This is a genomic window from Catenovulum sp. SX2, from assembly GCF_052056295.1.
In the GTDB taxonomy this organism is placed as follows: Bacteria; Pseudomonadota; Gammaproteobacteria; order Enterobacterales; family Alteromonadaceae; genus Catenovulum.
Window position 1 is genome coordinate 288,357 of the sequence record NZ_CP182494.1, and the last position, 57,671, is coordinate 346,027.

Consider the following 57,671-nt stretch of genomic DNA (forward strand, 5'->3'; position numbering starts at 1 on the left):
CACTTCGCCTCAGCGCACTTAACACCCCAAAGTCGGCTTTTTGTAATTGATAACTCTGTAACAGCTCACATACACCTTGTTGAATATGGTCATGCAGTCTGTGCATTTTTAAAACCACAGGGTTGAGTGAGCCAGTTATTTCAGGCCAATTGCGTTCAATGCCAGTGATCATTTGTTGAATGGTTTCACGTTTATCTGTCATATTTTGTTGCTATTAGTAAATTAGTGCTGCTTAATAATATCTTGCTAGAAAGATAAAAATCAACTAATATCTTTCTGGTAAGATAAATTTGGAGACAAACAATTAATAAAATTACTTTGCCTTTTACCCTATTGTTAGCGGCTATCTTTACAATATCCCCTTTTGCGATAGATACCTATTTGCCAGCAATAACCTCTATTGCAACTGATCTTCAAGTGGAAGCTGAATGGGTCAGTATGACGGTTAGCTTGTATGTTTTTGGCCTAGCTTTTGGTCAACTCTTTGGTGGTCCTTTGTCGGATAAACATGGTCGCAGAAAAATTATGTTGCTGGGGCTAGCTGTTTTTGGATTAGGTTCGATTTTATTGGCAACGGCAAATAACATAGAGCAATTGTGGTTTTATCGGGTTATTCAAGCTTTTGGTGGTGGCATTACGGCTGTGTGTGTGCCTGCACTTATTCGTGATCATGTGTCTGGTGCGCAAGCGGCAAAACTCTTTTCCTTAATTGCATTGATTATGATGTTAGCACCGGCAATAGCACCAAGTATTGGCTCGTTGATTTTAGCTTTTGTTGATTGGCATGGCATATTCGTTTTTTTAACTTTGTTCGCATGTTTGTTAGCTGTTGCCATAATTAAAATGTTGCCAGCAACTCAAATCGCTAACCCCTCTAGGCCGGAAAAAACAACCTATTGGCAAATTTTTAAGCATCCTCAGGCGTTAAAATTTTTAGTTGCTCAGGCTTGTGGTTATTCAGTGTTGTTAATCTTTTTAACCAATGCGCCACTTATTTACATGAGCCATTTTTCGCTGTCGTCTAGTCAGTTTTCTATGTTATTTAGCTGCACGATTGCTTTTATTATTATCACCAACCGACTAAACGCTTGGCTGTTGAATCGCTACACACCACAAACACTGTTAAAAATGTTTTTTGTTTTACAGTTGCTAGGTGGTTTGGTGTTTTTGTTATCTGCTTGGCAATTTGATAATAACTTAGTCATGGTATTTATTGGTTTTACTATTGCTGTAAGTGCTATTAGTGGTATGGGGCCAAACAGCCAAGCGTGTTTTCTACATTATTTCCCTGAACACGCGGGTCGGGCTTCTGCAGCTTTGGGTTTTAGCCAATACGCATGTGGCGCTATAGTAAGTGCTAGTGTGGCTGCTATGTACAACCACACTTTTTGGCCCGTGAGTATAGCGATAACCTTATTGGCTATCACTTCGTTATTGGTGCTTACTTACAAAAATTCGGCTAGTTAACTAGCCGCCAATTTCTTAATTTCTAGTTGGATTACATCAAATAATTCGTGATATCTATGCTCAAGATCCGGCAATAACTTCTGATAGCCAGCAATATCATCAAGTTTGGCTTTATTTTCGGTTTGGATGAATACCTCACGTAGTAGCTCGCCGCCTAAGTCGCCTGATTGACCTTTAAGCGCGTGACTTAATTTTTGAACTTGAGCAGATTCACCTTGTTTGATTGCTTCTATTAACGACTCAAATTTTTGTCCTGACTGGCTTAAAAATATTTCACATATTTTGATGTATAAATTGGTGTCATCTAATAAACGCGACATGGCATCTTTGGTGTTCAGTACCTGTTTATCTTTTTTAATGTGAATTACTTTCTTGTCTGCTTCTGTTTCAATTGTTTGGGTTAATTTTAGCGGCTCGTCGTTTTTACGCTGGTCGTCACTGATTAGGTATTTTGACAATATTGAGAATAAATTGTCTGGGTCAACTGGCTTAGAAATATAATCATTCATACCTGCGGCTAAACATTTTTCTCGTTCACCCGACATTGCGTTGGCTGTCATGGCGATAATTGGCGTATTCAAATATTTCTGACCGGCGGCCCCTTTTCTGATTTCTTTGGCTGCTTCATATCCATCCATTATTGGCATATTACAATCCATCAAAATGGCTGAAATTCGAATATCAGAGGCGGTTAGATTTTTTAATTCGTCAATTAAATTTAAGCCGTTGTAGGCAGTTAATACCATAGTTTCTTGAGTTTCAATTATACCTTTTGCCACTTCTATGTTGATTTCATTGTCGTCGACAACAAATATGGTTTTGCCGCTCAAACCGGCATATTTTAGGTTGCGGTTTTGTTTTGCCAAAGCTTTGGCATTTTGTTTGTAGCCTAAGGCTTGTGATGCCCCTTTGTTGACTACTTCTAAAATGTCACCCAATTTAATTGGTTTGTTTATACATGCACGGCAGCGTTTGTCTACGTCAAACCTGCTATATGGGTTTACCAAAACTATGGCTTTTTCATAGTCGTTCGATGTCACTATTTTGCTATAGGCTGGGCTGTTTAAATCAACTATATAAAAATCCGCATTGTCTTTAACCACTTCACCTGCAAACTTTTCAACCAATCTTTGCCAATAGTGTGTATTGTAATTTGACGCTAATAATAAACTAAAAGTTTTGCCGGCAAATGTATCTATTGAATCTAACTGTTTGGTTTTTTCAATATCAAAAGGCAGTTTAAAACCAAAGGTACTGCCTTTACCTAACTCAGATTCAAAAAATACCGAGCCGCCCATCAACTCGCATAACTGTTTAGTAATAGATAAACCTAAACCTGTGCCACCATATTCAGCTGAAATTGAAGAATTTTCTTGGCTAAAAGACTGGAATAATTTGTCATGGTTGTCTGCTGAAATGCCTTTACCTGTGTCTCTGACTTTAATCTCTAACCAAACTTGATTTTGTTCAGCCCAAGTTTTTGCAGCAACGAATATTCCACCACTTATGGTGAATTTAATTGCGTTGCTAACCAAGTTATACAAAATTTGTTTGATGCGTGAGGCATCTCCTTCAAGTTGATAATATTCAAGTTCAAGTAAATCTAAATGGCACTCTAACGCTTTTTCTTGCGCTTTAATCGCGATGGAATTAATAGTATGTTCTATCGTGGTTATTGGGTTGAAGGGTAATTGGTTGATATCTAGTTTGCCAGCTTCAATTTTAGACAGGTCTAAAATGTCGTTAATTAACGCGGCTAAAGTTGTGGAACTCTGTTCCATCATTTCAATATATTTTAGCTGTTTGTCCGATAAAGCTTCACGTCGAACTAAATCTATTGTGCCAAGAATACCATTGAGCGGCGTGCGCATTTCATGGCTTATGGTTGATATAAAGGCACTTTTAACCTCAGAAGACTGCAGTGCAAGTTTATGCGCTTTTTGCAATTCTTGTGTGCGTTCGTCAACTTGTTTTTCTAATGAGCGGTTTATTTTTGATATTTCTACTTCAGCTAATTTTTGCTCTGTGATATCTCGAACTATTAAGGATAAACCAATTAAACTTGCGGTTTCAGAAAGTACTGGGGAAACAGAAACTAAAAAGTGATCACCTTGCTTGTTTTGAAATTCAAACGAGTTTTCAGTGCTTGATTGTGTTTGCCCTTGTTCTAACAAACTTTGGCGTTTAACAATTTCGTCGCGTGGAAAAAAACTGGGTAAAGACGCATAATGGTCGGTATTGTGTGAAAACAATTCTGGAAATATTTTAACCGCAGATGCATTGTATTTGGTTACTTGCAGTTGCGAGTTTAAGCCAATTATTGCATCCATTGCGCCATTTACGATAGCGCCAAACTCTGCTTTAGTTTCGTTTAATGCTTGGCGGTTGCGATAATACAACCAAGTTAACAACAATACAGCGATGAAAATGGCTGAAACTATCGCAATTAGACCGTAAGTTGAATAACGTCTTTCATTTAACAAGTTGGTGTAACTACTATAGGGCACTTTCACCAATACATTAATTTGTTGGCTACTGAGTAAAGCTAAATTTTTACGTTTAAATATGACTTGATGCGCATCTTGGTTAAATTTAGCTATTTGTAAACCTGCTGCCAACCCGTCTGTTAGCTGATATTCAGTGTCTAGTTTGCGATTTAACTCGCGATCATAAGAAAAATTTAGTTCAGGGTTTGGATGAAAAATAAAATTATTATCCGTGTCCATAACAATAAGTTTGCTATTTTGCTCTAACACGTCTAACCACAGCTGATGTAAGTTATTGGCATCAACATTTAACACAAGTACTTTAGCTAACTCACCCGTGTCGGCGTAAATAGGTGTAGCAAAACGTATGGTTGGTTGCAGCGGATAAGATATTCTGCCCATCTCTTTGTTAAGATTAATCGGCGAAACATAAATTTGGCGCTCGCCTAATTCAATCGCTTCGGTAACATATCCTCGGTCTGCTTTGTTTTGCAATTTGCCTGTTGGCACCACGTTAACACGAGAAAAGCTTCTTTCGACTCTGACTTGCTCCATACCTGTATTGGCATCGATGACCCGCACTTGCAATATCTGCGGATAGGTAAAAACTAAAGACTCAAATATAGTTGCAAATCTCCTTTCCCATTCACGTGTTGGTGTACCATCTTTTGGGTCTATATCGTTATTTGCTTCTGCTCTAATCAAGCCTTGCATAGGAGGTGTACCTGACAAAAATTGTAGGTAGCTGACATTTTGTTTAATAAAGCTTTTTAGCTGATTGTCTACTTTATCTAAGGTCGACTCAAGTTTGTTGTTTATTTCTTGTGCTACATTGGTATGAATCACTTTTTCAAAATAAAAAATTGAAACTATAAAACTACCAATTAATACCAGTAATACTGTGGCTAAAATTAACGAAGTGCTGACAACCTTAGTGTCATTAGTTTGTGGCATGTCCCTCTCCTAAACTTGAAATTCCTATACAGTTTCGTCCTTGATTTTTGGCATTAAATAGAGCTTCATCAGCTGTATTAATCCAAATAATAGGGTCGACTTCGGTGACGGCATACACGCCGGTTATCCCAATACTTACAGTAACATAGCCATTAGGAGAGGCTTTATGTTGAATATTGGCTTGTTCCATTAGTTTTATGATGTTTTCAGCAATTAACTGTGCACCAACTAAGTCTGTTTGCGGTAAAATACACACAAACTCTTCACCACCGTAGCGGGAAACTGAGTCACTTTTACGCAGTAATGGTTGTTGTATTAATGCTGCTACTTTTTTCAGGCAGCGGTCACCTTCAAGATGGCCGTATTGATCGTTGTAGAGCTTAAACCAATCCACATCTATTATCAGCAGAGAAAAGGCAGAAGCGCTACGTTTAGCCATAGATAACTTTTGGCTTAATTCACTATCTAGATAGCGACGATTATAAACACCGGTTAAGCCATCAATATAGGCTTGTTTTTTTAATTCATTTTTTTGTTGTTGGTATTTAAATTGTGCATTAACTCTATGTTTTATGGTTAATGCATTTACAGGTTTAGACACGAAGTCATTACCACCAGCGAGCCAGCATTGAGTTTGCTCTTCGTCGTTGCTATGCGAGGTAACAAAAACAACTGCAATGTCAGAGGTTTCGTTTGATGCTTTGAGAAGCTTGCAGGTATCTAAACCTGATAAGCCGGGCAATTCGACATCTAGCAAAACCACTTCTGGTTTGTGTTGGTTGCAGTAATTAATGCAATCAATGCCGGAAGTACAGCGAGTGACAAAATAACTATCGGAAAAAATTTTTTCCAATACAAGGTAGTTAATCTCATCATCTTCAACAATCAATAGATGAGGTAAGTTCGGTGTGACCGAGTTCATTAGGCTGACCTTAGTTCAATCCTGTTGACTGCTTACTACCAACAAAAAATAAAATATTTATAAAATTATAGTCTCAAAATCTTTTTTCGCTAATGGCTTATGGTAGTGGTAGCCTTGGCCAATTTGGCAACCAAAAGACTTTAATATTTGTTCATGCTCTGCTGTTTCTATGCCTTCACCGACAAGTTTTAACCCTAGAGAATGACCAAGGTCTGAAATGGTTTTAACTATGTCCAAACTTTGTTTATCGTCCAGCATATCGCGCACGAAGGATTGGTCAATTTTAAGCACATCAACCGGTAGGCGTTTTAAATAAGACAAGCTCGAATAACCAGTACCAAAGTCGTCAATTGCTATAAATATGCCGGTTAAAGATAAGTCGCGTAATATTTCTTCGACTACTTGGATATCTTGCATTAACAATGTTTCTGTTACTTCAAGCTCTAACATTGAAGTGCGTAAATTGGTTTCTTCTAATATTTTAAATACTTGGTCAAAATAGCCAGGTGAACAAAACTGCAAAGCAGAAACATTAACGCAAACACGAATTTCTTTGCCTTTGTCATACCATTCTTTGGCCGCCGTACAACTTTTGCGTAATATTTGCTGACCAAGTAGATCTATCAACCCCAACTCTTCAGCTAACCCGATAAATTTTGGTGGTGGTATGTTATTGCCGTTTTTGTCTTTCAAGCGAGCGAGTGCTTCGGCCGAGTTAATTTGTTGAGTTGCCATGTCAATTTGTGGCTGAAAGACAACTTCTACCGTGTTTTTATCTATCGCTTCACGTAATACTTTTTCCAGTTCAATACGTTCATGTAAGTCTTGTTCTAGGTTTTGTGAGAAGAAGCAATAACATTGTTTACCCTGTTTTTTTGCTCTAAACATAGCAACGTCGGCATTACGCATCATATGCCCTTCTGTTTCAGCATCTGTTGGGTTGATACTGATCCCGATACTAACAGAGAGACTATATTCCTGTTTTTCAATTACAAAAGGTTTTTGCATAACTTCTTGCATATCTGTTGCTATGGTATTGAGCTGTCGAATTTCACGTACATTCGGCACTATCAGGACAAACTCATCACCACCGACTCTAGCTAAAGTACAATTTGCGTCCATTGCAAATTCCAAACGCATTGCAACCTGCTTAATTAAGATATCACCAATGTGATGGCCTAAGCTGTCGTTAAGATATTTAAAGTTATCAATGTCAATTAACATTAAGCCTGTCATCAATCTGTTTTGTTTTGATACTTTAATCGCCTGTTCTAGCCTGTCGTGCAGCAGTATTCGGTTTGGCAGCCCTGTGAGTTGATCATTATTAGCGAGGTGATTCATTTTCACCGCCATTGCGATTGATTCGCTGACATCATGAAAAACCACTATTGCGCCTCTTAATCTGTTCTGTTCATCGACAATCGGAGCGGCTGAATCTTCTACGCGGTAAACATTGCCACTTTTGCTATACAGTTGGCAGTTAAGAGCCATAGCAACTATGCGGTTTTCTTCCAAAGCCAAATGCGCTGGGTTGATTGATTTTTCATGAGTTGTTGCATCTTTTAAATCCATTACAAGTTCAATTGGTTTCCCCACTGCATCAACAGCGTTCCAACCTGTCATATGTTCAGCAATTGGATTTAAAAAGGTAACTATGCCTTGCGCATCAGTTGCAACTACGCCATCACCAATTGAATTGAGCGTTGCTTTAAATTGCTCCTTTTCGTTATAAAGTTCTTCTTTGGCGTTTTCTAAATCTTTGGCGTAATAATACAAAGCAAGTTGATTCGCTACGCGCATTTTGCAGGTTTTTAAATTAATCGGTTTGGTTAAAAAGTCTATGCCGCCCGAGTCTAATGAAAAATATTCAAGATCAGGATTGCTATGCGAGGTGACAAAAATAACGGCTGTTTTTGCGGTAGCAGGCGAATTTTTAATTTGTTTACATAAATCGACACCGTTGTATTCACCCATTTCGATATCCATTAATACCACTTCTGGTTGAATATCTTGAATTAACTCAATAGCGTCTGCTGGTGTTGTTGTATAGGTTACTTTTCCGAGATCTTTAACCGCAGCTTCGAGTACAACTACACTTGATATTTCATCATCAACAATAACTATATTCGCTGGTGGTCTTGATGTTTTCTCGGGTCTAACTAATTGCATAAAATAAAACCTTTCTTGCAGCTCACATCAATAAGCTTAGAAGCATTCAAGTTAATTTGCATTTGAAGTTGTCGACAAACTAAAAGCTTTTTGCGTTGTAATATACTTGCCTACTCGACTAAAGTACGTTTATCAATTAGTTAGGTTTAAACGCTTTATTTTGGGGGTAAAAATTTAGGAAATTTCACCCTAGTGTTTGAGATATATCGCACAGGGAAAATTAGTTTTCCCAAGCCTTCATTTTCCTATATATAGTAGAAGGGCTTACTTCTAATAAACTGGCAGCCTGTGGCACATTGCCTGAGCAGTGTTCGATTACAGCTTCAATATAAAGCTTTTCGTTGAGCCATAGCGGTAATACCTCTTTGAGATCATCATAACTTGCCGAAGTCTGTATAGATGTATTGGCTTGAGTAATCGGCTCGACTGCTTGCGAGTTGCTTTCAGTGTTAGTGACCTGCTCAGCAAAACGAACTCTAGTGCCCGCTTGCGACTTACCCGATGTAACGACTGATGGCAGCATTTCGGCCGACACCACCTCTGCATTATTAAGTACCACAGCACTGCGCACGACATTTTCAAGTTCTCGTATATTGCCCGGCCAAGCATAATTTAATAATGCCTGCTGGCAGCTTGGATCCATGCTTTGATATTTTTTGTTTTCTTCTTTGGCGATTTTTTTAAACAAAAAATCGGCTATTTCCACCACATCTCGCTCACGCTGTCTAAGGGCTGGTAAAATAATTGGAATAACATGCAAACGGTAATATAAATCTTCTCTGAATCGGCCTGCGTTTACTTCAGCTAGCGGGTCGCGATTGGTCGCACAAACAAAACGCACATCGGCTTTTTCTAGTTTGTCGCTACCAACTTTTTGAAAAGTGCCAGTTTGTAAAAAGCGCAACAATTTGCTTTGCAGATTTAAATCCATCTCGCAAATTTCGTCTAAAAACAAAGTGCCTCCTTCGGCTTGCCCGGCTGCACCATTTCTATTTGACGTTGCGCCAGTAAACGCACCTTTCACATGGCCAAAAATTTCACTTTCAATTAAATCTTTTGGTATAGCCGCACAATTTAGCGCAACCATTTGCCCTTTGCGGCCACTGCAATCATGTACAGCTTGCGCAGTTAATTCTTTACCTGTACCACTTTCGCCAGTAATAAATACAGTCGCCGTACTTGGCGCAACGTTGCGAATAATTTGATAAACGGATTGCATAACGGATGAACTACCAACCAATTTACAAAAGCTTTCAGGTTGGTATTTCTTTTTAATTTCAGTAACTTCAGATGATAAACGGGTGATTTTAATCGCGTTATTAACTGTTACCCGTAGTCGGTCAGCTTCAAGCGGTTTTTCTAAAAAGTCGCTGGCGCCTAAACGCATGGCTTTCATCACTAAGTCTTTAGTGCCATGCGCAGTCATGACTATAACTTGTGCGGTTAATGAATCTTGGCTGTGTATGCTTTCTAAAATATCTAAACCATTAATATCTGGTAGCATCACGTCTAACAAAATGACATCAAAACTGCTTTGCTCAAGTGCTTGCAGCGCAGCTTGTCCAGTCGAAACCCATTTAATGTCTAGCCCCAATGGTACGAGATAAGCTTGATATAATTTTGCCAGCGATTCTGTATCTTCAACCAATAATATTTTAGCGACTGCCATGTTATTCCTTATGTTTTGTTTGTACGAATACAAATTAAACTTGCATCATCTTCCTGCCGAGACAACTTAGGCAAACTGCGCAGCCATAGTGAATGTGCGCTTTGCTCATCTCCTTCGACTGATTTCAGTATAGACGCTAAAGCTTGAATACCTAAAGCGTTTTTGTCGTTATTTTCTAGCCAACCATCTGTATATAAAAACAATTGTTGCCCAGACTTAAGCTGTAAAACCTCGTCTATATAATCAGTAGTTTCAACCAAACCAAGTACAGGTTGCACTGTGCCGATTAATTCAAAATTAGTAGAGTGTTCACTGTTGGGCTGACTTAAGATAAAAGGCGCTGGGTGACCTAAATTGGCAAACTCAATGGTATCGGCGCGAACGCGCATAATAATGCAAGTTAAAAAACTTTTAGGTAATAGCGCATCAACAAACAAGACTTTGGCTAATTTATTTGCCAACTGTTTGGGCGAGCGAATATCACTTTGCAAACAGCCTAAAATAAAACCTTGTGCAACTAACGATTGATGCATGGCTTTGGTGTCATGCCCCATCACGTCACCAACCACCAACCAGTCACCGTTTGAGCTTTTGTGATGCAGTAAAAAATCACCGCCTTTGCGCTCAATCACAGAGCCAAAACTTTCAACTGAGAGGTTTTCTAACTGAATAGTATCCGACTTTATTTGCTGGTCTGCATAACCATCAAACTTTAAAACTTGTTCAGTTGCTTGCTGCTCAGCTTTGCACGGTACTACTAAACGCAAATGATTAAAACGGCTTTGTACTTGCTCGGTAGAATAGTATTGGCATGCAGGAAAGAGCGATAAAATCAAACCTAAACCCATGCCTGAAACCAACAAATCACCCGAATTTATATTATTAATGCCTTGATGTGCAGTGGCATAAAACTGCTGAAAATGCTCTGTATTATCGATTAGTTCAACTTGAAACTGATTTGCCAGCACCTTAATTGAAAAGTTAATACGCGAATCTTCACCTTGCGCATGTTCAATTAAGTTCACTAAAAACTCGGTAATGGCAGTGCCTAAATTGTCGATATCATCGTCCGCGACCTGCCAATTTAAACATTGCTGACGCACTATGTAGCGAACATCAGCCAACACAGCCCGGTTAAGCGAAAACGTTTTATGAAAAACCAATTCCATACACAGACCTCTAGTTCTAGTTAATCTTTAAGGGTTGGTTTTAAGCCAAGGACATTTAAACACCAATTTGTTCCAGCGGATAAGTAAGCGACCCGCCAGCCATCTGCTTACAAAAAATCGACTGGCTAACATGCGATGAATTTTATTCATCATCAGCTCGTGTAATGTCGGCATTTGCTGTTGGCTTAAAATTAAATGCGTTTTCGCTCTGTCTTGCTCATCAAACACAGTAAGCGCTTGGGCTAATTCCCCCTCTTCCGTTTGATTGCAGGATACAGTTAAAAAGTTTAGTTCACACCAGCGCATTATCACTTTAGCAGGGACATTTTTTTGGTTTTTAGCATTGATTGGTGAGGTGTCGCACAATACATAATCAAACTCTTGCGCCAAGCGTAAAAAAGCTTCGCCAACTGTATTTAAATTACGGCTTTGAAAGCTATCAATTAAATGTTCGCCCGACAAAAAGTGTATACCAGCGACCTCCTCAATGGCCAATTGGCAACTGATGTCAGCAAAACTCCAGCGGCTTTGATTATTCACACCATACCAGCTAGCTAAGGCTGGTGATTTTAAGTTTAAATCAACAATTAAAACGCGTTTGTCCGCCAACTTTAAACGCTCAGCAACAGAGACTAAAGCAGATGAACTACCAGTATTACCCGCAGCCGAAGTAAAGGTAATACACTTAGCCTGCTCAGCTTCAATCAGCTGGCACAAACTTTCAACTTCGTAATAATTTGCAGGAATTAATCTCATAAGCCAGCCACCAAAGCTACTACAGCTAAAATATCTACAATATCTCTAAATGTGTTGCGCCAAGTATTTTCATCTTGACCTGGTACATACACAGTATCGCCTGGGCGAAGCACTGGAATTTTGGTTGCATCAGGGTTCTTTACATAAGCTTCAAAATCAAACACCCGAGCTTGTTCTTTACAACAACCACCATTATTTACTACGACTATTCTATCTATCATGGCGTTATCAGTTGGGCCACCAGCTTCAGCAAGTAAATCTAACAAAGTCATAGAATCATCAAAGTCATAGCGGCCTGTTTTTTTTACCGCGCCCATTAAACGCACCACTTCACTTTTTGACGTTTGTAACCAGTTTTTCTGTTTTTCAGGAAAATACAAAGTATCGCCCGGCAGTACTTTCGGTAACAAACTTTCATCACCTGTTTCAAAATACAAAGCTAAATCAACCTTGCTGACTAAAGCGCGCGGCCCATTTCTATGCGTTACTCGAATATTGCGAATATCTGCGTTCGAGTTAGTACCGTCAGCCGCTGCTAAAATATCTAAAAAGTGCATTTGTTCGCTAAAAGCATATCGACCTGGTGCGCCAACTTGACCTATTACATAAATAGATTTTTCTGAGCTTTGGCGTAACCACTGTGATTTGTTGTCTTTTGGATCGTGCGGTAATTCTTCAACAATAATCACATCCGCTGCGGCAATAACAGGTAAGTTTTTCTTAGCACTGCCAGATTGAACATATTCAGTTAAATTAAAACGAATTGTTTGTTTGCTGGTACTTTTTACTATTTTAATATCAGTCACATTAGCACCTTTTAATGGGCCACCAGCATGTGCTAGTAAATCCATTAAATCCATTTCATCGCTCCATTCGTAACGACCAGGGTGATGAACTGCGCCCATGACTTTTACCGCACGATTTGGCGCTACTTTTAACCAGCTTTTTTCGTTGATATCAGTTTTTTCAGGCACAAAAATCACGTCGCCCGGCGTCATATTTGGCAAATTAACTTGTGCGTGATTTTCATTAAATTGCTGTAAATCGATTTGAATGGTTTCGCCCGACTCTTTTAATAGACGGATTTGTCGCGTTTCGGCAAAACGAGTTGGCCCACCAGCGTTGGCGAGAATATCTAAAAAAGAGACATTGTCTGGCGCTTCATACGCACCGGGCTTTTGCACTTCACCCATAATATAGACAGTACGAGGTGATACATCGACGTCTTCAACCATAATAGGCACATAAATAGTTGTACCTTCTTGAATGCGCGGTAATAAATCGTCATTACCTGAATCTAAGTAAGCTTTTAAATCAAAGGTTTGTGGCACATTGTTTTGAATTACACGAATTTTGGTGACATCCGCATAACGAGTCACACCATCGGCACGCATTAGCGCGTCAATAATAGTCATATCTTTTTTGAACGAAAAAGTGCCTGGGCTGTGTAACTCACCAAACAAAGTTACCGCTTTTTGCGCTTCGCTCGCATCGCCGCTAGATGATAAAGTTTGCGCATCAAACTCTACTTGTACATTACCAATTAAAGGTGATGCAGGAATAAATAACACATCACCACTTTTTAACTCAGGCAAAATAGTTAAATCGCCCGAGTCTAAATATGATTTGTAGTCAAACACCACTACTTCGCTATCACGACGAATTTGAAATCTATCTAACTGCGCGCCCGGCTTTAAGCCTTTAGCTTGGTTCAAAACCATTTGTACATTGCCATAATCAGGAATGCGTACTTGATTTGGTTCGTTTACATAACCCAAAACTGTGATGATTTTTTCGCGCTCTTTTATCTCGATATAAAACTGATCTAAGTCGATAAATACTTGCGATAAAGCTAACTTTAACGCCTGTTGCGCAGCTTCAATGCTTTTGCCCTCAACGTACACTTCGCCAATTTCCGGTAAGTTTAATTTACCATTTAATTCAATTTGAAATGACTGAGCAAAATCGACTTCACCGGGCACGTGTAAATAGAGTTTGTCACCTACTTGTAAATTGTTTGATTGTGCAAATACTACTTGGCATAAAAACATAGACACCAATAACACAATGGAAAACATCAAGTTTTTACTATTCGGTAACATACTGCCTCCTATTACCATGTTGCTGTGGGTTAGCCTGCAAATGCGGCTGCCAATATTTAAGCAATAAGGCTGGCTGTGTTTGCTCATTTGCATTTTGCGAATGTTCCAGAGTTTTATTTTGCAAAAGCTCAGTTAACATAACTGGGTTTAGCATAACTTTAGCTTGAACTTGCCTTTGTGAATGCCTAATAGCGGCATCACCAACCTGATTTGTTGCTTCAGCTAACTTTGGTTGCTCAGCTGATGCAACTAAGGTTATACGGTGCAAAGGCTGTTCCATGTTGTGCTTTGGGTGCTTTGGATGATTTTGCAAAAATTGTTTTACTGCATTAGCTCTAGCAAAAGCTAATAAGCGGTTGTGTTGTTCATTGCCTTTGTGGTCGACATAACCTTCCAAGACTATATCTAGCTGCGGCATGCTGTGCATTAGCTCTGCAGCTTGAGTTAATCTTTGCTGATATTTGGGTGGTATCTCAAAACTGTCGAACTCAAATAAATTGTCTGAATTTAATAAACTTTCAAGCCGTTGAATATTTTCTAATAAGCTTTGCTGCGGATTTTCGACCGCTTCACTGCTCATGTGGCTTGATGCCAATGCAGTCTGCTTACAGTCGGTTTGTGCAAGTAAACGGGTTAATAATTTATCAAGTGCAACCAATTGATGATTAAAAGCGCGAATGTTTTCTTCAGCGTCTTGCAATAACTCGGCGGTTAGCTCGCGTTGAATGCGAATTTGTTTATGTTTTGCTTGGTATGCTTGGCCGGGCAAACAGTCTTCTAAACCACGGAAAACCAGTTGGTTATAAACGATTTGTAGATGTTGAAATTCGCGCCATAACACAGCTTCGCTTTGCCAATACCAAGTTTCAGATGCCATTTTATGCTCGGGTGGATAATACTCAGCCCAACCACCTTTGCCTTCTTCTGGCCAACTGGCGCAACCGGATAACTGCAAACACACAGCACTACACACGCCATATAAAACTCGCATACCCTTAAACATAAACAACTCCTAAACAGCTTGAGTTAAGTCGTCAATAAACTTGATTGTTTGGTTTACCCGCAACATGGTCATTAATTTGAGTGGTTGTCCAGCCGCCTTATAAATAGCCATTTGACGCTGTTGTTTAAGCAATCTTTTATATAGATAGACAATTGCACCTATGCCAGATGAGTCAATAAAAGCAGTTTCGGAAAAATCTAAAACCACAGTTGGGTGTGGCTGTTCTACTAAGCTGTCTAATGCAACACGCGCTAGCTCAACTTGGTGAGCATCGAATTCTTTGTTGATTGCTAAAACGAATGTTTCTGTTGATTGAGTATTTTGTACACTCTCTGTGGTCATCACGTCTGCCATTTGCCTGTACCTCAAAATAATGGAGTTACTTTGATAAATACAAACTAGATGCCAATTTTAATTGTCAATAAAATCAATAGCTTGATTTTTTTGTTTGCAAAATGGTAATCGCAAGTTAATGCCGTGGATTTGCATTTTGCAAAAAGTAGCTTTTATATTGCAAAAATCAAAAATCAAAAATCAAAAATCAAAAATCAAAAATCAAAAATCAAAAATCAAAAATCAAAAATCAAAAATCAAAAATCAAAAATCAAAAATCAAAAATCAAAAATCAGGCTGGGTAACCTGAACTCAGGATAAATATCTCCTTAGAAAAGGAGATATTAATTTTTATTGCTTAATTACAATGCGTTAGCTAACTTTTTATCCCGAGTTCAGGTTAAAAAGTTTCTAAGAGTAAGTGATTGCAGCTGGCGCCTATCACTAGCGCCCCTGCATTTTCAGCATTACGCCAACTGTGCGCAGCATTACGTACAAATCTAATTTTAGCCAAGAGTTAAAATTGGCTAAAGCTAACGCATATCCGTAATCGCGAGCTGTTTTATTGCGTACGTCTTCAATTGTTGAATCGTAGCCATTGCACACTTGTGCCCAACCAGAAATGCCGGGTTTAATACCGTAAGTTCTGAATTGATACATAGGAATGGTTTTCGACAAAGTTTGATAAAAACACGGTCTTTCTGGGCGAGGGCCAATTATCGACATATCCCCCTTTAATACGTTGATAAACTGAAGTAATTCATCAATACGGGTTTTGCGTAAAAACATGCCGACTTTAGTAATACGGCTATCGTTTTTGCTTGCCCACACTGCGCCGCTTTTTGCTTCTGCATCACTGACCATAGTGCGTAATTTATAAATGTAAAAGAGTTTAGATTCTTGGTCATTTACTTCACCGACTCTGAGCTGGCGATAAATTACATCACCTTTGCTATCCAGTTTTATCGCCAGCATAGCCATTAAAATAATGGGTGCTGATGCAATTATGCCTATGCTTGCAACTACAATGTCAAAACTGCGTTTAACCGCTTTAACTAACTTTTGTTGCTCAAATGCATCTTTGATTGCGGAGTTAGCAGACGCTGCTGGTGCAGCTTTCCATGAGGTTGAATAATGGCCCAATAAATACTTTATTTGCCCACATAAACTAGCTATGTATTGAATAAAAGCATAATACGCAAGCGACAGTAACGGCAGACGTTTTCCTAACAGATCTGCGATACATCCAGCACCAATACAAGTTAATAAAACACTGGTCACGGCTTGCGCGGCAACTGAACCTTGCACAGATAACAGCAATAAACTCAAACCAGACAAAAGTAATAAACTCGGCATTAATCCACGTAAAAATTTACCTGAGAAAAAGCACAATCTTAAGCCACTAAACTTAAATAGCTCTGGCAATAAAAATATCTGCTGCAAGTTACCTGCGCCCAAACGTAAACGTCTTTTACTTTCACAGGCCATTTGATCAACCTGTAATTCAACAATTTGAATATTGCTGTCCACTATAACTCTATACCCTTGGCAAGCGGCCAACATAGGCATAACAAAGTCATCATTTATAACGTTTTTGTTTAGAGGCTTAATTAATTTACTGCGCATGGCAAAAAATGCCCCAGGTACACCAATGGCAGAATGTACTTGGCTTTCTAAAATGCGAATTTCATTTTGCATTTGCCAATATTCTAATTCGTTGTCGTTATGTTGATCCGCTAATTGGTATTCACCTGAAACAACACCAATTTTTGCATCTTCAAAGTTATCTAAAACACGACACAGCGCATCCAAACTGATAATTGAACTTGCATCAGTAAATACATGAATATCCGCCAGTTCTTTGGTGATTTCAATTAACTGGTTAACCACTTGGATTTTGCCGCGGTTTTGCGCAAAGTTATGTACATAACATTCAAGCCCTTGTTGTTCTGCCAACTGCAAAGCATTTTGAATAGTTTGTTGACTTGCATCTGTACAGCCATCTAAACCAAAATGTACTTGAATGTGTTCGCGTGGATAATCCAATGCAGCTAGGTTAGTTACCTTGGCCAACATATGTTTAGCTTCGTTATAAACAGGGATCAAAATACAAATTTTTGCATCTTGCTTAACAACACGACTCAACTGAGTTGAGTTAGCTTTAGTCCCAACCAAACGTTTTAACAACCGAGTGTATATCCAGTGATGATAAAAAAACGCGACTAATCCAATTAATGCAAAAAACCATAACAACATAAGCTCACCTCTTGCTACAAAAATTTTGAATGTTATCCAGCGAAAGCCTGGGTAAATAAGTTGTCATAATGCGACACCATGTGTTTCAAATGACCGCTCGCCAACATACTTTTGCGAATACCACTTGCTGACTTAGTTTGTAGCAATTGGTGTGCCTGCATCCAGGCGCTAATTAATAAAGTATCGTCGTAAGGCTTGAGTAAAATTGAATTTTGCTCACTGAGTACCTCAGAGACACCACCCACATCAGTTGCAACCACAGGTACGCCACTAGCTAATGCTTCTAAAATACTTAATGGCAAACCTTCTTTTTGCGAGAATAAACTAAAAATATCGATAGCTTGATAAAATTGAGCCGTGTCGGGCATATAACCTAACCAATGAATACGCTCGGTAACATCAAATTCTTGAGCTAGCTGTAATAACTGCTGTTTAAACTCGCCCTGACCGGCCAGTACCAATTCAAATTCTTTCGGCGCAAATGCAAGCTGTTGAATAAGTTTGTCTTGCCCTTTACCTTCAGCCAAACGAGCTGCACAACCAATAAGTATTTTATCTTGCGGTAAATTTAAGTTATTTCTAGCTAAGTGTTTGTTTGCAGGGATAAAACGCTTGCTGTCGATTCCATTTAAAATCACTTTTGGTGATGGGTGTGCTTCGCCCAATGCTTGATTAAAAGCCTGTGCAACAGCGGCTGCATCTGCAATAAATTCTACTTTGCCAATTTGCGCAGACATTTGCGTAATGCTACAAGCCTTTTCATTTTGCAAATACCATGCATCATGCAAAGTGCTAATGTGGTGGCTTTTATTTAAATTAAGTGAATTAGCCATAGAGGCATAAAACAGCGGGCCAACATGATGAGAATGAACCACTTTAATCTGGTACTGACGCAATAACTGATAAAGTTTCCAAACGCTACGAACAGAGGTTCTATTTGGCTTATTTAAACAAATAATTTGTGACCTATACTCAGCCAACTCAGGCATATTATTAATCGCCTGTTCAACTGTACCTTCAAGCGCAACCAATAAAGTTTGTTTACCATATCGACTGGTTTTAAACAGGTCGATAACCATTTTCTCTAATCCACCTGCTTGGAAGTGCTGTACAAGTTGAATAATTTTAAATTGATTGTTCATAATAACCTCTTGAAGTAATAGGTTGGTCAAACTCTTCGTCGTTTACCACTGGCAATTTGGCTGCTATCGGTAAACCAGTAAATTGTTCAATTCTAAAGTTGTCTTTTAAGCGGCTGTCGCTCAGTTCAGCAACAAATACAAATGAGAACCCAGCAAATACCCCAACAACCACAGCTAAAATACACACCATTACAATAGGTGTATTAATTGGCTGAGTTGGGCTGTAGGCACGTTCAATGGTTTTAACTTTGTCAGGCCCTTCGTAACGAACTAATTTGCCGGTTACTTTGGCCATTTCGTAACGCGAGAGCATGTCTTGATATAGGTCTGATTTAACCGAATAATCACGCTCTAACTTGCGTAATTTCTTTTCAATATCAGACGATTGATACATCTTGACCGAAATTTCTTTTGCTTGTTCATTGAGCATTTCAAACTCTTGTTTTATTTGCTCAACTTCGTTTTTTGCATCCTGCAAAGAAACAATTTGCGACACCAATAAGTTCTGCGTACCGTTTTGGCTATCAGGTAAAGCATTGGCAATTTGCCACAGCTGATCTAGGTTGTCGGTATCAAACTCTTGTTTGCTTTCAACCAATTCTTTTTGACGTTTTTTTAAGCTAGATAACTCGCGATATTTAGCCACTACTTTACTGTGTTTGTCGGTATAACGAGCTTTTAGCAACACAAGTTCAGATTCAACCCTGACAATGCGTTCCTCAATTGCGCCTATTACCGGGTTAGCTTTGCCCAATTTGTCTATTAGCGATTGCAAACGCGCTTTAGCACCAGACAAAGCAACTTTTTTCAGCTGTTTTTGTTTTTCAATTTGCTGTAGCGCTTCTCTATTTTCATTGAGTAGTTCAGGCAAAAGCTCACTGTGCTCTTGTTTAAACTGCGCGAGTAAATCTTCAGCTTGCTCTAACTCTTTACGTTGATAATTTAACTGCTCAGCAAAAAATTGCTCTGAGGTATCTAGCGATGCTTTGGTAGGTGCAAGTAATCTTTCAATAAAGTGCTCTACTACTTTTTCAAGCACAATTTTCATAACAGCACGCTCGTGCCATTTAAAATGAATTTTAACCAGCTCATCACCAACCAATTGCAACGACAAAGCTTGCGAGAGCTTTTGCTGCATTTCTTCTATTTGTTTAATAGATGCATTTTCATCTACTAATTGCGCGTCTTTTGCCACTTGAGTTAATACTTTACGGCTTAATACCAAGGTATTTAATGCAGCCATACGCTCTTCTAATTCAAAAGAGAAAGATAAGTCGTCTAAAAACGGATTTAGTAAAGATGATTCTTCAATCAAGATAGTTGCGTGATTAACGTACTGCTTTTGCGCAACCAAAGCGTTGACTATGATAATGGGTGGAATTAACACAAACGGCAGCCAGAATAGTCGGCTACGCTGAAAAATTGCGTATAGCGATAGGTAGAGCAAACGCTTTATTTGATCTCTTACTCGCATACATACCTCATTAAATAAAAAGGATTGGTCGCAAAATGCAAAAAATAACCAGACCAACCATAAACTAAATGGAATGTTGCAACTTTTCTGCCAACCCAAAAGCGGCGCTGTTTTTGCAATACCCTTGAATAGAACCCAAAGAACAGGTTGCAAAACAGCCAATAGCTTCTTTAATTTAAGTGAGTGTGATTCGAGGTAGCTGATGTCAAACCAAACAGTTGAACAACTAGAACAAAAGGTAGCGGCGCTGGAGCGCAAACTCGCGCGTGAAAAACAAGGCCGCGCGCATGCAGAGAACTTGTTAGAAGATAAAGCACGCTCGCTTTATCATTTAAATGAAGAACTTAGCACAGCTTACGAAACCTTGAAGAAACAAGAAATTCAGGTAATTCAGCAAGAAAAACTAGCCTCTATCGGCCAACTCAGCGCAGGTGTTGCGCATGAAATTAATACGCCGACAGGTTATGTGTTGTCCAATATGGATACGCTCACTGAATATACGCAGCAGCTGCAAAAGTGTTTTACTGAATTGCAGCAAATTGCAAAAGAGCATTCGCAATTTGCAACTAGCTTTAGCAATTTGGCAAACAAGTACGAGTTAGATTACATATTAGAAGACTTACCCGACTTAATGAGTGAGTCTCGCTCAGGTTTATTAAGGATAAAAAGCATAGTCAGCGATTTACGTGCATTTTCACACGCAGAACAAAAACAACCTGAGCAAGTAGATTTGTTAGCAGTAATAGAGCAAACCCTCAACCTAGTGCAAAACGAAATTAAGTACACAGCAGCACTAACAGTTGATTTAAAACCTGCACTGCCAGTATTGGGCTTTGCCGGCAAACTTAGCCAAGTGTTTTTAAATTTATTGGTGAACGCCTCGCAAGCGTTAAAAGGCAAAGGTGACATTAAGGTAAGTTTAACCAACGACGGTAACCAAAATATAGTTAAGGTGGCCGACAGTGGTTGCGGCATTGCGCCTGAGATTATCGCTAAAATATTCGACCCATTTTTTAGCACCAAAGATGTTGGCAAAGGCACTGGCCTAGGCCTTGCAATTAGTAAAGAGATTATTAATCAACACAACGGCCATATTTGGGTAGAAAGCATCCAAGGGCAAGGTACAACATTTACCATTACGCTGCCGGGCAGCACTAAAGTTTAATAGAGGTAACCGTATGAAAGGTCACATTTTTAATTTACTTGAAGAATTTATTGAAGAAGCGAGCGACGAAACCACCCTATTTAAAATTTTAGATGCCTGCTCGTTTGATACATCTAAAAGTTTTGTGCGCACCGAAAATTACCCAGACGAACAATTATTTGAATTGGTTGGCCATGCAGTAAATGCACTTGGCATAACCCCAGACCAAGCGCAATTTGCTTTTGGTGAATGGATATTCCCGCGCCTAGCCAGCTTAGTACCGAAAAATATGACCACTTACGCCCATCCGGGCAAGTTTTTAGAAACGGTTGACCACATTCATAAAGTTGAACTTAAAAAACTCTACCCAGATGCCACCCCACCATCATTCGATTACAAAGCAATATCTGACACCCAAGCTGAACTGGTTTATACCTCAGAGCGCAACTTAGTTAAATTAGTTGAAGGTGTGTTGCAAGGTGTAGCTAAATACTTCTCAACCCAAATTGAAGTAGAAACCATACCGCAACCTGAGCTTGGCAATACTAAGTTTGTGTTGAGGTATGTTTGATTGGGGAGCCTTGGTAAAAGATGGATATATTCATCTTTTTGGCTTGTTTTGGCCATTATGATGAATATTTTCATCAAATTGCCGACTCATGTTTAAATTTCTCTATTTTTTCGACATGATTAGATTATATGTCGATTCAATCGACATGAATTGGTTTAGGTGTATAAACTAATCGATTTACTAATTTTTATCCCAAGCATAGAAACGAATTTTTTGAGAGATAGCGCTGGCGTACAATCTATTTATTTGTTATCAATATTGAAATTAGAAAAACGACCCCGTGGGTCGGTATTAAATTGTTCGGTGTTCTCTGGTATGCACTTGAAAATTCAATGTATTCTCATATTAATGACCGCAGTGTTTGCTGCTTTTAATGGTTATGAGGAGCAATTGGGCAGTGTTGGTAATATTGGAACCGCTGTTATTTATGCTCTTGTAGCAGGCTCTTTCAGTGTGGTTGTACACTTTATCGCTCACAAGTTGCTGCCGAAATATTCTAAACCTTATTGTGTCACAGCTTATGCTTCGGCGTTGTTTGGGTTTATTGGTTTTGTATATTATGCGTCAAACGGTAAAGCAGATAGTTTAGAAAGTGCAGCGCATATGCATGTGATCGTGTTTCCAATCTTACACACAATGCTGGCAATTTTGTTGTTTGTTGCCGCCACTATTTGGGGTGCCGTTTTGCGGTTTAATCGCAAAGTTTAGCCTCGCAAACCATACAAAGCTTTAAATCGGATTCGTAACAGTTGGCTCGGTTCCGCTTCGCTTTACATTATAACCAACTATTACTAACCGCTTAAGGCGGCGTTAGATGCTAGGAAAACTATGAGCATTGGAATAACAATAAGAATATATCTGGATGATGGATTAATTACTGGAATTCGTCACGCTGAGATCGTCAATTGGACTGGGCAGGCTATTTCTGCACCTAGAACTAAAATCAAGCAGCTTTCCGGTTGGCCCGAATCACAAAAGCCCGGTGTATATTTTTTGTTTGGTGTGGATGATGAATCTGGTGGACAAGCCTTATATATTGGCGAAGCGGAAAATGTTCTTGATCGCTTAGGTAATCACCTTGCAAACAAGGATTTTTGGAATGAAGTAATATTCTTCACAAGCAAGGATGAAAACCTGACTAAATCTCACGTGAAATATTTAGAATCAAGGTTAATTCAACTAGCAAAAGTAGCGACTCGCTATGTTTTACTAAATGGTAATGAACCTCAGCTTTCATCTCTTCCGAGAGGTGATAGAGATTCAATGGAAGAATTCATTGGCAATCTGCGTACTTTGTTAGGTGTTATGGGGCATAAGGCTTTAGAGCCTATTGCAAGTCATGAAACCATACTAAAAGAAGAAAAAACCGACGTGCCAAACGGTAAAGAGACAATAGAACAAGTTTTCAACCTCAATATTAAAAGTGTGAGCGCTAGGGCAATAGTAAGTAATGAAGGGGTCATTGTTTTAGAAGGCTCAACTATTTCTGGCATCGTTAAGGAGAGCCTCTCTGGCGGCTATAAAAAATTACGTACTCAGCTTATTGAAAGTGGAGTTTTATCTTCTCAGGATGGGTCCTTCGTGTTTACTAAAGATCAACTTTTTACTAGTCCATCTCAGGCGGCGGCCATTATTGTTGGCTATGCAATAAACGGTAGGCATTCTTGGCAGACTGGGGAAGGAGTGTCCCTAAAGCAAATCGAGGAAAGTAGTGAAAGCATCTAACAAGCGCATGTTGCTGGACTGGTTTTCCGCTGCGCTCCAAACCTGCCGCAAATGCAGGCGTTATGGCAGTATCATCGGGTAAATCTCAAGCAGTTATCGTGAGCATTTGGTGTCCTGTGTAGTGTTGTATAACGAAGTCTACAGGCTTCTTGAATCCAAAGTAGAAAAAGAAAAATTAGCGCATTATCTATCAAAGCATTGGAGAGTTGCATACATATCCAAAGCTGAAGCAAAGTTACTTGATTCAAAAGATCAGTTAAATTTGAAAAAGTGCATGCCAGAAGGTTGGGCTTTTGAAACGGGTTGTACATTCGCCCGGCTAAAACTAGTTAGCCGACTCTATCCTAGAGATACGCTTCCGCTTTTGACAAATTTGAGACTCTAAGCTCGTTGGGATTCACTTCGTTCGTCCCAACTTACATAACGATTTCTACAGTAATGTTTAATCTTCTGGCAGGCACAAATTAAGGCAACACCTCTGCCCCATCCCATGCAAAACATTTTCCGCTATCTTGCGCGGTTAGGGCATTCATTACCTGCCAGAGTTTTTTTGCCGAATAGTCAGGGGTAAAGAGTTTGCCTTGTGGAACATTTTTTTGAAATGGCAGTGACAAGTCACTGTCGACTGTACCTGGGTGCAACCCAACAACAATTGCTTGTTTGTTGCTACGGGCAGTTTCTATCGCGGCTGTTTTAATCAACATATTGAGTGCGGCTTTGGATGCACGATAGGCATACCAACCGCCTAACCTGTTGTCTGAAATACTGCCTATTCGTGCCGACAGCACTGCAAAGAGCGAGCTTTGTTGTTTATTTAGTTTTGGTAAACAGTGTTTAGCGATTAATGCTGGGATTATGCTGTTTGCTTGGAAAATATGTGCTAGGTTGTCGGCCGATATATCCTTTAGCGATTTTTCTGGTTTAATTGAGTCTGTATGTAAAATGCCAGTTGCAACTATAATTATGTCAATTTTGCCTGTTTGTGAGGTTATGTTGGCAGCTTTAGCAATTGAGTCTTCACTGTTGTAATCAACCGGAAATTCTCTGCTATTTTGTGAAAATGGGTAGATATTGGCGTTGGGGTATAGGGTTTTAAACAGCTTTACAAAGGCATTACCAATTGCGCCTGACGCGCCGAATATCAGGATGTTTTTGGCATTTATCGGCATTTATATTTTCCTATCAAAACAGCTTAATAGTTATAGGAAAAACATAGCTTAATGGATCAACGTTTTATTAGGTTCTTGCCAGCCAATATTGCGGACGCAGTCTGTGTATTGGCTTCACGCAGGGAAATATTCCATTTTCCCTGCCCCCTTTAACTCAACCGTGTAACAAACTACCTAACTTGCCAGTTCATCCCATTAGCGCGTTGCCATTTGTATTGTTGGCGTTGGTTGCTGCCGTCTAAATGCCAGATTGCCATTGATAAACTATCAATGTGGTTTGGCAATTCTATGTCGGCGTTGATTATGCCATTGGTCATTTTTCCTCTAAATAAGCAGTCAGCGTATTTATTGGCTTTGTTTACTACTTGGCAAACACTTACATAGGCAGCTGTGCTACTTAAGCTAGCGATTTCAATATCCAAAGTCAGTTTATTGCTGTTGGTAAATTCAAAGTTTTGATCAACCGTTAGGTCGCCAAAACTTTTGGCTTGTACTTCAGGCTCTACTTGCTGCTGAGTAGATTGTTGTGCTGTTTCTACTTGCTGTTGTTCGGCGTCATTTTTTACCGCACTGGTACTTGTGGTATTTGTGCTAGTCGTATTGCTGCTTGCATCACTGGCATCACTACCACCGCCGCCACAAGCCACTGTGGTTGTTAGTAAAAGTATTGTTGTGATGTATTTGATCGACTGGTTCATTGATAAAGTATTCATAATATCGACCTCTTAACGATTAATAATAATTCGGTTGGCACGCGCTTTATTTTGGCGATACCAAGTTTTGTTTTGATTACCAGCAGAGAGCACATAATCGATAAACTCTGGGTAGGCTTCGGCTAAATCCACTTGCTCAACTGGGTGTGACCATAGTTCTGGTATTTCGACCGCCCAAGGTAAACCTTGGTCATTTTGAAAAGTTATCCCTTGTGCAGCAAAAGATGCATCGTCATTCATGCCCCAATACAAAGGATTAAACTTGCTTGATACCTTTTTATTTTTTAGATGCACTTCTAAGCCTCGACCCGGTGGTGAAACAAACATGCTGCCGTGATATTTATCCGGAGTGGCAAAAATAAATGGGTTTAATAAACCACTTGGTGCTTGTGCTAGTTCAACCGGATTAACCAAAGGCACGGTAATTAAAAAACTTAAATGATTAACTTCGTCGCAGCCGACTTGAGTGCGGTAATAACCACAGTCTTGTGATTTTTCAAGGTGCTGCCAAACGTCTTGTGCAATAATCACCACAGCATCGTCATTCGCTGCGTTTGCTTCGAGTGCTGAATTTAACTGCTGTAAGTCGTTTAATTCATAACGCATTTGCGCTTGATTAACATTGCTGGTGCTAATGCCATCTAATTGCACAGCAAAACCATTATGGTACTGAGCACCAACCGCGATAATTGAGCCGATAATGTCGTAGCGGATCACTTGGTTAAGCTCATTGACATATTGTTTAACTCTGTAGGTGGCAACCACATCGTTCATATCAAAATCGCCTAATGCTGGCCATTTATCTTCAAAGGCGACACTTGTCATACCTTGGCTACTTGGGTAGTGAATAACTGAAATGTTTTCTTTGGTCACATCAATTTCAATGTCTTCTACTTCACCGTCAGACACGCCACCTTTAGGGCCTATTGCCGCTGTGGTTGAATATCGAAAACGCGCCCAGGTATTGCCCTGCACTGCATCTGCAGGTACATCAATCACAACAATGTTTTCGCCTGTTGTTAAACTTTGGTCTGTAACCACTTGTTCAGCTAAATCAAATTGGCCGTTTTGGTTCCAATCGACCCAAGCGTTTAAATAACCTTCACCGACAGCTTCTACCAATACAATTGAATCTAAGCCAGTTAATAAACCAGTGGCGAACTCCACGCCGTCACCATCTCCGCCTGTTTCACTGCCTAGATACAGGGTTTCAGAAACCAAATGGCGTGGGCCGTTATCTTCAACACTAATGCCATAAGATGCTGGTGCATTACCAAAATCGACCGTTTGTACTTGTGTCTGTGATTGATTAAATATTTCAGCCATAGCACAGCGCGCACCATCGTTATTGGAAGACGCGGGTCCATAGGCAAAAAATTCTGCGCTTGGCGACTCTGCTGCGACATCTATGCGATAGATATATCCATCTGAATTGCGGCTGATATATAACCAACCATCCGCATCAAAATAAGCTGCGCCAAATGTGCCGGACTGTCCAACATTAGATAAGGTTTTTACTTGTAAGCTATTGATATCGATTTGATGCAAATTACCATTGCGATCAACTGCATAGAGTAAATCTGTGGTTGGATGAAAAGCAAAATCGTAAATTGCCAGATTAAGCGTTGCGCCGTCGACTATTTTTACCGCGTTTAAATAATCAGGCAAAGATGCATCTAAATTCACTTTATATAAACCGTACGCAGAGCCTGGGCGATACATGAAATAACTATTTTCATTTAAGTGCACATCACCAACATAAAATGATCTATCCGGTAAGTTACTGACCGCCAAAGGTTGTACTTGATAGTCGCGGCCTATTTTGACAATGTCTTGGAATTCATTTGAATAGGCATATAAGTAGTTATCGGCAAAATTAAACCCCATAGCATTGAGTTTGCTGCTGGTCGCCATAGACGAGCTGAGCTGCGCAGTCGCACCAGTTAATAAATCAACCTCGTACAGTTTGGCTACCGAATCCTGAATTAAAAATGCAGGTGCAGGGCAGCTTTCTAACGGCTCTGCAATGGCAGAAACAGAAGTCACAATGCTGCTAGCGATTATTAAGTTGTTTAAATACTTCATACTTAACCTCGTTAAACTTGTGCAAAAGAAAATTTGCGCATCATCTGGAAAATAATTTGCTCGGCTTTGTTGCCCCAGCTTTGTGTTTGTAACCACAAAGCGAGCGAGAGTTTGTTGTGTTCGTTTGTATTGACTGATTGTTCGAGCAACTGAACAAAGTGTTCTTTCGAGTTTGCAATGTTTAGGTAGTCGGCCATTGCCTCAGCAGCTGGGTATCGGGTGGTGACGACAGGCGTTTTGGCCGCTAGGTATTCAGTTAATTTCAGCGGATTGCAGGCCAGGATTTGTTCATTTAAAGCAAAAGGCAAAATAGACACATCCCAATGCTGTGAAAAACCAGGTAATTGGTGATGCGCAACTGCCGGAATAAAATGGCAGTTATTAAATTTTTCTAAGCTGCTGATATCTATGCAAGGTTTACCAACAAAAACAAACTGATAATCAGGTTTGTGTTCAACGCAATGCTGAATTAACTCAATATCCAACCAGCTTGAAATTGAGCCATAAAAACCAACTACAGGCTGACCCAAACTTTTAATCTCAGCCAGTCTTGGGTCTATTACCGTTGGTGTTGCGAATAAATCGTAGTTAACGCCATGAGTAGATAAAAACGATTTTGCAGGCGGAAATTTATTGTTTAATACATCACTGGCTGAAATGACTAAGTCTGCACGTTCAACCAATTTTGCTTCCCACTCGGCGACCATCTCGTGGTCAACTCCTGCTAATGCAGAAAAATCATCACCACAGTAATAAACAACTAAGTCATCTTTTGCTGGTTTAATTAAGCTAAAGGCGGTAGGTAGCGACAACCAATAAACACGTTTAACTTCTTTACTGGCCGGTTGTAACAACAATTGTTGATGCATTAACCAAGTGTTTAAACTATTCACCCAAGGTTTGTTGTGCCAAGGCAAAACTTTAGGCGCAAGCTTTTGCGTGAAATAATGTTGCTCTTGCTCGGCTTGTTCGCTATCAAAACGACACATATCCAATACTTTTTCGCCAACGCGTTTAATGTCTGTTGCTGATAAGCTTGGTGAACGCATACCAACTGAGTTGACCCAAATTACTGGATATAACTGACTAATATGATGAAATAAATGTTGTGTGCTGCTTGGGTGTCTACCCCAGTCTTCACCAAAAACGATAAACTCAAACATAATCAACCTCCGGTAATTTACGTACTACTTTGGCAGGGTTACCTGCAACTATGTTGCCAGCTTCAACGTCTTTGGTTACCACAGCACCGGCTGCAACTATTGCCCCTTTGCCTATGGTGACACCTGCTAATATGGTTGCGCCTGTACCCACCCAAACATCGTCGTGCAAAATAATATCGCCTACTTGGTTGTCTAAATCGGCTAAACCAGCAGCGCGGTCTTGTGCATTCATTGGGTGGCCAGGGTAGCCCGCTAAAAACACTCGGCCAGCCAAACGCACGTTATTGCCTAATTCAATTTTGCTGCCAACGGCTAAGGTGTTTTGCCAGCCGATGTCTACGTTATCACCTGTAATTAACTCAGGTGTTTGTTGGCTCGCACCACGGCCACAAATGGTGCTAATACCAGACACTCTATTATTTGCGCCTAATGAAACCTTTATATTGCCGAGCAACAAAGGCATGCCAGAATACAAATATAAGTTTTTTGGACTGTGTCCCATACGCGCTTTAAACATTGGGGTGTAGTACAAAACTCGACTGATAAATTGCAAAGAATTACTAATAAATTGATGGGTTGACCACATGGCGTAATGCACCACAGGTACAACAGGAATTTGCATATTGAGAATATTTTTCAAAATGCGACGACAACTTTTCGCATTTTGCGACTGACCGCTGCGGATCCAATCTACTGATTGTCTAATCATCTAACGTCTCCCACAAACCAATTACTAAATTGATAAAAAAATTTATGTTCGAGTAGACTGTTGCAAGCGGCTCGCCAAATTATCCAAAGCAATTGCCATAGCTAAAATAATATAGATAGGCCAGTTGAAAGCCTGCGTTAGAAAGGTGCCTGAGACACAAAAGGCAGTGAATCCAGCTAATAATGAACGGGCGTTCAGTTCAATTTGTGGATCTTTTAGTTGTTCACTTAATTGCAAAATGCGACGCAAAGTGCGAAACAAAGTGACCAATAGCAAAATAAAAATAAATAATCCGACAAAACCCATTTCAGCTAATACTTGAAACCAAGTGCTGTGTACCGCGTGGTTTTTGCCATCCCAATGTGGGCTATAAAAAAAGTAGTTGGAAAAAAAGTTATCTATGCCCACACCGGTTAACGGATTGGCTAACGCCATATTAAACGCTGCTTGCCAAGCATAAATGCGCCCCATGGCTGACTCGTCTACTCCGTCTTCCGCTGCCCCTCCACTTTGCCGATCGCTAATACCAGCAAATACCGCCAGCACCATAAGGGCAACACCACCGACAGCTGCGGTAATAATTGGATTTTTAATTTTGTGATATAAAAACAAACCGAGCACTGCGCAGATACCCAGCAAACCGCCGCGGCTTTGGGTAGCGATTACCCCACTGATAACTAAAATAAGCCCCACCAATGCCAACAACTGGCGAAAACGCGAACCAGTGCGAATAAAAACTTCTGCGGCCAAAAACGACACAGGGAAAAGCAAGACCAAAGATAAATCGTTGGGATCACCAATTTGTGAGCGTAACTCACGTGAAATAGTCACGCGTGTGCCTTCAACCAAACCTATGCCATTGGCTTTGTTGTACAAAGCCACCAAAGCAATAGCCACACCCGAACACATAATGCCCAAGCGCACCCAATTAAACTCTTTAATATTACGCAGCCACCAACTAATGGCGATCGCCATAATAAACATTTTGGTTAAGTTGCCACTCCAATAGGCCATAGCCAAACCACGGTTACTTGCTGCCAACATGCACACTGTCATCCACACAAAACACACAGTTAAAATGGCGTGGCCAGAATGCCAGCTAGGTTGTAATTTTCGGCTAATAAATAAGTGCCAACCTATACCCATAAGTGAAGCAAGCGCGAGCATTTTCGGTATTTTAAATGGCATTAAAAATGGAAAAGCTTCGTGCAGGCGAAAGTAAGTAAATAGAATAAATAAGATCAGCAAAGCACATGCTGCATTTAGCGCAAACACCAATAAAAACGGCACAAGTGTCATAGCCAATGCGGCAAATATACCCAGCTTAAAATAGGCGGCTAACATGCAGCAAATAACCAACATGGCATATAAACTATGCACTTGTTTGTCGTTCATATGAAAGTGTTTAAGCATACGCCACCCTAAATACTTTTTGCCATAAAGCAGTATGTTGTTTATAGGTGATCAGCAATAAGCATACCGCCGGCAATATCAGTAAATAACTAGGCAAACTAGCAAGCGCAAATACACAAGCCAATAAAAAGGCCAACCAGCTGAGGAAAATTGATTTTAGTTGATAGGGCAAAGCTTGTAATTGTTGGCTAATAGACCAAAACAGCACAGCACGTGTGATATAACCAATTAGCAGTGCATAAAATACTCCGTCAATGCCGACTAACTTGGGTAATACAGCCAAAGCACACACAATAACAGCTGCGGAAATAAAGTTAATGACAGGCACAAAACGCGCGTTTTGTTTAGCATAACAGCCTAAGTTAAACAGCTCGGCATGGGTTTTAACGACAAACAATAGGGTTAATATTGTGATGTAATCTGCCGCTGGGGCAAAGCTTTGCGGCATTAACCAAATGAGTAAACTAGGACCAAACATTAACATGGTTATCGATAGCATTTGGCAAATTTGTAAACCGAGTAAAGCTTTATTCGCTGCTTGATTTGGGTTGTATTTGGCTACATCAAACCTGCGTGCAAACCACCATAATCTAAATGGCTCTAATGCAAATGACAGCCCCAACACAAATTGGCCAGCAACAAAATATTGCGCCAATTGCTCAGCGCCAAATAAACCTGCAATAAACCAATTTTCTGCACCACTTAAGCCATACATACATAAAGCTGACAATAAAATCATCGACATATATTTCAGCATTTGCCGATTAGGCAATTGAATTTTCATATGTTTGAGTGGATTGGCAAAATAGATAATGGCGACAAAAGTTACAGCCGCAGAAAATGCACCTGCCATCAGTACAGCTTCAACTTGCCATGCAAAGTTGAGCAACAGCAAACAAGTGGCCGCTTGCACCACCACCTGCAACAAACTAAAAAACGCAAAAGCTTGTGCACGTTGGCAGATGCGCAACAAAGTAAGCGGCACAGCGATATTGCCGGTAAAAAACAGATTAATTAGGATGTAAACCAGATAGTCAGCTGGAATATCGATCGGCAAGTGTTCAGCGATATAAAAACGCAAAACATATAAAATGGAACAGACAAATAAAGATAATAACAAAACTAAAGTAAAACAATTTGCTGCGATTTGGCGCTGTTCGTTAGATATTTCACCATTGTTTTTTGCGCTAACAAAACGATACAAGGTATCGCCAACGCCCATAGTCAATAACAAACCAACCACAACAGCAAAGGTCACCAATAAATTAAGCTGGCCGTATTCAGCTGGTGACAAATAACGCGCAACTATTGGCAACATCACAATAGATACGCCTTTAGCTGCAAATACCGAGACTGTGTATAAACCAATTTGGCTTAGCGTTTTCATACACACTCCTGCTCTATCCAACCAGATAATTGTTTGGCTAATAACAGTGAGTTAAATTTTTCTTCAACCCTTTTCCGCGCAGCTAATGCCATATTTTGTCGCTGCTCATCTGTCATTCGATAAAACTGCGCTAGTACTTGTACTAAAGCCTGGCTGTTTTTTGCTGGCACTAAAAAACCAGCTTGCTGGCCAACAATATCTGGGCAACCCATAATATTGGTGGTGATCACTGGTTTACCCAGCGCCATAGCTTCTTTCAACACTAGTGGGCCTGTGTCTCTATCACCATTATCGGCAATACAAAATGGTGCTATTAGCGCATCGTATTGCTGGATATTTTCAACCAACCACGTATGCGCTTTAAATCCTAAAAATGTGACAGTGTCATTCAGTTTAAGCTGTTCAACTTGCGCACGAATTGCCTCAATTAACTGACCATTTCCAACAATATCTAGTTTAGGACGGCTTTGTGTAGGCATAGCTGCTAAGGCATCCAACAAATAACACAAACCTTTTTTTTCAACTATCCGACCTAAAAATAACAACTTATTTTTAGCAGTTAAATTAATTGGTTGCAGTGGAAAGTCATCTAAATGAATGCCACAAGGTAACAATCTAGATTCAACTTTAGTTGCCTGCTGCAAATCAGTTTGCATTTGTTTGCATACTGCAATGGGTAAATCGCAATGTGGTAAAACATTCGCAAGATAGTTTTGATCTTGATAAACATCATGGCCATGACCAATCGCCGATAATTTAATTCCGAGCAAATATTTGGCGACTAAACCATGTGATAAAGCGTGATGCAAAAAGTGACAATGAATGTGTTGCACTTGATATTGCTGGCATAAAGTCGCAATTTTAGCGCCATACCAAAGTAAACTTTTACGCAATGCTTGCGGCTGCACAGCCAAATATCGATGAACAGCGGCTAAGTTAAACACTGATTTGGTTAAACGAGTTAAAGTTTGCAACTTGGCAGCATCATTAACTTGGCAAACTTCTATGCCTAAGCGCGTTGCAACTTGCTCATCCAACAAATTAAAACAAACCACAACTATTTTGTGTCCCGCCTGCTTAAGCGCGCGTATTTCATTAATAATGAAGGTTTCTGAAGGAACAGGAAAATCGCCAACTACTATCGCTACTTTTTTCATCTGTATTACCTTTGTTCAATATTTAGTTACCAATAAAGGTACAAATATCACGCCAAAGATAAGTTGTTGATTTATATAAAAGCTTAGTGAAGTTGCATTTTTGAATTCGCAAATTGCAACATGGATATTTGCAAAATGCATTTTGCGAATAAGATTAATCCGAGCAAATAAAAAATGATTCAGAAAAACAACTACTTACCGAACATCAGAAATTGGCATCTAAATTGAATCTGTATATCCATCAATCAAAAGGTGTTGGGGTAACTTCAGATGAATGCATTAGTTTCAGTTATTATTCCTAATTACAATTGTGCTGCCTATTTACCGGCGGCGGTTAAAAGCGTATTTGCGCAAGACCTACGAGCTTTAGACATAATAATAATAGATGACGGCTCAACCGATGGGTCACTTGCTTATTTAGAAACTCTAGCGGCAGAGCATGAAAGTGTGCGTTTGGTACGTCAAGGTAATCAGGGGGTTGTTGCGGCACGAAATAAAGCGATTCAAATTGCGCGTAGTGATCTAATTGCTTTTTTAGACGCAGATGACATTTGGCAAAAGCACAAATTGGTCGAACAAGTTGGTTATATGTATAGCAATCCAGAGGTTGTTATGACATTTACCAACTATCAACATGTTACTGAGTGTGGCAAACAAATTATTGATTGTTTTTCTTATTGGGATGAATTTAACCCAGAAGAAAAACATGGTGAATATCAAAAGCTCAACAATCCACTAAATTCAATTTTAGCAACCAATGTTGTTGGCACTTCAACTGTGGTTGCGCGTAAACAAGCGTTAATTGAAGCAGGTTTGTTTGATGCTGAACTAAAGTCAGCAAGCGATTGGGACATGTGGTTGAAGTTGGCCAATATCGGTGATGTTGCATTTAGCACTAGCTGTTCAACCCATTATTTAATGCGTAGTAACTCAATTACCTCAAACCGATTAAACCGTTTAACTGCGATGCAAAATATTCTGAGTTTACATAGTCGTAATCCTAATTTAAGCAAAAAAGCTTTGGCGCATGCTTATGCGCATATTCAAGAAGGATACGCTGAATACTACCGAGAGCTTGGCGACAAGCTCTCACCTATTTGGCATGACCTGGTTGCTATATATAAGAATCCATTAATTAGAAATTTGAAACATCTCTGCCATGATTTAAAAAGAGCTGTTTGTTTTTAATAGAGGTACACACCATGACTGATAGTCGAATAAAACTACTGCTAGTGGACGATGAAAACGAAATTATTCGCGCTTTGCAGCGTTCACTACGCAAAGACTATGACATTGAAGCGACCACGTCAGCACATCAAGCATTAGAGCTGTTAGAGCAACAAAGCTTTGATGTAATTGTTTCTGACGTAAGAATGATGGAAATGGATGGCCTTGAGTTACTCGCACAATGTCAGCAAAACCACCCGCTTGTTGGGCGAATTGCCTTAACTGGATACGCGGATATGGAGGCCTGCCAACAAGCGATTGAAAACAAAACAGCCCAGTTAATTGTTTCTAAACCCTGGGAAACCTTTGAGCTAAAAAATCTAATCAATTTGGTTGCTGAACTCCAGCAAACCAAAGCTGCATTGGAAAGCTTAAAACAACAATCGGGTGGAGGGTAAAATGTCACAAGTTCAGCCTAGAATACTGATTTTAGATGATGATCTCCAAATATTGTCCGCGCTTAAACGTGTTCTGAGAAAACACTTTGCTGTGTGTGTGTTTGATGATGCGCAGGTTGCATTGCAAGCTTTAACACAAGAATTTTTTCCTGTGATTATCTCGGATATGCGTATGCCCAAAATGGATGGTGCAACCTTTTTACAAAAAAGTTTTGTTATATCGCCAAACAGTCAGCGTATTTTGTTAACTGGTTATGCAGACATAGAATCTACCATTGAAGCGGTAAACCAGGGGCATATTCAATGTTATCTGCAAAAGCCGTGGAGCAATAAAGATCTGCTTGAAAGAGTGAACTCGGCAGCACAAACAGCAGAACAAACAGTGCGACTGACGCAGATCAGCAAAAACGTACTGCACCTTGACAATATTCAAGAAAAATCACGCGAAGTGCATCGCAACTTAATAGATTTTATTGGGCAAATCTCGAACATAGAACAAGACAGCTGGATGGAGCATAACCACAGAGTTGCTCAACATATACACATACTAACGCATGAACTGAAGTGGTCTAAACAGCAAATTTTACATTGTTACTTAGCTAGCTTGTTTTATCGCCTTGGTTTAGCTATCGCTAAGGTAGAGCTAGACACAGCTTTTTATGCGCAAAATGCGAAATCGCAACAAACACAAATGGCGGCAATTGAACGAGGCGCGCAGCTACTTGCTACTTTCGAACATTTGCGCCCGGTGGCGAAATTAGTTCGTCAACTGACTCGCTATAGCCAATGTGACCACAATGACATCACAGCAATTGATTTATTGAAAGTTGTAATTGATTACGATCTTTTAGTTCAAGGGCAATTATTGCCACAAAAAATGTCTCACGAACAAACAATAAATTGGCTTTTAACTAATAACAAAAGAAGTTACTCACGTATTGTGGTTAAACACTATGCCAAATGGTTAGGTCAACAAATGCTTGGCGGTCATTCCGAGGTGAATTTATTGCTAAGTCCGCAACAAATATTGGCTTTATTAAAAGCTAATCCTAGTGAGATGAGTTTTATGTTGGTTTCGCCGGTAACGACTAGCAGCGGCAATGTGTTGATAACACAAGGACAGATGTTGAATGTCGCAAAAGTAAAACATTTAATTGAAATTGAGCAACAGCAAAAAATTCAACTGCTTGTAAGTGTTAAAAAGGTAGCAGTGTGCCAAGTGAATTTAGCCAGTTAAGGTTAAGAAAATGACCAGTATATTGCCTGAAAATATCGGTTTGCAAGCGCAAAACCACGAGTTGAAAAGACAGCTTGAGTATAGCGTGCGCCAACAACAAATGAGCCAACAGCAGTTGGAGTATATGCATTATGTTGGTTTAGTTGGTATACGTGAAAAAAACTTGGCAAATATGCTTGTACATATTGCGCAGCGTTCGCAGCAATTTTTACAGGCTAACAGTTGTGCGTATGTCGCTATACTCAAACATGAAGCGCAGCTTAAAAGCCAAGTTTGGCACAGCCCAAAAATCAAAATTCAGCACTTGGATAAGCAAAAACTGATAGCAGAACTAAAACAAAAAGAGTTTGAGTGTTGCATGTTGCCCGCTGATATTTGGCGAAACCAAAACGACAGATTTAGTTTAGTTATTTCTATGCCAATACAGTTAAATAACCAAGTATTTGGTTGCATGCTTTGGGGCATTAACGACGCGGATTTTTCGGTTGAAGAACAAATAAGTCGTATTCAAACACTAGAAAATGTGCGAACCATTGTATCTGGTGCAGTAAAAAGTGCGCATACAGAGCTGGTGTTAAAAAATCGTTTAGCAGAATTGCATGCATCAAACAAAGCACTTGCTGAAACTGAAAAACAACTGATCCGCTCTGAGCGTATGGCGGTTATAGGCCAGCTGGCGGCAGGCGTGGCGCACGAAATTAACAACCCAATTGGTTATGTGAGCAGTAACATAGAATCCTTAGATGAATATTCACGCGACCTACTCACTTTTGTAAGTGTGTTAGACGATAAAACTAAAGCCGAGATGCCAGATCTTCACTACATAATTGAAGATATACCAGAGCTATTAGCTGACACGGAAAAAGGGTTAACTCGAGTTAAAGAGATAGTTGCTGGTTTAAAAACTTTTAGTCATATAAACGAAGAAACGGATCAAGTTTTTGACTTGGGCCAATGTGTACAAGATGCGCTACTTTGTTGTCGCAATGAATTGAAATATTTAGCGGATGTTCATCACAATTTGAATGATGACTTAACCATTAAAGGCAACCGTGGGCAAATTGAACAAGTTTTAATAAACCTATTTATAAATGCCGCGCATGCCATGCAAGACAGTAATGGTTCATTGACTATAGTTGGTTATCAATTTAACGACTTAGTTAAGTTATCAATCACGGACACTGGTTGTGGTATGAGCGAACAAACCCTGTTAAAAATATTTGATCCTTTTTACACCACTAAACCTATAGGCCAAGGTACAGGTTTAGGTTTGTCTATTGCGCTAAATATCTTAGAAAAACATGCAGGTGGTATTGATATTAAAAGTGTTGAAGGCTGTGGTACCTGCATTACCTTGCAGCTGCCTTACGAGGCCATGCGTTCGGCCCAATAAGCCAATTTTTCGCGCAGCAGTGCAACATTAATTGGTTTGGTTAAAAAGTCATTCATACCCGCGTTGTCGCAGGCTTGACGGTCTTCTTCTGATACATTGGCAGTTAAAGCAATGATCGGGATGTTAAGCTCAGGCCATTGTTGGCGTATACGAATGGTTGCAAGAATGCCGTCGACCTCTGGCATCATCATATCCATTAAAATGATATCGAACTTAGCTAAACCACAGGCATCTATTGCTTCCTGGCCATTCGCAGCAATTTGTACACTATGCTCGTCTCGTTCCAATAATGCTTTTAATACCAATTGATTTGCAACATTGTCTTCTGCTAACAATACTTTTAAGTTTCGTGTTGCAGGGGCGCTGCTGGCCGGATTAGGCTTGTCGCCTTGTTGTTCAACTATCTGCGCAGGTAGCTTAGTAATAAACTCAGTACCTTGATTTAACACACTGTTGCATTCAATTGTCCCTTGCATTTTTTCAACTAAACCAGCAGCAATACTCAAGCCTAAACCTGTGCCTTCATATTTGCGATTTAAGTGTCTTTCCGCTTGCGTAAATGGGTTAAACACTTGGCGTATTTGTGTATCTGTCATACCTATGCCCGTATCTTTTACCACTATCACGAGCTGCCCGTCTAGATAATCAAATGACACAGCTACTCTGCCCTGTTGGGTAAATTTAAATGCATTACCAAGCAGGTTTAAACATATTTGCATGACTTTGGTTGCATCTAACCACAGAGCTGTTGGCATATCATTGGCGAAATTTAGCTGAAAGTTAATACCGAGTTTTTTCGCCTGGCTTTGATAGGGTTGTATTTGTGACTGAAAATATTCCTGCACTTGGCATGCTTGCGGCTTAAGTTGTATTTCGCCACTTTCAATTTGGGCAAAATCTAAGGTATCGCTAATTATCTCTTGTAACAGCAGCGCACTACTATTGGCCGCGTTGATATATTGAGCTGTTTTAGTAGATTGTTCGCCTTGCTCTGCAAATAATTGGCCTAGTAATTCTAAGTTGCCAATTATGACATTTATTGGTGTACGTATTTCATGCGACATGGTGGCTAAAAATTGTGATTTTGCTTGATTCGCTGCCTCGGCAGATTCTTTAGCGCCTTTGAGTTCAAACTCTTTTAGTTTATTAAAATGTATGTCTTTACAAGTGCCCATGTAACCACGAAAAATACCAAATTCGTCTACCATGGCAAAACCATTCATTGATACCCAGCGGTTTTCAGCTGATTTAGTTTCGATCTCAAATTCAAAATCATAAAAGTTTTGTTGTTTCTCAAGGAGAAACTCAAAATGTCGCCATTTTTTATGTTTAGACTTTTCACTTGTCGACGCCATGTCAACAAATGTATTGCCCTTAAAGTATGGATACATTTTACTTAAATGGTTTTTCTCATCTAACGAAATATAAGTGAAAACGTGTTTGTGATCGGTTTGCCAAAACCAATCCGAAGCAGATTCGGCAAATACTTTGAAACGTTTTTCGCTTTCTATTAAGGCTTTGCTTTTAGCGTTAAACATTTGGTTGAATTGGTCGCGTTGAATGATGTTAAAAGCTGCTTGTTTGATCACAGGCAGCAACGCATTTATAACTGCTTGGTCTGTATTTTTAAAAGCTTCTGGTTTGTCTGATACAGCTAAAAAGATCAACTTTTGTTGTGCTTGTTCAAATGCTATTGCGAGCCTACTGATACAAACTTGTTGCACGCCTTTCGGTTGTGCGAGCAATTCTTCTAATATGTTTTGATTATTTACTAATGCGTTATCAGCTTGTATTACCTCGCGAAAATACTTGCCTATCGGCCAATTAGTTTCTTCATATATCGAGTGGGTAGTGGCAATTTGGTAATACGCATAAGGATTAATTTGATTGAGTAGTACTAGTTGTGCGCATTCTATATGTTGTTGTAATTGGCTCAACAAAGATTGCATGATTTGTTGGTTGTCTTCACTTGTGGTGATTAGATCTATTGAATGCAATATCGAATTTGCATCTAGTTTCATACTGCAACTCCATAATGTCCATTTGCACGATTGATTTATTTGCACATTGCAAATGTATTGCATTTTGCAATTTTGCTTTTATCTAACCCGATGATTTTTAGACCGATTATTTTTGGCGCTTTTATTGAATACAGTTAGGTTAGCCAAGTTTTTCGGGCGTATTGCTGTGTGTGGGTATAACAATGTTCAAGTCGGTGTAACAAGCTTTGCATATTGTTCTGGTAATTTTGTTTTGCATCTTGCTCTATTTGCCAAGAAATTTCTGCAACCGCTATCGCTCCGTAACTTTTAGAGCTAGATTTAATGCTATGAGCAAGCCGAGTTATTTCATCAATCGATTTGGTTTGGTTTATTTGTTGATTAAGTTGGGCGATGAGTTGTTCGCATTCGGTTAAATATACTTTAATTAACTCGGCAAACACATCAGCGCCTAGCTCTTCAACCAATGGCTGGATAATTTGCTCTGAAAAATATTCATGTTGTGAGGTAGTCATGGTCACTCAGATTTATCACTTAGTTGATAGTTCAAATTACGCGGGTATAGAATCAAGTTTAGTCAATCATTGCCGTCTTTTACAACAAGCAGGTAAACAAGTTAGTTGTATTTTTTGGCGCGAGTACCCAGAAAATGTGCTGCACGACAAATTAACACAGCACAATATCCCCTATCAGTTTATGCAAGCTAGCGTACAAGAGTTTTGTGATTTTCTAAAACAATTGCCTGTAGGCGCAGTAATACATACGCATGGATATAAAGCCGGAATATTAGGTAAGCTATTTTGTGCTGTGTATAAAGTTAAATGCGTGTCAACTTATCACGCCGGTGAATGGGGGCAAGGCTGGGTTAAATTATACAACGCGGTTGATTGTGCTTTGGCGCCACTTGCGGCACACAATTTTGCAGTATCGGCTAATATTCAAAATCGTTTACCTGGCAAAAGTGAATTGTTCGCTAATTTTGTGATGAGCCAAAGCAGTAGTGAAGTGAGCACTCAAGTACTAAATAGCGAGATTAAAGCTTGTTTTATCGGTAGATTGTCACACGAAAAAGGCCCTGATATTTTTGTGCAAGTGGCTAAAAACCTTCAGCAGCTTGGTTTTAATCAATGCCAATTTGATATGTATGGAGCTGGCGCTGTTCATTTTGCGCAGGAGCAATTACCACAAAACTGCCAAATTAAAGGATTTTGCAGTAATACTGAGAAGTTGTGGGCGCAATATAATGTATTGATTATTAGTTCGCGTGCCGAAGGTTTACCTATGGTCGCGATAGAAGCAATGTTGCACGGTTGTATGGTGATTTGCACGCCAGTCGGTCAACTACCGCACATTATTCAATCTAATCAAACTGGTTTATTAGCTAAATCGACGGACGCAGAAGCACTGACTGATTGTTTGCAACTTTATATGCAACTTTCTGAAACTGAGAAAAAAACAATTGTGCAAAATGCCTATGAGCTAGCAAGTGAAATTTTTTCAGGCAAACAACAACTCAAACAACTGCTAAAAGCATACTCCAAATAAGAGTTGTATGGGTGTCATTAAAAAACTAATACGCCATTTTCTAATGACACCTCAATGCCTTCGCTGCCTTTAATGCGCTTAACCCAAGCTTGAGCTATTTGCTCCATTTCACCTGTGTCGGTTATTTCTTGTGCTGCCATTTGCCAGCGCTGCACGATATTTGTATCAGTACCTTTTGACATAGCTATGTAAACGTCTGAACGGTTTAAGACAAACACTACTTTTAACGTGTTCATCGACAGCCCCAATTCATGGGCCAAATAATGTGTTGTCAGTTTTTCTGTGGCGATAACAGGCAAGCGGTCGGCCATTAAGCGACGTAAATTTTGGCTATGGTTGGTAACCGGATGTAAGTTTTCAAAACCTAAGTTTTCAAGCCATATTGAGCGAATATCCCCACGCACAACCCCTATACCAGATATAGCACGCAATTCTTCTACATTGTTGATAGCTATCATTGAATCGCGTCTAGCATACACTAGCCATTGTTTTGATAACACGTGTTTGATCCAGTGATATTTATGCTCCCGACCTTCTGTACGAGAAAAACTAAAAAACAAGACATTTCTGTATTTGTCGGCCGTGTACAAAACCCTTACTTCTGGCATAACTTCAATTTGCGTTTTGTCTTTTAACTTTCGTTGCATAGCTTTTACAACGTCGGTTACGTAGCCGTCAACTTCACCAGATAAGTTAACAAAATTGGCTGGTGGCTCGCTCACAGTCACTATTCTTAAGGGATCAGCCTGGATAGTAGCTGCAAGAAACATTAGGCAAAAAAGGCAAAATTTCATTTGAAGCACTCAAACACAAAGTTTCTTTTAAAAAGTATAGTTTAGATAGCGAACAATTAAAGCGTGGCGATAATTTAATCGACTTGCTATGCTTTGTTCAGGTTTTGTACTAAACCTTTGTTAAGAATAAATAATGGGTTAAGGAATTATTATGGCTAAGTACGACGAATATAAAGTAATGCATGTTGTTGAAGGTGGTTGTGGAACATTATTGTTAGGCTCAAGTGGTTTGCCACTAAAAAAGTTAGAGTCTACGTTAAATCAAGAAGCTGCAAGTGGTTGGGAACTCGTTTTTCAGGTTATTGAAAATAAGAGGTTTTGGTTGTTTTGGACACGCGAAGCCGTAATTATCACGCTTGGCAGAAAAAATGGCTAAACGCCTTATTTTAGCCGCTATTCGACGCTATCAGCGCAATGGCGGCTCTAAACATTATTTTAATTTAGAGTGTAACTTCACCCCAACTTGCTCTGAATATACAGCTCAAGCAATTACTAAATATGGGGGTGTAAAAGGCATAAAGTTAGGTTTTAAGCGCATTTGCCGCTGCAACCAAAAAGACAATCCGAATATTATTGACGATCCGCTGCAATAATTTAGCTCACAGGTAAAAATTAATGGACGAACAAAGTTTACGCGAGGAAGAAGAAACGCTTCGCCAACAAATTCAAAAGCTTACCCCGGAACAAAAAAAACGTTATTACCAATTAGAAGGCCAAAGAGTTAAAGACCCAGATACCTATGCGGTTTTAAACTACTTTTTTATCACTGGTTTGCATCATTTTTATTTGGGTAAAAATCTCCAAGGTTTTATCGATTTAGCCATTTTGGCCATAGGTATCTTGTTTATAGAATATTATGGTTGGGTACTGATAATCGCCATTAGTTTGTATGAGCTTATCCAATTGTTTAACAGCCAAAACATATTGTACCAATACAATAACCAAGTAATGCGGCAAACGCTTGCTGAGGTTAGCCAGCACAATATGACAGAACAAGCGAAAATTTAATCCAACGGCTAATCAATACACTATAGAAAACATGGAATAAACACAGTGGAAGAAAAAATTGTTTTTCGAGAAGACCGCAAACAATGGTTGATTATTGGTTTGGCTATCGCCGCAGTTACAATTCTCGCAGTGTATAAAACTTACACTTATATATTGCCAACATTTTCCGAATTCGTTGCGAAGAAAATCCCAGCCGATATTGTTGTAGATATTGCTGAATCAACGATTGAAGAGTTAGACAAAGAGATTTTAAAACCAACTAATCTATCCGCGGAACAACAAAATCAGATAGATGCTTTATTTAAGCAGATGTTACAAGCTTTACCTAAAACACGCCAAAGCCAATACAAGTTACTTTATCGTAGTTGGCCTGATACGCCGAATGCTATGGCGCTGGTAGATGGACGCATAATTCTAACCGATGAACTGATTGAATTAACCGATAATCAGCAACAAATAGCGGCAATTTTGTTACATGAAATGGGCCATGTTGAACATAACCATGGGTTAGAGAATTTGGTGCAAGCTTCTACCCTTTCTATCGCTGGTTTATTATTTGTTGGTGACATTACCAGTTTGAGCGCGGTTTTAATGCAAGGTGCGGTACATGGCATAAATTTGTCTTATTCGCGGCAAGCTGAATTAGATGCGGATGAATTTGCTCATCAACATATGTTGCAACACTATCAATCGAGTGCAGCATTTTTGCAGGTATTACAAAAGCTTGCTGAACACGCGGAAAATTCAGACAAAGCAGAAAATTATTCGAGCGAGCACGATTGGTTTAGTACTCACCCGAACATCAAATCACGAATTGAGATTATGCAAAAATTAAATTAATGAATCTCGGCTTAATTCATTAATGTTTTTTGCGCCAGTTAACGTCATAGCAACACGCATTTCTTTGGCATATAGGTCAAGCAAGTTTTCAACCCCAGCTTGACCATTTGCCGCTAGCGCATAAATAAACGAGCGACCTAACATAGTTAAATCTGCGCCTAGTGCCAGCATACGCACAACATCTAAACCAGAGCGAATGCCTGAGTCGACAATTAGTTTAATATCGCCTTTCACTGCATCAGCAATTTTCGGCAATGCTTTGGCTGACGACATTACTCCATCGAGCTGACGCCCCCCGTGGTTTGATACAACAATTCCGTCTGCGCCAAACTTAACTGCATCTTTGGCATCGTCTACATCTAAAATGCCTTTAATCACCATAGGGCCATCCCAAAATTCTCGGATCCATTCAAGGTCTTTCCATGAAATTGACGGGTCAAAGTTAGCGCCTAACCAACCAATATAATCTTCTAATTTGGTTGGTGTACCTCGGTAAGTAGAGATATTGCCTAAATCATGTGGTTTACCCAATAAACCAACATCCCACGCCCATTGAGGATGCGTCATTGCTTGTAATATTCGACGCGCGGCAGCATTTTTTCCGCTCATGCCTGAATGCATATCGCGATAACGCGCACCTGGCACTGGCATATCAACGGTAAATACTAAGGTAGTTACACCAGCTGCTTTTGCACGCTCTAATACGTTTTTCATAAAGCCGCGATCTTTTAACACATACAGCTGAAACCACATGGGTCTTTCAATTGCTGGAGTAACTTCTTCAATCGGACAGACTGACACAGTTGATAAGGTAAAAGGCAAACCTTTGTTAGCCGCAGCTTTTGCAGCTTGAACTTCACCACGGCGAGCATACATGCCGGTTAAACCAACAGGTGCTAAAGCAATAGGCATATTGAGTTTTTCACCAAAAATTTCAGTGCTTAAATCTAACTCGGCCATATTGTTTAATACCCTTTGTTTTAGCGCAATATCGGCTAAATCATCGGTATTTTTTTGTAAAGTATGCTCTCGATAAGATCCACCATCTATATAGTGGAACAAAAAGGGTGGCAATTTGGCTTCGGCCGCTTTGCGGTAATCTGTTGGTGCTGAAATTATCATTTATCTAACCTTTATTTTTAGTTTTGCAAACAATAACGCTTTATCTTTTGTCGATAAATAGAAATAATGAACAACACTAATTCCAAAAACAAATAAATATGTTGGCAAACGACTTAATTCTATTTTCACAAGTAATTGAGCTTGGCAGTTTTAGCAAAGCGGCTGAGGTGAATAACTTAACCAATTCGGTGGTAAGTAAACGCATTGCTCGGCTAGAAAAAGAGTTGGGCGTGCAATTGCTCTATCGCACCACCCGCAAACTAACAGTTACTGAAGCTGGTAGTATTTTAGCGATACGCGCCAAACAAGTTGAGCAAGCAACGACAGAAGCGATACATTCAGTTTCTGGTTTAGGCGAAAAAATTGCCGGTCATATCAAAATGTCGGTGCCCACTATTTCTGGTGATTTGTTATTAGCTGAGTCGGTTGCACAATTTTGTAATCAACACCCGGGCTTAACTGTCGATATGTCGATGGATAACCGTTTTGTTGATTTAATTAATGAAGGATACGATTTAGTAATTCGCACAGGTTTATTAGAAGACTCCAGCTTAATCGCCAAACATATAATAGATTCGCAATGGGTTGTTTGTGCATCGCCCAATTACATTAAACAATATGGCAAACCACCAACCCCCAAAGCGCTGCAACAACACAATTGTTTAAAATATAGTTACCAAACCTCTGGCGCCAACGAATGGGAATTTAAATCGGATACAGGTAATTATTTCGTGCGTATTGAAGGGGCGTTTTCAACCAACAACGCCAGCGCGTTACGCAAAGCTGTGTTAGCTGGTCATGGTATTGCTTATGTACCTAGATGTTTGGTGTATCCTGATCTAGTCAGCGGCGAATTAGTCGAGTTATTTCCAAAGCTAGTTGGCAAAACTTTGGGGGTTTATGCTGTATACCCTTTTACCAAACATCCACCGAATAAAATTAAGTTATTAGTCGAACATATCAAACAAGCATATTTAAATATGTCGCATTATTTTGTGGGTTAAAATGCTAAAGTAAAGCTGTTCAGTTAATTGATAAAAAGAAAAAATATGAGTTCATTGGAAGAGTACAAAACCTTAATTGATAAATTTGTGAACGCGAGTACGTCACCTCTGGCTGAAAAGCTCAGACAAAATACATTCTCTGAAGAAGAAAAGATAAATCACGCTTTATTAGCTTTAACGCCAGAGCAAAAGACTTTAGTGGCAGATTTACTCGACAACGCTCGCGTTAGTGGTATTCACGCGACCCTAGCAATTCTTAGCGAGATGCAAAACTTGCAGGCGATGAAAATAACCATTAACGAGCAAGAGATACCGATTGAGCCTTTTGGTACTGAACTTCATTTTGATTATATTGCACGAAAAGCAGGCGACGATTGGCCAGCATGAATAATAAATAGATTTAATTTTTCGATATAAAGGAATAACTATGCAAGCAGCTAGGAAAATGAAGGAATATTTAACACCTCGCCCACAACCAAAAGGCATAGATGTACTCTGTGGGTTAAAACATTTTGCCATTATTACTTACGCAGTACCCGCAGAGCGTTTTGCAGGTCTTTTCCCCGCGCGTTTTAAATTAGACACTGTGCAAATTAACGATCAGGCGTGTGGCCTAATATCAGTTGTGCCATTTATTGATGTTGATTTTACCTCGGCGGTATTCCCCTTCCCTAAATTTACTATGGGCCAAACCAACTACCGGATATACATAATCGACAGTAAAACCAATGAACGCTGTGTATGGTTTTTAGGTACAACACTCGATTCGTGGACTTTAGCCGTACCAAGGTATTTATGGAACTTGCCTTGGCACGCAGGCAAAGTGAAATTTGACTGCGAGTTTGACCACAACACAGGCCTTTATCAAAAATACCAAATGCACACCCAAGCAGATTGGGCAGCAGCCAAAGTTGAATTAACCCAAACAGAGCAGGATAAATTTGATTTCAGCGGCTTTCCAGACACAGAATCCGCACTGGTGTATTTAACTCACCCACTCGCTGGGTTTTATTATCGACGAGACGGCAAACTCGGCACTTATAGAGTGTGGCATAAAGAGCTAGCGGTGAAGCCAGCACAAGTAAAATCGGCCAATTTCCAGTTACTGAGCAAACTAAACTTAGTTACTCAAGCCGAACAAAATCAGCCATACAGTGTACTGATTGAACCATTAAATGAGTTCACTATTTATTTGCCGCCTCAGGTGATAGAGGAATAAAACCAAGATGCGTATTCAATCTATCGACCTTATTCGCGGTGTCGCCATTTTAGGCATTTTGTTAATGAACATTTATAGCCTTGGCATGTTGGAATTTGACTATGTGCTTTTATCACCTTCGCCGCTGTCCGATAAAATTGTTATTAGTCTAAATGCACTATTTTTTGATGGGCGTTTTCGTACCCTGCTGTGTTTGGTTTTTGGTGCTGGGCTAGCAATTCAATATCACAAACTCAATAACGAGCAACAGAATTATCAAGCATTGATCAAAGCGCGACTGCATTGGTTATTGTTATTTGGCTTTTTGCATACAGTGTTTATCTACGCTGGTGACATTTTATTTATGTATGCTGTAAGTGCTTTGTTTATTGTTGATAAATTATCACTAGCTGCAGAAGAAATGCGTAAAAAAGCACTTGTTTATATCTGTATTGGTTGGGTAATTGGTTTGTTGATAGCCTGTTTCGCCGCACTATTTCCTGATCAACAGGTGTTTTATCGCGACAGTGCTGAATATCTTGAAGCACACAATCTGTGGTACGGCAGTTATTTATTTCAAATTGAAATGCAGTTTTACGCTTGGTTAATTGGCCTTGCGGTTATACCAACCTTTTTCTTTTTACAAATTTCTGGCGTGATGTTGCTTGGTGGTTACTTGTATAAAACAGACTTTTTTACCCAAGGATTATCCGCCAAAACCATGTTAAAGCTCTGTGTTATTGCAAGTTTAATTATTGGCTTGGATATTTATTTGCGCATGGTGAATGAGCATAGGTATTTTTTGTTATCGCATGAACTGGCAAATATTTCAGGCTTGTTTGTTGGGCTTGTGTACGCAAGCTTTCTAGTCAAGTTTGTGCAAGCCAATAGTGCTAAGGTTAAGCTAGGTCTGAACTGGCTCTCAAATGCTGGCAAACTATCGTTAACTTTGTACTTAACACAATCAATCTGTATGGCTATTTTGTTGCGTTATATTATGCCAGAGTTTCACTTAACCGCGGTTCGAGTCGATTATCTGCTAATTGCTGCAGTGTTCATTGCCATTCAGTTGCTATGTACACAAATGTATTTTAAATGCTTTAACCAAGGGCCATTTGAATGGCTGTGGCGCAAGTTAACTTTAACAACCCATAGGAAAGTACCGAAAAAAGCCGTCGAGGGTGAAACGGCTTAATGTTGTCCCGCGAGATCCCCAAATTTATTTAGCTTTAAAATAGATAACAAGGAAAGTAAGAATGATAGTTGAAGTAAACTCAGATTTGGTTGGGCATGTTGTAAATATACTGAATGATTCTTATCGAACCGGTCCGAGCTGGACAACGGAAAAGCATTTGGTGGCAGGCCAGCGAGCAACAGCAAACACAATTACCAACGAAATTAACAAGCAATATAAGTACTTTCTGCTAAAAGACAAAGATCAGTATATTGGCTGTTTTAACCTCAAAAGACAGCAAAACACTATAGAGATCGGTGGGCTTGGAGTTGCTTGCAACCGGCAAAACTCTGGTTATGGAAAATACCTTTTGAAAAAAGCAGAAGAAATATCCAGCAAGGTGCCTGATGTCAATAGACTAATCCTTAGTGTGCTTGAACCAAGGCTTGAGCTAATTGAGTTTTATAAACGCCAAGGGTACAAAAGCACATCTATCAAATTCCCATTTCCACTCGATAGAGATGTTGGTGTACCGCTGGTTGATAATTTGCAGGTTATCGTGCTAGAAAAATTGTTAGTGAATTAAATAATTGTGCAATTAGAGTTGATTTAAATTCGCCAACAAACTTTCAGCCCTTGCAAGAATTTGCTGTTGTTTGTCTTCGGTGTTTTTTTGCCAGTTGGCATAGACCATTTTATTGCGAGGGTTGGCACTAAAGCTCTGTTGGTGTTTTAACATAAAATGCCAATATAAGGCGTTAAGTGGGCAGGCATTATCACCAACCGATTGTTTAACCTGGTAATGACAACTATTGCAGTAGTCAGTCATTTTATTAATATAGTTGCCACTTGCGGCATAAGCTTTTGACCCCACTATACCACCGCCAGCAAACTGGCTCATGCCACGCGTATTCGGCAGCTCAACCCACTCGATGGCATCAATATAAATACCTAGGTACCAAGCATCTACTTGGTCTGGGTTAATACCGGCAATTAAACAAAAGTTCCCGGTAACCATTAGCCTTTGAATATGATGGGCGTAAGCATATTCTAACGACTGTTCAATTGCATGGCGCATACAGTTCATTTTGGTTTGCCCGTGCCAAAACCACTCGGGCAATTGATTATTCGCTTCAAGATAATTCATGCTCTGATAATGTGGCATATTTGCCCAATAAATTCCTCTAACAAACTCGCGCCAGCCTAATATTTGGCGGATAAAACCTTCAACTTGCGCCAATTGAATATTCGAATTGTTATACGCTGCTAATGCCTTGTTTACGACTAACTGCGGACTGAGCATTTTACTGTTCAATGCAAATGACAAGCGTGAGTGGTACAAACTCCATTGTTTTTTATTGAGTAAATTGTCTGCCCGGCAGGTCATTGCATCTTGAAAATAGCCAAACTTCGGCAAACAGTGTTGGCAAAAATAATCGAGTAATTGCAAAGCTTGTTGGCGGTTAACCGGCCATAATAATTCTTTATCGGTTTGGCCAAAGGTTTTAACCTTATGGCGCTTAAGCCTTGCTAGAATATTTACCACTGAATTAGCAAAAATTAGAGGTTGTGGAATTGCAGCTAAATCTTGCGCTTTGAGTTTATTGCGATTGTCTGCATCAAAATTCCATTTGTCACCCAAAGGCTTTTCTCCGTCCATTAATATACAAAAGCGTTTGCGCATTTTGCGGTAAAAAGCTTCCATCCTATGGTGTTTACCAGCAGAAAAATATTTTCTTAATTCATCATCGGCAAGAAAAAAGTGCTCGGTTTGAAATTGTCGGCTGTCACAAGCGAGTTGTTTAGATAACTGCTCAAGTTGTTGCCTTAGTCTGTATTCATCGGGCAACTGATATTCAAATTGTTGTGCTTGGTAGTGATTAACTAAACTGACAACCAGGCCATTCAAACTTGGGTATTCGCAAGTTTGATCTATCGTTAAATGTAAAACCTTGTGTCCCGCCTTGCTTAAAGCGCTAGCAAAATTTTCCATCGCAGCAAAAAACGCGCAGACCTTTTGAATGTGGTGCATTACATAGTCGGTTTCTTGTTTAAGTTCGGCGATAACATACAGCACAGAAGGGTCTTTTTGTTTATACCAAGAATGGTTGGCGTTTAGTTGATCACCTAATATTAAGCGCACTGTTTTTATACTGTTATCGGCAGGCAGATTTAAGTTGCTCATACCCTTGCCTCACTCCGACAACGTTTGGAACAATACTTCACCTGCTGCCAGTTATTTGCCCACTTTTTTCGCCAAGTAAATTCTAGTAAACAAACTGGGCACAACTTAGTAGGCAAATGGCATTTGTTACCTTTAAAACTATTCATTCAATATCACTCTTGAAAAAAGCCTGTTTGGGCTTGCCTTGTGCAGACAAGCCCGAACAGGCTAAAAGCAGAACCACAGTCCTTGTTGTGTAGTTATAACTACAAACTGTGATACGAATGATTGTTGATGTTGGATTAGTCCAATTTAAATAGGTTAAACCGCAACTGAGTCGTACACCTCGACCTTTTGCCAAAGGTGGCTACAATTTTCAACAAAAGCTTGATGGATTGGATGCGATTGATAGATTTTTTCATCTTCTACATTTTCAAACATCAGTAGTTCAGAAACTTGGTAACTATTCACTACAACTTCGCGTTGTTCAGTGCTTGCCGGTACACCTATATGTATGGCTTTTACTTGTTCAATTTGCCCTAGTGTTTTTAGTCCTTCTACTAACTTGCTGCGGTCTTCAATAGAATCCGGATTTTTCAACCAGAAAAAGACGGTATGAGAAATTTTTGGTAAAGACATTTGCTCTTCCTTGGAACAGGCTGATAGCGTTGTTGCCGCAACAGCAGTGGCCGCGGTTGTTTGAATAAATTGTCTACGTGTAGGCATAGTTTTTGTTCTGTTTTTGGAATTTAGCTATCAAGATATCATTAATGAAAACATTTACAATGATTGTGTCGTAATATTCTTAATTTTGTTTGATTAGATTCTCAACACTTAAAACGGGTGGGTTTGGATTATTGCTACTCAAGATAAATTTCGAATAATCAGCTTGTTGCCATTTATGTTGTTTGATAAAGGGTGAAAACTGCGCGACATTGACCGCATCAATCAATTCAAATTGATAGTCTTTTTTTAGGCTCGTTTGTTGACGATCTTTTTCAATAATATTGATTAGCGCCTGCGCGCCCATTAAAAAATGTCCGCCAATTAATGCGGTTATTTTGCCAGTTTTAATTTGTTCTACAGCTTCAGGTAGCCAATCAAAAGCACCTATATACCATTTTTTACCACTGGTAGATTTACCACTCTGCAAATTAACTTCTAATGCCATCTGCGCGCTTGCACACCAAAAAATATCTGTGTCAGGGTAGCGGCTTAATACTCTGCTAAATCTTTGGCTTAGCACAGCCTGCGAAAACTGCATTGGGAACACTTGGTTAAGTAAAACTTTGTTAGTTTGGCGTAGATACATTCTTAAACCATCTTCACGCCCGCTTGATACTCTGTCGTAAACGCCGCCTAGTCCTGTAAGCTGAGCTACTTTTTCTGCATTGTCTTTGGTAAATTCTTGATGCAATTTTTCGGTTAATTTAGCGCCCGCTTTTTTTTGGTCGTATTCAATTTCATCTAACCAAAATTTAAACGTTTGTTGTGGACGTTTTAATAATTCAGCCTCTTTACCTTCAAAGACGCGTTCTAGTGTTATAAAAGGAATTTTTGCCCGCTCTAAAGTTTCAAAAACCAGTTGGCTTGAGCCTTGAAACGGTCGAAATACTACATAGTCGGGTTTACGTTCACGTGCGGCGACCTCTGTCATTTTTTCTGCCAGCGTGAATCTATTATTGGAAACGTGATAAATTTCAACTTCAATTTGCTGTTGTTTGCCGACGGCTTTAACAACATCAGCCACCCAATACCAAAATTGGTGTTCTTCGTAATCCGGTAATACGTAAACAACGTTCAGCGCACTTAGATTACAGCTAATTAACAAGCAGAATAGGCCAATAAAGTAGCTTAAAAAAGGTTTTTTCATTTACTCGCTCGGCTCAAATGAATATTAAATTTATAGTTCAAATAGGCCAAAAGTAAAGTTTATTGGCTGACTTCGCCTTCTTTGCTAATGGTCACTCGACCTTGTGTCCAATCGGCCAACATATCTTGCCAAGCACTTGAATCCCAGTTGTAGCTATCAGCCAATCTAATTGCAGTTCGCATGTGTTTCAGTGCCAAAGGTAAGTTTCTTGATGGTTTGTTTTTAAAATAAAGTGCGTTTAAAAACTCATAGTCAGGATCTTTATTCGCAAGTTTTTTAAGCTTATTTAAACGTGTTTTTGCTAATTTAAAGTTATGTAAGTTTTTGTCTTTTGACGTTAAATTTATTTCCGTTAACTTCAACTGGGCAGGTATTAAAGATTCACTTTGCTGATACCACAAGTAGGCTTTGTGTGTGTCATGCGCTACCCAAGGGCTAAATTGATTTATTTGTGCGACATGAAAAGCGGCTTTTTCATGGCCGTATTGTGCGGCGGTAAATAACCAGTTTATCCCCTGTTCGACATTAATTTGTTGCCGGTATAAAGCCAACCCCAGTTCATATTGCGCAGCAACCATATGTTGCTTTGCAAGCTCTGTTAGTATGTCTATTTCTTCGGTTGGATGTTTTTTTGCCCAAGAAAAATTGGCCAGCATCATGGCGAGTTCAAATTGTCCATCGGCACTTTTATCTTTACGCAACTTAGCTGCTTGGCGCTTAATTTTGGTATATAAACGCGGAAATTTATCCATCATTTTAAAACTGTCGTATCTAGCTACACCTAAAGATGCGCGTTGGACAAAATTAACCGGCGATTCGGCATAAGTTGCTGGTTCTAACTGTGTTGTTTTAAGCGCTGCCATTGCTCTGTCTATTCGACCAAGTTGATTAAAGGGCATTAAATCACGTAGGCTTCCGTCTGCAGCTAAGTAATAATCAACCAAAGCTAAATACGGCGCATTCATCAATTTGTCGCTTTTGGCTGCGGCGTTAAGTCGTTGTTGATTCATTTTGTTCCAGTTAAAACCCACCCCATCGCTGTCTTCCATATCAAACTCGATGTCTGCTAGTACTTCATCGAACTCATCAGCAAAGGCATTTTCATCGTCAGCGGTTAAACTCTGTGAAACAACTATTTGTGTCGTTAAACGTTCGGGCGTGATAGTCGGATAGTATTTTTGTTTAATGCTCTTTTGGCCAAATATTTTTTGGTAGTGAGCCGCTTGTTGTTGAATGATTTTTTGTTGCTTAGGATCGAACATAGCCAAAATATCTTGGTACATTTTGTCTGCATCTTGAAAATTCTGCTCTGCAGCTAAATAAAACCATACCGCAGCTTGTCCTTCGTTTGCTGCTTGCCCTAAGCCATTATAAGCCATCACAGCTAATTGATAATAAGCATGCGCGTTGCCAAGTTGAGCGCTTCGGCTGTATTCTTCATAAGCGTTTGTGTAGTTTTTTTCTGCAAAATAGACTGAGCCTTTTAATACGCTTGCTTGGCTACCGGTGGCAGTAAAAATTAAACTAACTAGCAGAAATTGAATGAATTTTGCCATTCCTTGGTGATCCTAGATATTGATATTCTTGCATAATATGCCTAAGCGGCCATCTCACACAAGCATAAAAAACATTTTACAAATTTAACATGTCATTTATATTGGTAGCCACAAACGAATCAAAACAATTCCAATTGATCGGAGAAATATAGTGCACAAAACTCTCTTGAGCGGTTTAATCGCTGCGATATGCTTAGCTGGCTGTAAATCTGTCAGTGTAGACATTGATGCTCCAAGCAGTACCAGTGACAATATTCATGCTGAATTAACCATAGAAGAAATGACCACTGGCTTGTGCCAATACGATGGCCAAGTGGACGATAAACATTTAGGTTTTAATGGCATTGGTTTTATCGATACAGTTAACCAAGTGGGTGCACAAATTAGTTGGCAGGTTGAGCTTAAACAAGCTGACGATTATATTTTTATGGCTAGGTTTGCCACCGGTAGCAGTCGTTCGGGTAAATTAACAGTAACAAATTTAGCCACCGGTGCAGAGCAAAGCGCAACATATCAGTTTATTAGCACAACTGATTGGGATAACTGGCAGCAAGAAAGCCAGCAGCTGACCTTGGACAAAGGTTTATATTCAATCGTATTAACTGCTGAAACAGATGCAGGTTTACCTAACATTGACTCACTCACCATAAAAGGTGGTGATATCGTTGCAAATGCGTGTGATGTTCACTCTGGACCGTTATTAAACCAACAAGGTAACCCTGTTTATGGCGAGCTAGATAATTATCAGGATTGGTTAGCAGACCAAGGTAGTGAGCAAGAAAAAATTTCTGATGATAAACAAATTGCCGATAATATTTTAACTTGGCAAATGCCCCATGGCGGTTTTTACAAATACGGTGTAAGTAAATATCAAACGCCGTGGAATGGTTCTGATGCGCGCTCGGGCTGGGTTGGCAATGGCATTGAGCTGGGCACAATTGACAATGATGCAACCGTTTCTGAAATTTTGTTTTTAGCCGACGTTTATCAAAGAACTGGCGACATAAAATATCGTGATGGTGCGCGTGCAGCAGTCGACTTTTTATTAACCATGCAAACATCAACTGGTGGTTGGCCACAAGTTTATCCTGCACGTGGCGGCAGCTCTTATTCTGATCACGTGACCTTTAACGATGATGCTATGGCGCGTGTATTAATTTTATTAGATAAAGCCCAGCGCCAAGAAGCACCATTAAATAACGACCTACTCACTTCTAGCCAAATTGAGCAAATTGATTTATCCATTAAACAGGGTGTAAATTTCATTTTAAAAGCGCAAATCATCCAAGATGGTAAATTAACTGTGTGGTGTGCACAGCACGGTGTTGACGATTATTTACCTAAACCGGCGCGTTCGTATGAACTTGCGTCAAAAAGCGGTAAAGAATCTGTGTTGGTCGCAGCGTTTTTAATGACACGTCCACAAAGTGATGCGGTAGAAATGGCTGTAAAGTCTGCACTTGCTTGGTATAAAGATCCGCAAGTACAAGTTGCTGATACTACTTATATAAGTCGACCAAAGAGCAGCAGCGACGACAACTATAATCCAATTCAAACCCAAGCTGGCAGCACTATGTGGTATCGCTTTTATGATGTTGACGCCAATACCGGCTTTTTCAGTGGCCGCTCTGCAAGCGATAACCCGCCAGGCGCAGGCAAGGTGTACGACATTATGCAAGTTGAACCTGAGCGTCGTTACGGTTATCAATGGGGTGGCAACTACGGTACTAAGTTAATTAATTATGCCAATAGTGTTGGTTACTACTAACTGTTAACTAGTCATAAGTAATTGAACATCCAACTTATTGCGTGGCTAAACTTGTATTAGCCACGTATTTTCACCAAGCTATTCCCCTACTTTTTCCACCTTTTACATCTTTGTTTGCAAGCGTATACTCATTTTAACAATTGATTTTTGAGGAGTTCACTATGTCGGGCTGCTGTGCAACCGAAGCAAAAAACAACAAAGAACGACAACTACTTTGGATTGTATTAATACTCAATGCAGTGATGTTTTTTGTGGAGTTTATTGCTGGTTGGATCGCTAATTCAACCTCGTTAATGGCCGATTCACTCGACATGCTAGCAGACGCAGTCGTTTATAGTTTGAGCTTATACGCAGTTGGTAAAACCATAGTGCAAAAAGCGCGCTCCGCTTTAGTTAATGGCTATCTACAACTTAGTTTGGGCGTGTTTGTATTGGTACACATTGGCTGGAAAATTTACACCCAAGCAACACCTGACGAATTTATTATGACTTGGGTTGCTGTATTAGCCTTAGTGGTAAACGTCTGTTGTTTTTTAATTTTGTATCAGTTTAGACAAGGCGACGTCAACCTGCGTGCCAGTTGGATTTGTTCGCGCAATGATATGCTCGCCAACTGCGGTGTAATAGTTGCGGCGCTATTGGTACCAGTTGTTAATGCAGCTTGGCCTGATTGGCTAATTGCCGCTGTAATTGCTTTAATTGTGATTCGCTCGGCATTACAAATAATTAAAGAAGCCAATAGCCAGCTACGCGGTGAACCGGTGAAAACTACATCTTGCTGTGCACCATCAACTAGCTGTGGTGAAACTCAAGCGACAACTAGTTGTTGTGATAGTAAAGACTAATATCTGTTACTACTAATAACCCTGTGGCAAATTCGCAGGCAAAATAAGTTGTTTTGCCTGCATACTCGCTACCGGATAAGCACAATAATCCGCCGCATAAAATGCACTGGGTCTAGCGTTGCCACTTAAACCAACACCACCAAAAGGCGCACTGCCACTCGCCCCGGTTGTTGGTAAATTCCAATTCACTATACCTGCTCGGCTTAATTGTAAAAATTGCTTAAATTTAGCTTTGTCGTTACTCAATAAACCAGCGGATAATCCATAGCGCGTGTTGTTTGCTAGCTCTATTGCATGATCAAAATCTTGGTAATATTGCACCTTTAACAGTGGGCCAAAGTCTTCTTCATCAGGCATATTTTCAGGCGAAACTTGGCTAACATCCAACAAGCCTGGCGATAATAAACCTGTATCGCGCTCTAAATGCTGCATGCTCAACAAAGCATTCGCTCCCGCGCTGATTAATTTTTGCTGCGACATTAACAGTTGGTTAGCCGCCGCCAGCGACACCACAGAACCATAAAAACCTGCAGGCTCAGCATCATAATGAGTCACTTTTAGCTGTTTGAGTTTAATAATTAATGCTTCAATGAGTTGCTGGCTAAAATAAAAACTTTCTGCTGTATTTGCAGGTAATATTAAGCGCCGTGCACAGGTACATCTTTGCCCAGCTGTGATATATGCAGATTGTATGATGTGATAAACCGCAGCATTAATATCTACATCAGAATCTACCACTAACGGATTATTGCCGCCCATTTCTAAAGCTAAAACCTTGTACGGATAGTCTAAACAAGCACGCTGAATGGCAATACCTGTTTGTGAACTGCCAGTAAAAAATACCCCAACAACGTCCGGGTGCTGCACTAAACTTTGACTGGTAGTTTTATCTCCTTGTACTAAATTAACCACACCTGCGGGCAAACCTGCTTTAATCCACAATCGCAGCATTAAATCAGCGGTTTTTGGCGCTTGTTCGCTTGGTTTAAATACCACTGTGTTGCCCGCCAAAAGTGCTGGCACTATATGCCCATTAGGTAAATGCGCTGGAAAATTAAACGGCCCTAATACGGCACAAACACCGCGAGCTTTGTGGGTTAAACTAGCTTGATTTGCTCCAAGCTGCTGACGTTTTCCACCTGTACGTTGATGATAAGCTTTGCGGGAAATTTCAATTTTGCCAATAACAGCGGCAACTTCTGTTTCCGCTTCCCAAATAGGTTTACCAGTTTCAGATGAAATTGTATGCGCTAAGATAGTTTTATACTCAGCGACTAATTTGGCGAATTGGCGACAAATATTTAGGCGCTGTTTAAACGGCGTTTGCATCCAAGGCACAAGTTGCTGCTTGGCAGCCATAACTGCTTGATTTACTTGCTCAGCACTG

Annotated in this window: 53 protein-coding genes (2 of these 53 cut by a window edge); 22 read left to right on the top strand and 31 right to left on the bottom strand. The window is 39.7% G+C overall.

Annotated elements, in window-relative coordinates; all coding sequences use genetic code 11:
* Positions 1-202: the beginning of a MarR family winged helix-turn-helix transcriptional regulator gene (locus ACMZOO_RS18545; protein WP_440906375.1), read on the bottom strand. The gene continues 293 nt to the left of window position 1, outside the view; only the first 202 of its 495 coding nucleotides appear in the window; the start codon lies at positions 200-202; its stop codon lies beyond the left edge, outside the window.
* A 131-nt stretch (positions 203-333) separates the two neighbouring features.
* Here ACMZOO_RS18545 and ACMZOO_RS18550 point away from each other — a divergent pair, with 131 nt between their 5' ends.
* The gene (locus tag ACMZOO_RS18550) at positions 334-1,467 is read left to right on the top strand and encodes a multidrug effflux MFS transporter (RefSeq protein ID WP_440906690.1); all 1,134 of its coding nucleotides are present in this window, start codon (positions 334-336) and stop codon (positions 1,465-1,467) included.
* On the opposite strand, the gene ACMZOO_RS18555 is transcribed toward ACMZOO_RS18550, so the two are convergent.
* The 9 genes from ACMZOO_RS18555 to ACMZOO_RS18595 all read right to left on the bottom strand — a co-directional run bounded on the left by ACMZOO_RS18555 (position 1,464) and on the right by ACMZOO_RS18595 (position 15,051).
* Positions 1,464-4,907 (bottom strand): ATP-binding protein, encoded by a 3,444-nt coding sequence (locus ACMZOO_RS18555; protein WP_440906376.1) that lies wholly within the window; start codon positions 4,905-4,907, stop codon positions 1,464-1,466. The genes ACMZOO_RS18550 and ACMZOO_RS18555 overlap by 4 nt on opposite strands.
* Positions 4,894-5,829 carry a GGDEF domain-containing response regulator gene (locus ACMZOO_RS18560; RefSeq protein WP_440906377.1) on the bottom strand — a complete coding sequence of 312 codons (936 nt, stop codon included), beginning with the start codon at positions 5,827-5,829 and terminating at the stop codon, positions 4,894-4,896. Before ACMZOO_RS18560 ends, ACMZOO_RS18555 begins: the two co-directional genes overlap by 14 nt.
* A 57-nt stretch (positions 5,830-5,886) precedes the next feature.
* Positions 5,887-7,998 (bottom strand): two-component system response regulator, encoded by a 2,112-nt coding sequence (locus ACMZOO_RS18565; protein WP_440906378.1) that lies wholly within the window; start codon positions 7,996-7,998, stop codon positions 5,887-5,889.
* Between the two features lie 220 nt (positions 7,999-8,218).
* Complete coding sequence (locus tag ACMZOO_RS18570) at positions 8,219-9,667, bottom strand: sigma-54-dependent transcriptional regulator (RefSeq protein WP_440906379.1); 1,449 nt, start codon at positions 9,665-9,667, stop codon at positions 8,219-8,221.
* A gap of 8 nt (positions 9,668-9,675) precedes the next feature.
* Entirely contained in the window at positions 9,676-10,836 is a 1,161-nt protein-coding gene (locus tag ACMZOO_RS18575; protein WP_440906380.1) for a SpoIIE family protein phosphatase, read from the bottom strand.
* Between the two features lie 27 nt (positions 10,837-10,863).
* Positions 10,864-11,592, bottom strand: coding sequence for a tyrosine-protein kinase family protein (locus ACMZOO_RS18580; protein ID WP_440906381.1), 729 nt, complete (start codon positions 11,590-11,592; stop codon positions 10,864-10,866).
* Positions 11,589-13,694 carry a polysaccharide biosynthesis/export family protein gene (locus tag ACMZOO_RS18585; RefSeq protein WP_440906382.1) on the bottom strand — a complete coding sequence of 702 codons (2,106 nt, stop codon included), beginning with the start codon at positions 13,692-13,694 and terminating at the stop codon, positions 11,589-11,591. Before ACMZOO_RS18585 ends, ACMZOO_RS18580 begins: the two co-directional genes overlap by 4 nt.
* Positions 13,681-14,697, bottom strand: coding sequence for an OmpA family protein (locus tag ACMZOO_RS18590; RefSeq protein ID WP_440906383.1), 1,017 nt, complete (start codon positions 14,695-14,697; stop codon positions 13,681-13,683). Before ACMZOO_RS18590 ends, ACMZOO_RS18585 begins: the two co-directional genes overlap by 14 nt.
* 9 nt (positions 14,698-14,706) lie before the next feature.
* Positions 14,707-15,051: an STAS domain-containing protein gene (locus ACMZOO_RS18595; RefSeq protein WP_440906384.1), complete on the bottom strand. Its 345-nt coding sequence runs from the start codon at positions 15,049-15,051 to the stop codon at positions 14,707-14,709.
* A gap of 136 nt (positions 15,052-15,187) precedes the next feature.
* Between ACMZOO_RS18595 and ACMZOO_RS18600 the strand changes: the two genes are divergently transcribed.
* Positions 15,188-15,340, top strand: a complete 153-nt coding sequence (locus ACMZOO_RS18600; RefSeq protein WP_440906385.1) for a hypothetical protein — start codon at positions 15,188-15,190, stop codon at positions 15,338-15,340.
* Between the two features lie 134 nt (positions 15,341-15,474).
* Here the strand turns inward: ACMZOO_RS18600 and ACMZOO_RS18605 are convergent, their stop codons facing one another.
* From ACMZOO_RS18605 to ACMZOO_RS18615, 3 genes are read right to left on the bottom strand one after another with little or no spacing between them, the layout of a single operon-like run.
* Positions 15,475-17,286 (bottom strand): sugar transferase, encoded by a 1,812-nt coding sequence (locus ACMZOO_RS18605; RefSeq protein WP_440906386.1) that lies wholly within the window; start codon positions 17,284-17,286, stop codon positions 15,475-15,477.
* Positions 17,287-17,318: 32 nt separating this feature from the next.
* Positions 17,319-18,428 (bottom strand): glycosyltransferase, encoded by a 1,110-nt coding sequence (locus ACMZOO_RS18610; RefSeq protein WP_440906387.1) that lies wholly within the window; start codon positions 18,426-18,428, stop codon positions 17,319-17,321.
* Complete coding sequence (locus tag ACMZOO_RS18615; protein WP_440906388.1) at positions 18,412-19,902, bottom strand: GumC family protein; 1,491 nt, start codon at positions 19,900-19,902, stop codon at positions 18,412-18,414. Before ACMZOO_RS18615 ends, ACMZOO_RS18610 begins: the two co-directional genes overlap by 17 nt.
* Positions 19,903-20,104: 202 nt before the next feature.
* On the opposite strand from ACMZOO_RS18615, the gene ACMZOO_RS18620 reads away from it, so the two are divergent.
* From ACMZOO_RS18620 to ACMZOO_RS18635, 4 genes are all read left to right on the top strand, one after another.
* A complete protein-coding gene (locus tag ACMZOO_RS18620) occupies positions 20,105-21,067 on the top strand; it encodes a sensor histidine kinase (RefSeq protein WP_440906389.1) in 963 nt (320 codons plus the stop codon).
* 13 nt (positions 21,068-21,080) lie between these two features.
* Positions 21,081-21,617, top strand: a complete 537-nt coding sequence (locus tag ACMZOO_RS18625) for a heme NO-binding domain-containing protein (protein WP_440906390.1) — start codon at positions 21,081-21,083, stop codon at positions 21,615-21,617.
* Positions 21,618-21,932: 315 nt separating this feature from the next.
* A complete protein-coding gene (locus ACMZOO_RS18630; RefSeq protein ID WP_440906391.1) occupies positions 21,933-22,325 on the top strand; it encodes a hypothetical protein in 393 nt (130 codons plus the stop codon).
* 120 nt (positions 22,326-22,445) lie between these two features.
* A complete protein-coding gene (locus ACMZOO_RS18635) occupies positions 22,446-23,342 on the top strand; it encodes a GIY-YIG nuclease family protein (RefSeq protein ID WP_440906392.1) in 897 nt (298 codons plus the stop codon).
* Between the two features lie 464 nt (positions 23,343-23,806).
* On the opposite strand, the gene ACMZOO_RS18640 is transcribed toward ACMZOO_RS18635, so the two are convergent.
* From ACMZOO_RS18640 to ACMZOO_RS18675, 8 genes are all read right to left on the bottom strand, one after another.
* Positions 23,807-24,511, bottom strand: a complete 705-nt coding sequence (locus ACMZOO_RS18640; protein WP_440906393.1) for an SDR family NAD(P)-dependent oxidoreductase — start codon at positions 24,509-24,511, stop codon at positions 23,807-23,809.
* 170 nt (positions 24,512-24,681) lie between these two features.
* Positions 24,682-25,224 (bottom strand): hypothetical protein, encoded by a 543-nt coding sequence (locus ACMZOO_RS18645; RefSeq protein ID WP_440906394.1) that lies wholly within the window; start codon positions 25,222-25,224, stop codon positions 24,682-24,684.
* A 12-nt stretch (positions 25,225-25,236) separates the two neighbouring features.
* Positions 25,237-27,309: an LruC domain-containing protein gene (locus ACMZOO_RS18650; protein WP_440906395.1), complete on the bottom strand. Its 2,073-nt coding sequence runs from the start codon at positions 27,307-27,309 to the stop codon at positions 25,237-25,239.
* 11 nt (positions 27,310-27,320) lie between these two features.
* The gene (locus ACMZOO_RS18655; protein ID WP_440906396.1) at positions 27,321-28,472 is read right to left on the bottom strand and encodes a glycosyltransferase; all 1,152 of its coding nucleotides are present in this window, start codon (positions 28,470-28,472) and stop codon (positions 27,321-27,323) included.
* Entirely contained in the window at positions 28,465-29,181 is a 717-nt protein-coding gene (locus ACMZOO_RS18660; RefSeq protein ID WP_440906397.1) for an acyltransferase, read from the bottom strand. The genes ACMZOO_RS18655 and ACMZOO_RS18660 overlap by 8 nt, the downstream gene beginning before the upstream one ends.
* A gap of 42 nt (positions 29,182-29,223) precedes the next feature.
* Positions 29,224-30,594: an O-antigen ligase family protein gene (locus ACMZOO_RS18665; protein ID WP_440906398.1), complete on the bottom strand. Its 1,371-nt coding sequence runs from the start codon at positions 30,592-30,594 to the stop codon at positions 29,224-29,226.
* Complete coding sequence (locus ACMZOO_RS18670) at positions 30,587-31,981, bottom strand: lipopolysaccharide biosynthesis protein (RefSeq protein WP_440906399.1); 1,395 nt, start codon at positions 31,979-31,981, stop codon at positions 30,587-30,589. The genes ACMZOO_RS18665 and ACMZOO_RS18670 overlap by 8 nt, the downstream gene beginning before the upstream one ends.
* Entirely contained in the window at positions 31,978-33,138 is a 1,161-nt protein-coding gene (locus ACMZOO_RS18675; protein WP_440906400.1) for a glycosyltransferase, read from the bottom strand. Before ACMZOO_RS18675 ends, ACMZOO_RS18670 begins: the two co-directional genes overlap by 4 nt.
* A 270-nt stretch (positions 33,139-33,408) precedes the next feature.
* On the opposite strand from ACMZOO_RS18675, the gene ACMZOO_RS18680 reads away from it, so the two are divergent.
* Genes ACMZOO_RS18680 through ACMZOO_RS18695 form a run of 4 tightly spaced genes read left to right on the top strand, consistent with a single transcriptional unit; the run spans position 33,409 to position 37,393 of the window.
* Entirely contained in the window at positions 33,409-34,326 is a 918-nt protein-coding gene (locus tag ACMZOO_RS18680; protein WP_440906401.1) for a glycosyltransferase family 2 protein, read from the top strand.
* A gap of 14 nt (positions 34,327-34,340) precedes the next feature.
* On the top strand, positions 34,341-34,763 hold the full coding sequence (locus tag ACMZOO_RS18685; protein ID WP_440906402.1) for a response regulator: 423 nt from the start codon (positions 34,341-34,343) through the stop codon (positions 34,761-34,763).
* A 1-nt stretch (position 34,764) separates the two neighbouring features.
* Complete coding sequence (locus ACMZOO_RS18690; protein WP_440906403.1) at positions 34,765-36,000, top strand: response regulator; 1,236 nt, start codon at positions 34,765-34,767, stop codon at positions 35,998-36,000.
* Between the two features lie 10 nt (positions 36,001-36,010).
* Complete coding sequence (locus ACMZOO_RS18695; protein WP_440906404.1) at positions 36,011-37,393, top strand: sensor histidine kinase; 1,383 nt, start codon at positions 36,011-36,013, stop codon at positions 37,391-37,393.
* Here the strand turns inward: ACMZOO_RS18695 and ACMZOO_RS18700 are convergent.
* Together ACMZOO_RS18700 and ACMZOO_RS18705 are read right to left on the bottom strand one after the other, a co-directional pair.
* Complete coding sequence (locus tag ACMZOO_RS18700) at positions 37,366-39,414, bottom strand: ATP-binding protein (RefSeq protein WP_440906405.1); 2,049 nt, start codon at positions 39,412-39,414, stop codon at positions 37,366-37,368. The two genes, ACMZOO_RS18695 and ACMZOO_RS18700, sit on opposite strands and share 28 nt — an antisense overlap.
* Before the next feature lie 134 nt (positions 39,415-39,548).
* On the bottom strand, positions 39,549-39,908 hold the full coding sequence (locus ACMZOO_RS18705; protein WP_440906406.1) for an Hpt domain-containing protein: 360 nt from the start codon (positions 39,906-39,908) through the stop codon (positions 39,549-39,551).
* Here ACMZOO_RS18705 and ACMZOO_RS18710 point away from each other — a divergent pair.
* Entirely contained in the window at positions 39,907-40,938 is a 1,032-nt protein-coding gene (locus ACMZOO_RS18710) for a glycosyltransferase family 4 protein (protein ID WP_440906407.1), read from the top strand. The genes ACMZOO_RS18705 and ACMZOO_RS18710 overlap by 2 nt on opposite strands.
* A 17-nt stretch (positions 40,939-40,955) precedes the next feature.
* Here ACMZOO_RS18710 and ACMZOO_RS18715 read toward each other — a convergent pair whose 3' ends face one another.
* Positions 40,956-41,660, bottom strand: a complete 705-nt coding sequence (locus tag ACMZOO_RS18715; protein ID WP_440906408.1) for a substrate-binding periplasmic protein — start codon at positions 41,658-41,660, stop codon at positions 40,956-40,958.
* Between the two features lie 223 nt (positions 41,661-41,883).
* On the opposite strand from ACMZOO_RS18715, the gene ACMZOO_RS18720 reads away from it, so the two are divergent.
* From ACMZOO_RS18720 to ACMZOO_RS18735, 4 genes are read left to right on the top strand one after another with little or no spacing between them, the layout of a single operon-like run.
* Positions 41,884-42,108 (top strand): DUF4177 domain-containing protein, encoded by a 225-nt coding sequence (locus tag ACMZOO_RS18720; RefSeq protein WP_016956639.1) that lies wholly within the window; start codon positions 41,884-41,886, stop codon positions 42,106-42,108.
* Positions 42,101-42,325: a membrane protein insertion efficiency factor YidD gene (gene yidD, locus ACMZOO_RS18725; protein WP_440906409.1), complete on the top strand. Its 225-nt coding sequence runs from the start codon at positions 42,101-42,103 to the stop codon at positions 42,323-42,325. The genes ACMZOO_RS18720 and yidD overlap by 8 nt, the downstream gene beginning before the upstream one ends.
* Positions 42,326-42,347: 22 nt before the next feature.
* Complete coding sequence (locus tag ACMZOO_RS18730; RefSeq protein WP_440906410.1) at positions 42,348-42,740, top strand: TM2 domain-containing protein; 393 nt, start codon at positions 42,348-42,350, stop codon at positions 42,738-42,740.
* A 45-nt stretch (positions 42,741-42,785) separates the two neighbouring features.
* A complete protein-coding gene (locus ACMZOO_RS18735) occupies positions 42,786-43,580 on the top strand; it encodes a M48 family metallopeptidase (RefSeq protein WP_440906411.1) in 795 nt (264 codons plus the stop codon).
* On the opposite strand, the gene lldD is transcribed toward ACMZOO_RS18735, so the two are convergent.
* Positions 43,572-44,702 carry an FMN-dependent L-lactate dehydrogenase LldD gene (gene lldD / locus ACMZOO_RS18740; protein ID WP_440906412.1) on the bottom strand — a complete coding sequence of 377 codons (1,131 nt, stop codon included), beginning with the start codon at positions 44,700-44,702 and terminating at the stop codon, positions 43,572-43,574. The two genes, ACMZOO_RS18735 and lldD, sit on opposite strands and share 9 nt — an antisense overlap.
* Positions 44,703-44,800: 98 nt before the next feature.
* Between lldD and ACMZOO_RS18745 the strand changes: the two genes are divergently transcribed.
* From ACMZOO_RS18745 to ACMZOO_RS18765, 5 genes are all read left to right on the top strand, one after another.
* Positions 44,801-45,706, top strand: coding sequence for a LysR substrate-binding domain-containing protein (locus tag ACMZOO_RS18745; protein ID WP_440906413.1), 906 nt, complete (start codon positions 44,801-44,803; stop codon positions 45,704-45,706).
* Between the two features lie 45 nt (positions 45,707-45,751).
* Positions 45,752-46,093: a DUF6547 family protein gene (locus tag ACMZOO_RS18750; RefSeq protein ID WP_440906414.1), complete on the top strand. Its 342-nt coding sequence runs from the start codon at positions 45,752-45,754 to the stop codon at positions 46,091-46,093.
* A 40-nt stretch (positions 46,094-46,133) separates the two neighbouring features.
* Complete coding sequence (locus tag ACMZOO_RS18755; RefSeq protein WP_440906415.1) at positions 46,134-46,925, top strand: DUF2071 domain-containing protein; 792 nt, start codon at positions 46,134-46,136, stop codon at positions 46,923-46,925.
* A 7-nt stretch (positions 46,926-46,932) separates the two neighbouring features.
* Positions 46,933-48,099 (top strand): DUF418 domain-containing protein, encoded by a 1,167-nt coding sequence (locus ACMZOO_RS18760; protein WP_440906416.1) that lies wholly within the window; start codon positions 46,933-46,935, stop codon positions 48,097-48,099.
* 61 nt (positions 48,100-48,160) lie between these two features.
* Positions 48,161-48,664 (top strand): GNAT family N-acetyltransferase, encoded by a 504-nt coding sequence (locus ACMZOO_RS18765; protein WP_440906417.1) that lies wholly within the window; start codon positions 48,161-48,163, stop codon positions 48,662-48,664.
* 12 nt (positions 48,665-48,676) lie between these two features.
* On the opposite strand, the gene ACMZOO_RS18770 is transcribed toward ACMZOO_RS18765, so the two are convergent.
* The 5 genes from ACMZOO_RS18770 to ACMZOO_RS18790 form a co-directional block, all read right to left on the bottom strand.
* A complete protein-coding gene (locus tag ACMZOO_RS18770) occupies positions 48,677-50,263 on the bottom strand; it encodes a cryptochrome/photolyase family protein (RefSeq protein WP_440906418.1) in 1,587 nt (528 codons plus the stop codon).
* Positions 50,260-50,409: a DUF2256 domain-containing protein gene (locus tag ACMZOO_RS18775; protein ID WP_440906419.1), complete on the bottom strand. Its 150-nt coding sequence runs from the start codon at positions 50,407-50,409 to the stop codon at positions 50,260-50,262. The genes ACMZOO_RS18770 and ACMZOO_RS18775 overlap by 4 nt, the downstream gene beginning before the upstream one ends.
* Before the next feature lie 154 nt (positions 50,410-50,563).
* Positions 50,564-50,881, bottom strand: coding sequence for a Dabb family protein (locus tag ACMZOO_RS18780; protein ID WP_440906691.1), 318 nt, complete (start codon positions 50,879-50,881; stop codon positions 50,564-50,566).
* Positions 50,882-51,047: 166 nt separating this feature from the next.
* Positions 51,048-52,115, bottom strand: a complete 1,068-nt coding sequence (locus ACMZOO_RS18785) for a substrate-binding domain-containing protein (protein ID WP_440906420.1) — start codon at positions 52,113-52,115, stop codon at positions 51,048-51,050.
* 59 nt (positions 52,116-52,174) lie between these two features.
* Positions 52,175-53,671, bottom strand: a complete 1,497-nt coding sequence (locus ACMZOO_RS18790; RefSeq protein WP_440906421.1) for a hypothetical protein — start codon at positions 53,669-53,671, stop codon at positions 52,175-52,177.
* A gap of 151 nt (positions 53,672-53,822) precedes the next feature.
* Between ACMZOO_RS18790 and pelA the strand changes: the two genes are divergently transcribed.
* Together pelA and ACMZOO_RS18800 are read left to right on the top strand one after the other, a co-directional pair.
* Positions 53,823-55,439 (top strand): pectate lyase, encoded by a 1,617-nt coding sequence (pelA, locus tag ACMZOO_RS18795; protein ID WP_440906422.1) that lies wholly within the window; start codon positions 53,823-53,825, stop codon positions 55,437-55,439.
* Positions 55,440-55,600: 161 nt separating this feature from the next.
* Positions 55,601-56,284 carry a cation transporter gene (locus ACMZOO_RS18800; protein WP_440906423.1) on the top strand — a complete coding sequence of 228 codons (684 nt, stop codon included), beginning with the start codon at positions 55,601-55,603 and terminating at the stop codon, positions 56,282-56,284.
* A gap of 12 nt (positions 56,285-56,296) precedes the next feature.
* Here ACMZOO_RS18800 and astD read toward each other — a convergent pair whose 3' ends face one another.
* Positions 56,297-57,671: the 3' portion of a succinylglutamate-semialdehyde dehydrogenase gene (astD, locus tag ACMZOO_RS18805; protein ID WP_440906424.1), read on the bottom strand. 110 nt of this gene lie beyond the right edge of the window; 1,375 of the gene's 1,485 nt are visible here — the last part of the coding sequence; its start codon lies beyond the right edge, outside the window — the gene reads right to left on this strand; it ends in the stop codon at positions 56,297-56,299.

Coding starts and splice junctions, on each gene's coding strand:
- ACMZOO_RS18555 (WP_440906376.1), bottom strand. CDS start 4,907: ATGCCACAAACTAATGACACTAAGGTTGTCAGCACTTCGTTAATTTTA.
- ACMZOO_RS18560 (WP_440906377.1), bottom strand. CDS start 5,829: ATGAACTCGGTCACACCGAACTTACCTCATCTATTGATTGTTGAAGAT.
- ACMZOO_RS18565 (WP_440906378.1), bottom strand. CDS start 7,998: ATGCAATTAGTTAGACCCGAGAAAACATCAAGACCACCAGCGAATATA.
- ACMZOO_RS18570 (WP_440906379.1), bottom strand. CDS start 9,667: ATGGCAGTCGCTAAAATATTATTGGTTGAAGATACAGAATCGCTGGCA.
- ACMZOO_RS18575 (WP_440906380.1), bottom strand. CDS start 10,836: ATGGAATTGGTTTTTCATAAAACGTTTTCGCTTAACCGGGCTGTGTTG.
- ACMZOO_RS18580 (WP_440906381.1), bottom strand. CDS start 11,592: ATGAGATTAATTCCTGCAAATTATTACGAAGTTGAAAGTTTGTGCCAG.
- ACMZOO_RS18585 (WP_440906382.1), bottom strand. CDS start 13,694: ATGTTACCGAATAGTAAAAACTTGATGTTTTCCATTGTGTTATTGGTG.
- ACMZOO_RS18590 (WP_440906383.1), bottom strand. CDS start 14,697: ATGTTTAAGGGTATGCGAGTTTTATATGGCGTGTGTAGTGCTGTGTGT.
- ACMZOO_RS18595 (WP_440906384.1), bottom strand. CDS start 15,051: ATGGCAGACGTGATGACCACAGAGAGTGTACAAAATACTCAATCAACA.
- ACMZOO_RS18605 (WP_440906386.1), bottom strand. CDS start 17,286: ATGTTGTTATGGTTTTTTGCATTAATTGGATTAGTCGCGTTTTTTTAT.
- ACMZOO_RS18610 (WP_440906387.1), bottom strand. CDS start 18,428: ATGAACAATCAATTTAAAATTATTCAACTTGTACAGCACTTCCAAGCA.
- ACMZOO_RS18615 (WP_440906388.1), bottom strand. CDS start 19,902: ATGCGAGTAAGAGATCAAATAAAGCGTTTGCTCTACCTATCGCTATAC.
- ACMZOO_RS18620 (WP_440906389.1), top strand. CDS start 20,105: ATGTCAAACCAAACAGTTGAACAACTAGAACAAAAGGTAGCGGCGCTG.
- ACMZOO_RS18625 (WP_440906390.1), top strand. CDS start 21,081: ATGAAAGGTCACATTTTTAATTTACTTGAAGAATTTATTGAAGAAGCG.
- ACMZOO_RS18630 (WP_440906391.1), top strand. CDS start 21,933: ATGCACTTGAAAATTCAATGTATTCTCATATTAATGACCGCAGTGTTT.
- ACMZOO_RS18635 (WP_440906392.1), top strand. CDS start 22,446: ATGAGCATTGGAATAACAATAAGAATATATCTGGATGATGGATTAATT.
- ACMZOO_RS18640 (WP_440906393.1), bottom strand. CDS start 24,511: ATGCCGATAAATGCCAAAAACATCCTGATATTCGGCGCGTCAGGCGCA.
- ACMZOO_RS18645 (WP_440906394.1), bottom strand. CDS start 25,224: ATGAATACTTTATCAATGAACCAGTCGATCAAATACATCACAACAATA.
- ACMZOO_RS18650 (WP_440906395.1), bottom strand. CDS start 27,309: ATGAAGTATTTAAACAACTTAATAATCGCTAGCAGCATTGTGACTTCT.
- ACMZOO_RS18655 (WP_440906396.1), bottom strand. CDS start 28,472: ATGTTTGAGTTTATCGTTTTTGGTGAAGACTGGGGTAGACACCCAAGC.
- ACMZOO_RS18660 (WP_440906397.1), bottom strand. CDS start 29,181: ATGATTAGACAATCAGTAGATTGGATCCGCAGCGGTCAGTCGCAAAAT.
- ACMZOO_RS18665 (WP_440906398.1), bottom strand. CDS start 30,594: ATGCTTAAACACTTTCATATGAACGACAAACAAGTGCATAGTTTATAT.
- ACMZOO_RS18670 (WP_440906399.1), bottom strand. CDS start 31,981: ATGAAAACGCTAAGCCAAATTGGTTTATACACAGTCTCGGTATTTGCA.
- ACMZOO_RS18675 (WP_440906400.1), bottom strand. CDS start 33,138: ATGAAAAAAGTAGCGATAGTAGTTGGCGATTTTCCTGTTCCTTCAGAA.
- ACMZOO_RS18680 (WP_440906401.1), top strand. CDS start 33,409: ATGAATGCATTAGTTTCAGTTATTATTCCTAATTACAATTGTGCTGCC.
- ACMZOO_RS18685 (WP_440906402.1), top strand. CDS start 34,341: ATGACTGATAGTCGAATAAAACTACTGCTAGTGGACGATGAAAACGAA.
- ACMZOO_RS18690 (WP_440906403.1), top strand. CDS start 34,765: ATGTCACAAGTTCAGCCTAGAATACTGATTTTAGATGATGATCTCCAA.
- ACMZOO_RS18695 (WP_440906404.1), top strand. CDS start 36,011: ATGACCAGTATATTGCCTGAAAATATCGGTTTGCAAGCGCAAAACCAC.
- ACMZOO_RS18700 (WP_440906405.1), bottom strand. CDS start 39,414: ATGAAACTAGATGCAAATTCGATATTGCATTCAATAGATCTAATCACC.
- ACMZOO_RS18710 (WP_440906407.1), top strand. CDS start 39,907: ATGGTCACTCAGATTTATCACTTAGTTGATAGTTCAAATTACGCGGGT.
- ACMZOO_RS18705 (WP_440906406.1), bottom strand. CDS start 39,908: ATGACTACCTCACAACATGAATATTTTTCAGAGCAAATTATCCAGCCA.
- ACMZOO_RS18720 (WP_016956639.1), top strand. CDS start 41,884: ATGGCTAAGTACGACGAATATAAAGTAATGCATGTTGTTGAAGGTGGT.
- yidD (WP_440906409.1), top strand. CDS start 42,101: ATGGCTAAACGCCTTATTTTAGCCGCTATTCGACGCTATCAGCGCAAT.
- ACMZOO_RS18730 (WP_440906410.1), top strand. CDS start 42,348: ATGGACGAACAAAGTTTACGCGAGGAAGAAGAAACGCTTCGCCAACAA.
- lldD (WP_440906412.1), bottom strand. CDS start 44,702: ATGATAATTTCAGCACCAACAGATTACCGCAAAGCGGCCGAAGCCAAA.
- ACMZOO_RS18745 (WP_440906413.1), top strand. CDS start 44,801: ATGTTGGCAAACGACTTAATTCTATTTTCACAAGTAATTGAGCTTGGC.
- ACMZOO_RS18750 (WP_440906414.1), top strand. CDS start 45,752: ATGAGTTCATTGGAAGAGTACAAAACCTTAATTGATAAATTTGTGAAC.
- ACMZOO_RS18755 (WP_440906415.1), top strand. CDS start 46,134: ATGCAAGCAGCTAGGAAAATGAAGGAATATTTAACACCTCGCCCACAA.
- ACMZOO_RS18760 (WP_440906416.1), top strand. CDS start 46,933: ATGCGTATTCAATCTATCGACCTTATTCGCGGTGTCGCCATTTTAGGC.
- ACMZOO_RS18765 (WP_440906417.1), top strand. CDS start 48,161: ATGATAGTTGAAGTAAACTCAGATTTGGTTGGGCATGTTGTAAATATA.
- ACMZOO_RS18770 (WP_440906418.1), bottom strand. CDS start 50,263: ATGAGCAACTTAAATCTGCCTGCCGATAACAGTATAAAAACAGTGCGC.
- ACMZOO_RS18775 (WP_440906419.1), bottom strand. CDS start 50,409: ATGAATAGTTTTAAAGGTAACAAATGCCATTTGCCTACTAAGTTGTGC.
- ACMZOO_RS18780 (WP_440906691.1), bottom strand. CDS start 50,881: ATGTCTTTACCAAAAATTTCTCATACCGTCTTTTTCTGGTTGAAAAAT.
- ACMZOO_RS18785 (WP_440906420.1), bottom strand. CDS start 52,115: ATGAAAAAACCTTTTTTAAGCTACTTTATTGGCCTATTCTGCTTGTTA.
- ACMZOO_RS18790 (WP_440906421.1), bottom strand. CDS start 53,671: ATGGCAAAATTCATTCAATTTCTGCTAGTTAGTTTAATTTTTACTGCC.
- ACMZOO_RS18800 (WP_440906423.1), top strand. CDS start 55,601: ATGTCGGGCTGCTGTGCAACCGAAGCAAAAAACAACAAAGAACGACAA.